The sequence below is a fragment of the Janthinobacterium sp. GW823-FHT01H08 genome (assembly GCF_058797855.1).
Genome location: NZ_CM179504.1, coordinates 3,304,972 through 3,361,284 on the forward strand (window position 1 = coordinate 3,304,972; position 56,313 = coordinate 3,361,284).

Below are 56,313 nucleotides of genomic sequence, written 5' to 3' on the forward strand. Positions count from 1 at the left end.
GAGCATGGCGCTGGCCAACCTGGCCGCGTCGCAAGCGTGGCTGGATGCGGCGCAGGACGCGCTGGCCAGCGTGCGGCGCAAGTTCGGCCTGGGCGCGGCCGATATCCTGGAAATGCTGAACACGCAGTCCGCGCTGCTCGAAGCGCAGCAGGAGCGCATCCGTTGCCAGGCGGAATGGCGATCGGCCCGGCTGCGGCTGCTGGCCAGCGCCGGCATGCTGGCGCGCGACGACGTCGCGCAAGGGGGAGGCAAATTGCGCGCCCCGGCGGCCCAATAATGACTATATTGGTGGCGGTCCTTCCCGCACAGGGAAGGCGTTCCTGTTTCGGACTAGGGAGACATCATGCACAGCGTACAAAAGATTACCCCATGTTTATGGTTCAACGGCAACGCCGAGGCGGCGGCCCGGTTTTATACGGAAATATTTCCCAATTCGAAGATCGGCCAGATCCTGCGCTATGGCGAGGAAGGCAAGGAAATCCACGGCCAGGAGCCGGGCAGCGTGCTGACGGTGGCCTTTGAACTCGATGGTCAGACGTTTACGGGCTTGAACGGCGGGCCGCAATTCCAGTTTTCCGAAGCGATCTCGTTCCAGGTCAATTGCGAAACCCAGGACGAGGTCGACCACTACTGGAACCTGCTGTCCCGGGGCGGGCCGCCGGAAGCGCAGCAATGCAGCTGGCTCAAGGACCAGTTCGGGGTATCGTGGCAAATCGTGCCCACCCTGATGATCAAGCTGCTGGGCGACCCCGATCCCGTCAAGGCCCAGCGCGTGATGAAGGCCATGATGGGCATGAAAAAGATCGACATCGAGCAGATCAAGCGCGCGTACGCGGGCTAGCCCGCCACGCGGGGCAGGGGGCGCACGCCAGCGGCGCACCCTGTCCAAGATGGCCGGCATTTGCTATAGTTCCGGCCATCTTTCCATTGCCAGATTGACCCTGCCCATGACTATCAGCACCAGCAACACCATCGCCCCGCGCACCTTCGGCACACCGCTGTCTTCCACCGCCATCAAAGTCATGTTGCTGGGTTCCGGCGAACTGGGCAAGGAAGTGATCATTGCGCTGCAGCGCCTGGGTGTGGAAGTGATCGCCGTCGACCGCTATCCGAACGCGCCGGGCCATCCCGTGGCGCACCGCTCGCACGTGATCGACATGAGCGACGGCGTGGCGCTGGCCGCCCTGATCGACCTGGAAAAGCCGGATTTGATCGTGCCGGAAATCGAAGCCATCGCCACCGACACCCTGGCGGCGCTGGAAGCGGCGGGGCAGATCACGTGCATCCCGAACGCGCGCGCGGCCGTGCTGACGATGAACCGCGAAGGCATCCGCACCCTGGCGGCCGAAACCCTGGGCGTGGCCACGTCGCCATACCGCTTCGCCAGCAGCCTGCAGGAGTTGCAACTGGCATGCCAGGAGATCGGTTTCCCGTGCGTGGTGAAACCCGTGATGTCGTCGTCGGGCAAGGGCCAGTCCAAACTCGATGGCGCCGCTGACGTGGACGCCGCATGGGCCTATGCGGCCAGCGGCAGCCGGGTCGATACGGGCCGCGTCATCGTCGAAGGCTTCATCGACTTCGACTACGAAATCACCCTGCTGACGGTGCGCGCCGTCGGCGCTTCGGGACAGATCGAAACGCAGTTCTGCGAGCCGATCGGCCACCTGCAGGTGCAGGGCGACTACGTGGAATCGTGGCAGCCGGCTCGCATGGCGCCGCTGGCACTTGAGCGTTCGCGCGAGATCGCCCGCAAGGTGACGGACAACCTGGGTGGCCTGGGCCTGTTCGGCGTGGAGCTGTTCGTCAAGGACGACATGGTGTGGTTCTCGGAAGTGAGCCCCCGTCCGCACGACACGGGCATGGTCACGATGGCCAGCCAGGTGCAGAGCGAATTCGAGCTGCACGCGAAAGCCATCCTCGGCTTGCCCGTCAACGTGGCGCTGCGTTCGCCCGGCGCCTCGGCCGTCATCTACGGCCAGCTGGAAGCGAAAGGCATCGCCTTTGAAGGCGTGGCCGACGCCTTGAAGGTGCCGGGCGCCGATTTGCGCCTGTTCGGCAAGCCGGAATCGTTCGCCCGCCGCCGCATGGGCGTGGCACTGGCCACGGCCGACGATACCGACACGGCCCGCCAGCGCGCCGTGCTGGCCGCGTCGAAAGTCAAGCCGGTGGCCCGCTGATGGCCCTGGCGGCGCACGCCAGCCTGCCGCTGGCCGACGCCGGCGGCGACGACATCAAGCGCAAGCTGCGCGGCCACATCGCGCGGCGCAACCTGGCCGGCGCCGCCAACGACTGCAAGTGGAACGAACTGCTGGCCTTCATGCGCGGGCGGACCGACTGGGTGCCGTCGTACCGCTACGGCTCCGTCAGCGGCTACGTCTCGCGCTGGGACACGGAGTGGGATTACCACCCGCCGTTCCCGTTCCTGGGCGTGGAATGGTTCGACATCAGCCTGTACTCGGAAGAACACGTGGCCATGCTGCTGCCGAAGAAAATCATCGACCATGGCGTGTGGATCGTGCCGGAGCTCCAACGCATCGGCTTCGATTTCGAGGTGCGGGACCGGGTGGCGCGCATCTGGGGCTATCTGCCCCGCAATTATCACGATTTCCCTCCTGCTGATTGACACCCGACCAACCCTACTGCGCGTCGGTATAGGCGGCCTGCGATGCTCACCGTACTAGAGTACGGTTGCGCTTCTTAGCCACCTCTCCCTTCCGCTCGCTACGGTTTTGTCAGGTGTCGTAAATAATAGATTGATAACATGCCTGAAAACGATATTCCACAAGTACCGCAACCGGACGACGCCGTCGTCGGCAAGGAAGCGGGCGCGCAAATGCTGGCCGCGGCTTGCGCCGCGCGCGACGCCTTTTATGCCACCCTGGGCACCGTAGACACTGACGTGCTGGCGCCGCTGGTCAACCCGGCCTTCATGGGAGGCCCCCGCTGGCCATCGCTGCGCCAGGCCTGGAGGGTGATCCGCCGGGCCGATACCATCATCATCGCCAGCGATGGCTTGAGCGATCCGTTCGAGGATGACGACGACGTGTTTGTGCCGCGCGGCCACCTGCTGGAAGTGTGCATCGAGGCGCCGCTGTCCGCCTTTGACGGCAAGGACGTGGCGCATTCCTGGCTGTTCGACCTGATCTACCAGGTCAGCCAGAACGTGGCCGACCATGGCTCCATCGACTTGCTGGTGCAGCGCCACGGCAGCGTCTCGATGGTGCTGGACGTGCGCGATGCGCCGGCAGGCCTCGAAGACGAGGACGAACAGGTGGGCGTGCTGCTGGCCCAGGGCGCAAGCAGCATCGCGCCATCGTTCGATACGCCATATGGCGAAGTGATGCTGCTCGCCGTCACCGCGCTGCAGCCGGCCGAACTGGCGTTCATCAGCGAGGCCGCCGACAAGGCGCAATCGCGGCGCGACCTGGCTGCCGCGCTGGCCGCCTCGCCGACGGGGCATTGGAGCGTGGCCCAGCGGCCGGCCGTCATTCCCCGCTAGGTTCTTCGACCGGCGGCACGGCCGGTTCCTCGGTTTTCCGTGCTTCCTTCGCTTCAACGACGGCCGGCGCCGGCGGCGGCTCGCGCCACTTGCCCGCCGCCTTCAGCTTGTTCTTCAGCCCCGGCAAGGGGAAGCCCAGCGCATAGGCTTTTTGCGCATGCGCGCTGGCCTTCTCGTATTCCTTCTTTTTCACATACATCAAGCCCAGGTTGTACTGAATGGTGGCCTGCTCGGGCGCCAGGCGGCTGGCCGCATCCAGCTGTTCCAGCGCCATCGCATCCTGGCCCGTGGCCAGCAGGTAGTTGCCAAACACCATGCGCGCCGTCACGTCCTGCGGCGCGAAGGCGATCGCCCGTTCGAAGTAGCAACTGACCGTGTAGCGGGCGCCCACCGGCTGCGCGCTTTTCAGCCGCAATCCCAGCTTGGCCATCGACGCCAGCGCCCGGTGGTGGTTCGGGAAGTGCTCCAGGGTGTAGCTGATGTCGGCGCCCAGGCTGCCCGTCATGCCTTGCGTGAGCGTTTCCACGGCACGCGAAAAATGGAATTTCTCAATCACGGACAGACCGTCGCGGTCTTCCGCGCTCGTGTAGTCGCCGCCCGGCGTACGCTTGACGTAGGGCGGACATTCGGCCGCCGCCATGCCGCAGCAGGCGGCCAGGGTGCAGGCAAGTATCGGGTGCTTCATGCTGTTCTCCTGTGGCTGACCTGGTCCAGCACATCGGCCAGGGCGTTGCTGCGGGCTTGCCGCGATTGCAGGGCGATGGCGGTGGGGCTGGCCAGCGGCGCGCGGCCCTGGCGGGCCAGCTCCAGGAAGCGCAGCAGCGCGCGCGCGCAGTCGCCGCTTGAGGCCAGCTGGCCGATGGTGTCGATGCCGCAGTGGCGCAGCTTGGCCGCGCTGTCGCCCGCCAGGTCGGTCAGCGCCAGGATGGGGCGGCGGCAGCGCAGGTATTCATACAGCTTGGCGGGAATCTGCGCGTTGCAGTTGGCCGCCTGCAGCAGCAGCAAGCCGTCGGCGGTCAGCATTTCCCGCAGCGCCGCGCCGTGCGGCTGCAACGGTTCCAGGCTGACCAGGTCCTGGACGCCGTATTTCGCCAGCAGGCTGGCCAGCCACGCATCGTGGCCCGTCGCGCGCAGCACCAGCTGGAAATTGCGTGCATGCAGTACGCCGTCGTGGCGCAGCCGGGCCAGGGCTTCGAACAACGGCTGCGGGTCGCGCTCGGACGGGTAGATCACGCCGCTGTGCAGCAGCAAAAAGCGGCTGCGGTGGCCCGTGTGCGCAGGGCTGTCCGGATAACCGTCTTCATCGTAGCCATTTTCGATCAGGTGGAAACGCTCGCGCGTGACCTGCGCCAGGCGGCGCCGGTGCGCATCGATGGCGCCCGGCGTGGTGCAGACGATGGCCGCGCTGCGCGCCGCGATGCGCTGTTCGATCCACGCATGCATGCGGTGCAGGCGCGGCTCGGGCGGATACGGCGCCAGCGGGTCGCTGTCATCGAGCATGGGATCGCGCTGGTCGGCGACCCACGGCAGGCCGCTGAGTTTTTGCAGGGTCAGCGCGATCAGGTGCGCCGTGGCGATCGGATACGTCGACCAGATGGCGTCGGGGCGGTATTCGCGGATCATGCGCAGGCCGGCCGGCACGGCGCTCAGCCACCAGGAACTCCAGCGGTCGGGCAGGGCCAGGCAGCGCGGATAGCGTCCGGAGATGGCCAGATGGCGCGCCGCATCGAGCGCCAGGGTGCGCCGCACGGTGGCGTGCTCCCCGATCTGCGCCAGCTGCGATATTCCTTTCTGCGCATACGCTACCGGGCTGGGACTGAGCACCAGCGGCTGCCAGCCGCAGTCGGGCAAATGGCGCGCGAAGCCCAGGGTGCGCAAGATGCCGCTGCCGCCGGCCAGTGGCGGAAAATGGTAGGCCACCATCAGCACCCGTTTTGGTCGGGCCGCGTTCGGTGAGGTCTTTACCATGACTGCAGCCACCGTGCGCACAGCTGTTCCACTGCGCCGCGCCAGGCGGCGCTGGCGAACGTGTGGTTGGCGCCCTCGACCTGCGCCTGCGTCCATTGCACGCGCGCGGTGACGCCGCGCCATGCCGGGTCGCCAGCGACCAGCGCTTGCCACTCGCGCGCGCCGAGGTCGTCGCCGCTGAGAATCAAGAGCACCTTGCCCTGGAATTGGGTCAGCGCCCGCAGCAGGGCCGGCGCTGGCGCATCGTCTTCCTCTGTTGCCGGTGTCTGCGTGGCGGCCGCCACCTGCCGCAGCGACGCCAGGCTGGCGCCCAGCTGCAGTCCGCCGCCCGCCAGCTTGCGCCAGAACGCGCCTTGCAGCAGGCGCGGCAAATAATAGTGGCGCAAGGTGGCGCGCGCCAGGCCGGCGCCGCTGCGCACCCAGGGGTTGAGCAGCACCAGGGCCTTGACGCGCGCGTCGCGCGGCGCATGGCAGGCGGCCGCCGTGGCGCCGTCGCACAAGCCCCACAGCGCCACTTCGCGCAACGATGGCACGGCATCGAAGAATTGCGCCAGCGCGCCGGCGATGTCGGGGCCGGCTGCGCGGTAGTCGCGCGCGCTGCCCTCGCTGTCGCCCATGCCGCGCAGGTCGAAACGCAGCACGGGCCAGCCTTGCGCGGCCAGGGCGCGGGCCAGCAGGACGAACTGGCGGTGGCTGCCGACCCGGTACTGCGGCCCGCCCGTGACGATCAAGATGCCGCGCGGGCCGGGCGCGGCGGGCAGGCTGAGGATGCCGACCATGTGCGCCTGCGCCTCGTCGTCACCGGGGCCGCCAGCCGCGCTGCGAAAGCGCAGCGCCAGCTCGCGCACGCTGTGCCCTGCGAGGTGCTGCTGGCTGCTGTCGCGCTTCATGGCGGCTGCCTTTCCTCGTCGAGCCAGTCGCGGCAGAGTAGCCGCGTGGCGTGCAGCAGTTGCGGACACGCCAGCAGCTCGCCGCTGTGCCAGAACGGCCCGTCGCCGAAGCTGGCCACGTGCACGGCGGCGCCGTGCTCGCGCCATTCGCGCGCCAGCGGCGGCAAGGGCGGGGCGCTGTGTTCCGGCGCCTGGTAATCGAGCCAGTAGACGGGCACTGACGGCAGCAGGGCGGAAGCGCTGACACTGTCGATGGCGTGCGCCAGTTCTGGCGCCAGCAGGTAGCCCGCCACTTCCACAGGCTTGCCATTCGCCAGCACGGCGCGCGCATGTCCGGGCGCTTCCCGTGCGCCTCCGGCCAGCATGCCCGACGCAAGGCGCAGGCGCAGGAAGCGGTCGATGACGCGCCGTCCATCGAGTTCCGGTTGCCACAGCAGCAGACGGGCCAGCGGCAGCGGCGCGCGGCTGGCGAAATCGAGGGCCAGCAGGGCGCCCAGGCGCAAGCCCCAGACGGTCAACGGGCCGTCAACGCGTTGCGCCAGCCACGCGCAAGCCAGGTGCAGGTCGTTGTGCCAGATGTCCCAGCGCGCCTCGCCAAAGTCGCCGCTGCTGTCGCCGCAGCCGAACAGATCGATCTGCAGCACGCTGTAGCCGGCGGCGGCAAAGGCGCGCGCCTGCGCGGCGGCCACGTGGCGGCTTTTATTGAGTTCCTCGGCGAACGGGTGGACATACACGATGCCGCCGCGCGCGCTGCGGCCCGGCGACGGCAGGTGCAGCAGGCAGTAGCGCTGGCCGCCGCTGGCGGGCAGGAAGAAGGGCAGCAGCGGCAGGGGGGCGATGGCGGCGCTGTTCATGGTCGCAGCTTGGCAAACACGAAATCGTGCAGGGTGCCGACGGTGGCGAAGTGGCGCGCGTGGATGTCGTCGTCGGCGACGAGGATGCCGAAATGGTCTTCCAGCGCGGCGATCACGCTGATCACGGCCATCGAGTCGAGTTCCGGCACGCTGCCCAGCAGCGGCGTGTGGGCTTCCAGCGCGCGCCCGTTCAAGCCCAGGGTGGTGTCGAGGATGCGTTTTACTGCTTCAAGATGCGGCATGTCAGCTCCAGGGAAGGGTAGTGCGGCAGGGACGACGTATCGAAAGCCAGGCAAGGGATGTCGTCGGGGCGGCGCGACAGGTGCAGATACGGCGGCAGGCTGGCGGCCATCCATTGCCAGCGCCCGCAGCGGAGAAAAGTGGCCGTGCCCAGCGCATGCGTGCCCAGGCGCGCATGGGCGCCCAGCGAGGCGCGGTTGAAGCGCGAGATGCGGCTGCACGACCAGCGCACGCCCTGCGCGTACAGCACGGCGTTGGCCTCTTCCCACAGGCGCGCGAAGACCAGGCCGCCGCGCTGCTCGGGATGCACCCACACGTCGAGATCCCACGACGATTGCTGCGACGCCAGCGCATAGCGGGCGCGCACCTCGTCTTCCTGGCAGCCGTGGCGCAGCAGCCAGATCCAGCCAACCATGCCGGACTTGTCCCGCGCCACCAGGCATTGCGCGCCTTGCCGGTAGCGTTCGGCCAGCACGCCGGGACGGCGTGCGGGACCGGGCGGCAAGTCCGCTTCCGCCAGGCAAGGCGCGACGGCGATCGACCGGCCGCGTCCGCGGCACAGCGAGCCGGGCGCCACCGCTTGCGCCACGAATTGATAGCGGTACAGCGCGCAGCGCCCGCCCGGCACGCTTTCCAGCAGCCGCGCCACGGCCAGCCACGCGCTGTCGCGCCAGCCCAGCTGGCGCAGGCTGGCGGCAAGTCCTTGCAAGCGGGAAAAATGGAGGAAATGGGCGAGGCTGGCCATGGCGATCAACGATGGGGCGGCTATGCAGCCAACGCTGTCCATTAGAGCGCAGCGGCCAGTGATCGATGTTGCGCGGCCTCAAGCATTGCGCCAGATAGACCATCGCCGGTCGGGAGAGGTTCTTACTTGATAAAAATCAACACTGCCGCCCCCGTTTGTCCCAATCATAGGGGAATGCATGGCAATCATGACAACCCGGGATGAAACGATGGCGACACTGATACACGATCTGATCTTCGAAACGGCGCAGCGCATGCCACACGCGCCTGCCCTGTCGTGGCAGGGCGAGCAATTGAGCTATGACGCGCTGGCGCAGTCCGTGCGCGAAGCGGCCGCTACCCTGCTGACCCTGGGCTTGCAGCGCGGCGCGCGCGTGGCCGTGTACCTGGAAAAGCGCCCGGAAAACGTCAGCGCCATGTTTGGCGCGGCGGCGGCCGGCGGCGTGTTCGTGCCCGTCAATCCCTTGCTCAAGCCGGACCAGGTGGCGTACATCCTGGCCGACTGCAACGTGACCGTCCTCGTCACGTCGCGCGAACGCCTGGCGCAGCTGGCTCCCGCGCTGGCCGCCTGCCCGGACTTGCAAACCGTGCTGCTGACGGGTGAAGGGGCGGCGGAGTCCAGCCTGGGCAAGGTCCGCGTGCTGCCGTGGAGCGCAGTGCCCGCCAATGTGCCCGCTGCGCCCGCGCCCAGGCTGCACGCGGCGATCGACATGGACATGGCCGCCATTCTTTATACCTCGGGCAGCACGGGGCGGCCGAAAGGCGTGGTGCTGTCGCACCGCAACATGCTGGCGGGCGCGCTCAGCGTGTCGGGCTATCTGCGCAATACGCCGGAAGACCGGATTTTGTGCGTGCTGCCGCTCAGCTTTGATTACGGCCTGAGCCAGCTGACGACGGCGTTTGCCAGCGGTGCCTGCGCCGTGCTGATGAATTATCTGCTGCTGCGCGATATCGTCGAGGCCGTCGAGCAGGAAGCCATCACGGGACTGGCCGCCGTGCCGCCCCTGTGGGTGCAGCTGTCGCAGCTGAGCTGGCCCTTGTCCAAGCCCTTGCGCTATATCACCAATTCGGGCGGCGTGATGCAGCGCTCCACCTTGGACAAGCTGCGCCAGTCGTTGCCGCGCACGCAGGTCTACCTGATGTATGGCTTGACGGAAGCGTTCCGTTCCACCTATCTGGCGCCGGAACAGCTGGAGCGGCACCCCGATTCCATCGGACAAGCAATTCCCAACGCGGAAGTGCTGGTGCTGCGGCCGGACGGCAGCGTGTGCGACGCCGACGAGCCGGGCGAACTCGTGCATCGTGGCGCGCTGGTGGCGCTCGGCTACTGGAACGATGCGGCGCGCACGGCCGAGCGCTTCAAGCCGCTGCCGCCGCAGGCCAGCGGCCTGGTGCTGCCGGAACTGGCCGTCTGGTCGGGCGACACCGTGCGCCGCGATGCGGAGGGCTTTCTGTATTTCGTGGGGCGCAGCGATGACATGATCAAGACGTCGGGTTACCGGGTCAGCCCGGCCGAGATCGAGGAAGTCGTGTATGCGAGCGGGTTGGTGGGCGAGGCCGCTGCGCTGGGCTTGCCCCATGCCGTGCTGGGCCAGGCCATCGCTTTGCTTGTCACGCCCGCACCCGGTGTGGAATTGCTGCGCGACAAGGTGCTGGCCGCCTGCCGCGCCCGCCTGCCCAGCTATATGGTGCCGCAGTGGGTGGAAATCCGCGACGGTGTGCTGCCGCGCAACCCGAACGGCAAGATCGACCGTCCCTTGCTGGCCAGGGAACTGGCGCAGGCGTATGCGGTCCAATCAGGAGATGCGACATGAAGGACTTGATTCGCTCGAACAGTACGGAATTACCGTTGCACGCGGCCTTGGGCCAGCAGTTCGCCGTGGAAAACGACATGCTGCAGGTTGGCGGCGTGCCCTTGCGCCGGCTGGCACAGCGGGTGGGCAGCACGCCGTTCTACGCGTATGAACGCGCGCACATCACGCGCCGCGTGGCCGAGTTGCGCGCCGCCTTGCCCTCCGGCGTGCACGTGCATTACGCGATGAAGGCCAATCCCATGCCGGCCGTGGTGCAGTGGCTGGCGGGCTTGGTCGATGGCATTGACGTGGCCTCGGGCGGCGAACTGGCGACGGCGCTCGATACGCCCATGCCTGCCGAACGCATCAGTTTTGCGGGGCCGGGCAAGAGCGATGGCGAGCTGGCGCGGGCCGTGGCCGCCGGCGTGCTGATCAACTTGGAATCGGGCGCCCAGCTGGAAAAGACGGCGCTGGCCAGCGAACGGCTGGGCGTGACGGCCAGGGTGGCCGTGCGCGTGAATCCCGATTTCGCCTTGCGCCGCACGGGCATGCGCATGGGTGGCGGGGCGCAGCCGTTTGGCGTCGATGCGGCCCGCGTGCCGGCGTTGCTGGGCCGCATTGGCCAGCTGGGCCTGGATTTTCACGGCTTTCACCTGTATGCGGGCTCGCAAAGCCTGTCTGCCACCGCCCTGGCCGACGCGCAGGCCATGAGCGTGCAACTGGCCCTGCAGCTGGCCGACAGCGCGCCGTCGCCCTTGCGCACGCTGAATATCGGCGGCGGCTTTGGCGTGCCGTATTTTCCCGGCGACCAGGCGCTCGACCTGGCGCCCGTGGCTGCAGGCTTGCAGCGGCAGCTCGATCTGCTGGCCCAGGCAGCGCCCGGCGTGCGCCTGAACCTGGAGCTGGGCCGCTATCTGGTGGCCGAGGCGGGCGTGTATGTGTGCAAGGTGCTTGAACGCAAGGTGTCGCATGGCCAGGTCTTTCTCGTCACGGACGGCGGCTTGCACCATCACTTGGCCGCTTCCGGCAATTTTGGCCAGCTGATCCGCAAGAATTACCCGGTCGCCATCGGCAACCGGTTGCATGGCGGGCCGCGCGAAGTGGTGTCCGTCGTGGGACCGCTGTGCACGCCGCTGGACTTGCTGGCCGACCAGATGGAGATGGCGCGCGCCGAGGAAGGCGACCTGGTGGTGGTGTTCCAGTCGGGCGCGTACGGCTTGACGGCCAGCCCGACGGCGTTTCTCGGCCATCCGCTGCCGGCCGAGGTGCTCGTATGAGCGGCCTGTGCGGCTGGCTGGCTGCGGCGGGCGGCGCAGCGGGCCCGGCCACCGCCGATGCCGATGGCGCCGCGTCCACCGCGCTGGCCGGCATGGCCGCGCCCCTGTCGCGTTTCGACAATGCGCCGCAGGCCGCCAGCATCAGCGAAGTGGGCGGCGTGGCCGTGGCCGCCATCGACGGCAGCCGCCATGTGTATCAGCAGGATGGCTTGCAAGTGGCTATCTGGGGCCGGCCCGTGCTCGAGGGTTCGGCCGATGACGTGGCATGCCGCCTCGCGTCCCTGTGGCTGAGCCGGGGTGTGGCCGCCTGCGCCAGCCTGTCCGGACCATTCTCGCTGGCCATCCTCGACGCCTTTTCCGGCTCGGCCCTGCTGGCCGTGGACCGCGCCGGCATGCATCCGCTCAGCTATGCAAGCAATGCGCAGGGTCTGTTCTTTGCTTCCTCGCTCGATGCCTTGCTGGCCCATCCGTCCGTGCGGGGCGCGCTCGATCCGCAAGCGCTGTATCATTATTTGTACTTCCACATGGTGCCCGGCCCGGCCACGGCCTATCTTGGCCAGCAGCGATTGTTGCCCGGCGAATACCTGCATGTACGGGGCGGCAAGCAATGCAAGGGCAGCTACTGGCAGCTGGCCTTCCACGAGCCGGCATCGTGGCGCAGGCGAGCCACCTTCGCCAGCAACAAGCAGGAATTCCTGCGCCTCTTGCGCCTGGCCGTGGAAAGCAGCCTGGGCAGCGATAGCGCCTGCACGGGCGCCTTTCTCAGCGGCGGCACGGACAGCTCCACCTTGGCCGCCATCATGGGGCAGGTGACGGGCCGGCCCGCGCGCACCTATTCCATCGGTTTCGACGCGCCCGGCTATGACGAAATGGCGTATGCGCGCCTGGCCGCCAGCCATGCGGGCAGCATCCACCACGAACGCTACGTGACGCCAGCCGACGTGCTGGCCGCGATTCCCGCCATGGCGGCCATCTTCGACCAGCCTTTCGGCAACGCCTCGGCCATTCCCGCTTACTATTGCGCGCAGATGGCGCGCGACGATGGCATCACGCGCCTGCTGGGCGGCGACGGCGGCGATGAATTGTTTGGCGGTAACGAGCGCTATGCGTACCAGGCCTTGCTGTCGCAGTACGAGCGCTTGCCCGTCATGCTGCGCCAGGCCATCCTCGAGCCGCTGCTGTTCCGCCAGCAAAGGGGCAAGCCTTGGCGGCTGGGCGACAAGGCGCGCCGCTACATCGAGCAGGCGAGCCTGCCGCTGCCGGCCCGGCTCGACGGCTACAACTTGCTGCTGCGCCATGGCTACCGCACGGTGCTGGAAGCGGGCTTCATCGACACCATCGACCCCGGCATGGCGCCCGGCTGCGTGAATGGCGCGTATTGGGAGCGGCAAGGCCAGGGATTGAGCCAGATCAATGAGCTGCTGGCCCTGGACATGCGCTTTACCCTGGCCGACAACGACCTGTTCAAGGTGCGCAAGGCGTGCGAGCTGGCCGGCGTGGAAGCGGCGTTTCCCTTCCTGCACGATGCGATGGTGGCGTTTGCGTCGCGCCTGGCGCCGCGGGACAAGCTCGACGGCAGGCGGCTGCGGCCCTTCTTCAAGCGGGCGCTGGCGGAAATCCTGCCGCCGGCCATCGTGCGCAAGCAAAAGCACGGCTTCGGCTTGCCTTTCGGCCTGTGGCTGCACAGCCACAGGCCGCTGCGCGAGTTTGCGTTCGACAACCTGGCGCAGCTGCGCGGACGCGGCATCGTGCGGCCCGCTTTCATCGACGACCTGCAGTGCCGGCTGCTGGCGGAACACCCGGCCTATCACGGCACCATGGTGTGGCTGCTGCTGATGCTGGAACAGTGGCTCAGCCAGCATCCGGGCGCGCTGGGTGCGCTTGCCGGCGGTTTTGCCGCAAACGCCACAGAAACGCCAGGCGTCCTCGATCCCACGGCGTAAAGCGGGGCAGCTGCAGCAAGTCAAGATTCGCGCCGGGGCGTGCCACGCCCCAGTCCGTCGCCACGGCCGCCTGGAAACCCAGCTTTTGCACCATCGCCACGTGCGGCGCGCCATAGTCGCGCCCGGCCTTGCCGTTCGGATACGCAAACACGGTGACGGGCGCTTGTATCAAGTCTTCCAGCCGGTGCTTGCCATCGGCGATGTCGCGCTGCGCGGCCTGGTCCGGCAAGGTGGACAGAATCGGGTGGCTGGCCGTGTGCGCGCCCAGCCCCATACCGGCCGCCTGCAGTTGGTGCAGCTGCGCCGTGCTCAGCATGGCTGGCGGCCCGGCCGTGGCGCCCGCCTGGCGGCGGATCTGCAGGGCCAGTTGCTGGCGCCGCTCGAACGGCAGGTATTTGAGCTGGCCCAGCAAGGCGGCGATGGCCGCCTGCCGCTGCGCCAGGCTGGCGACGGGCAGGCAGTCCAGGCCGAGTTCCCGCAAATCCAGCTGGAGGCCGGCCGCCTGGCGCACGGCCTCGATCACCGTGTCGTTCCACATCTGCCCGCCATCGAGGTAGTCCGTGGCGATAAAAAACGTGGCATGCAAGCCGTGGCGCTGCAGCAATGGCAGCGCGACTTGCGCATTGTCCGCATAGCCGTCGTCGAAGGTGATGCAGGCGGCGCGCGGCGGCAAGTTGCCATCTTGCAGGCGTTGCACGGCCTCGCTGAGTGGCAGCGGCGCATAAAAACGCTTTAACAGGCGCAGCTGGCGCTCGAACAGCGCCGCATCGACTTCGCCGGGAAACAGCGGGTCGGGTCGCACCAGCACGCGGTGGTAGATCAGGATGGACAAGGTGGCCGTCATGGCTGCTCCGCGATGGCGGACGGGGTCTTGACCCTGGCCTGGCGCGATGTCGGGGCCGGCGCGCGCAATTCGCGCTCGACGACGATGCGCGTGGCGATCAGGGCGGCCATCAGGTAGTACGGCATGTCGAAATACAGCAGGCTGAGGAAGGCGCCTCCCACGGCAAAACCGATCAGGCTGGCCTGGCTCATGGTGGCCAGGCCGTGCGCCCAGCGCAATTCCGGCTGGCCACGCGTGCGGCGGATGATGACGGCCGCCGTGCGCCAGGTAGCGACGCCCAGCGCCAGATAAATGAGCAGGCCGACGAAGCCGTGTTCGCCCAGTGCCTGGAAATAGATGCTGTGCGCCGCATGCACGTCCATGGGGTTCGGTGCATAGCGGGCAAAGATGGCGGCGTCGGAGACGTCGAAGCCGCCGCCGGGAAAGCGGTCGCGCGCCAGGTTCCAGGCCATGCGCCAGGCATTCAGGCGGCCCATGGCGGATACATCGTCCTGGTAGGTATTGATGGTGTCCATGCGTTCTGCCCAGCGCTCGGGCATGAAGGCCAGCAGCAGCGGCGTGACCGCACCGAGCAGCGCGCCCAGGACCAGCTTGCGGTCGCTTTTCAGCCACATGAACAGGCCCATGGCCGCGATGGCGAGCAGCCCGCCGCGCGAATACGAGCCCAGCGCGGCCAGGGCCGACAGCAGCATGGCGCCGGACAAGCCATGGCGCACCCAGTGTTTCTCCGTGTTTTGCTGCAGGTAATACATGAGGGGGATGGTGATGATCAGGGCCAGGGCCAACGCGTTGTTATCGCCAATAAACGTTTCTTCCGGCCCCCACACCCGTTCCGTGCCGCCGCTGCGGATGGTGAAGATGCCGCCTTTCACGCCATAAAAGCCGATCGAGCCCACCAGCACCCAGACCAGGCGCACGATGTCGCGCCGCGTGCGTATCACCATCATGATCACAAAGCTCATCAGCATGATCTTCATGACCTTGTTCCACTGCACCCACGACGATGCCGGCAGCAGGGCAAACGGCGCCGTGACGTTCATCCACGCGACGAACAGCAGCAGCAGCACGCTGACGGGCGTGAGCGGCAGGTTTTTCGGCTCGCGCGTCATCGCAAGGCTGATCAGGGTGGCGATGGCGATGATGAAGGCGAACGGCATGTGGGTGGCAAAGCCCCAGCCCTGCGTGTGCGGGTTCATCACGCTGACCCAGACCCACATCAGGCCGCCGATGGCCGGCGCCTTCAGGATGAAGGGCAGGGAGCCCAGGATGATGAGGGTAATCAGTATGTCGCGCATGAAAGGGGGCGCTCCTGGTTGTGCCCGGGTTGGCAAGGTCTTGATGCCTGTCAACGGGCTGGCGGACAGGCTCAGTACACTGGATCAACACTGCTGTAGTACATAGTTTTGTCATGGTAAGACCAAGGAGGCATGTCCTTGTTGACCGTTCTCATGGCGACCTACAATGGCGCCGGCACCTTGCCCCAGGTATTGCGCGCCTACATGGGCTTGCGACCGCCCGTGGGCGGCTGGCGCCTCGTCATCGCCGACAATGGCAGCACGGACGCCACGGCCCAGGTGATCGCCGCCTTCCGCGGCCGCTTGCCCCTGAGTTCCGTCCACGTGGCGCGGCGCGGCCGCAGTCCCGCCCTGAATGGCGCCGTCGAGCACGCCCTGCGCCTGGGCGGTGATGGCAGTGAGCTGTTCGTCTTTGGCGACGACGACGCCATGCCCGCGCACGACTGGCTGTGCCGCTTGCAGGCCTGCGCGCGCGCCCACCCCGGCTATGCCCTGTTCGGCGGCGCCATCGTGCCCGCCTGGCGCGAGCAGCCGGCGGACTGGCTGCTGCGCCTGACCCCGGTCGGTTTGACGTGGGGCATCACCAGCCCCGATTTGCGCGACGCCCCCATCTATCCGGGCCTTGTGTGGGGCGCCAACATGGCGATACGCCGCCGCATCTTCGAGGCGGGCGCCCGTTATGACGAAAGCATCGGCCCGCAGGGTGCCAATTACGCCATGGGCAGCGAAACCCGGCTCAACCTGGAGATGCATGCGGCCGGCAATCCGTCCTGGTTCTGTCCGCAAGCGCGGGTGGCGCACATCATCCGCGCCCCGCAAGTGCGGCGCGCCTGGATACTGCGCCGCGCCATGCTGTTCGGCCGGGGCCAGTGCCGGCTGGCGACCCTGGCGCCCAGCGTGGAATTGCTGGGCGTGCCGCGCTGGATGCTGGGCAGATACGTGCGCGATACGCTCGGCGCCGTGCGGGCCTGGCTGCGGCGCGACCACGCCGACCTGTTCCTGCGCCAATGGGAACGGGCCTGGCTGCGCGGTTTCTTCCATGAAGCGTGGCGGGGACGGCGCAAACGCTTGCCGCGCATCGTCATCAGCAGTTATTCGGGCGAGCTGGGCGGCATGGAGCTGCGCATGGCGCAAGAAGCGAGCATGCTGGCCGCGAACGGCTATGACAGCGTGCTGGCGCTGCGGCGCTTTCCCGGTTTTACTGCCTGGGTGCAAGGCTTGCGTGCGCAGCATCTGCAGGTGCGCGTGTATGAACCGCCGCTGTTTCTCGAACACTGGGCCTGGCGCCGCTGGAATTGGCTGCGCGCCAGGGTCACGGGTGCGTGGCGGCTGCGGCGGCTGCGGCCGGACCTGGTCCACGTGGCGTTTTGCTGGACCAGTTACGGCGCGTCCATCCTGTGGCTGGCGCGGCAATGCCGGCTGCCGGCCGTGATCAGCGTGCACAATGCGTTTCCTTTGGAAGCCTTCAGCGCCTGGCAGCGGCCCCGGCTGCAGGAAGCATTCCGCACCGTCAAAGGCGTATATGCCGTGTCGCCGTCGGCCATGCGGCATTTCCTCGACCTGTACCGCGACATGCTGAGCCCGGAAACGCGGCTGGCCGTCATTCCCAACGGCGTCGATACGGACACGTTCATCGTCTCGCCCGAGCGGAAAATACTGGCGCGCAAGCAGCTGGGGCTGCCGCCGGACGCGCTCGTGCTCGGCTGCGTGGCGCGATTGTCTGCGCAAAAGCGTCCGCAAGCGCTGCTGGACCTGTTCGCCAGGCTGGCGCCGCAGTTTCCCAACGTATATTTAGTGCTGGTCGGCACGGGGCCGCTGGAAGCGATGCTGCGGCTGCAGGCGCAGCAGACGGGCTTGCAGGACAGAGTCGTGTTTGCCGGTTTCCGGCAGCGCGTCGAGCTGCTGATGCCGGCCTTCGACCTGCATGTACTGCTGAGTAAGAACGAGGGCTTCGGCATCGCCACCATCGAGGCCATGGCCTGCGGCGTGCCGGCCGTGGGGACGGACGTGCCGGGCACGCACGATATCCTGCACGATAGCGCAGGCGGACTATTGCTGCCGCTTGAAGACGAGCACGCCGCCTGCGCCGCCGTGGCGCAACTGCTGATGGACGCGCCCCGGCGCGCCCGCATGGGGCGGCTGGCGCGCGAGGAAACCGTGCAGCGCTATTCGATGCCGCGCCTGGAACGCCAGCTGCGCGCATTTTACGCCGGCCTGGTGTAGGCGCGGGCGGCCCGCATGAGCGCCACCCGCCATTCGTTTTTCTTTTCGTTTGCCGAAAAATACACGGTGCTGCTGCTGGGCATAGTCGCCACCATGGTGCTGTCGCGTCTGCTGACGCCGGCCGAGGTGGGCGTGTATTCGCTGGGCGCCGTGCTGGTGGCCTTGGCGCAAGTGGTACGCGACTTTGGCGTGGGGCAATACCTGATCCAGGAAAAGCAGCTCGATGCCGTGAAACTGCGGGCCGCGCTGGCCACCAGCCTGCTCGTCGCCTGGCTGCTGGCGGCCCTGGTGCTGCTGGCCAGCGCGCCGCTCGCGCATTTCTATGGCGAACCACGGCTGACCCTCGTGCTGCGGCTGCTGTCGGTCAATTTCCTGTTGATTCCGTTCAGCGCCTTGACCTTGCCCATGCTGCGCCGGCAACTGCGCTTTCGCGCCATCTACGCCATCAATGCGGCCAACAGCGTCGTCAACCTGCTGGTGGCCGTGCTGCTGGCGCTGCAGGGCTACAGTTATATGAGCATGGTGTGGGCGGCGCTGGCCGGTTCCTGCGCTTCGCTGCTGGTGAGCCTGCTGGTACGGCCCCGCGAACTGCCGTGGCTGCCGGGACGGCGCGGCATGGGCGATATCGCCCGCTTTGGCGCGTATGCGACGGGGGGCGGCCTCGTCGACGAGGCGGGCGTGGCGGCGCCGGACCTCATCATCGGCAAGCTGATCGGCATTGAAAGCCTGGCCCTGTTCGGCAAGGCGCAAAGCGTGCTCAATATCTTTAACCAGGCCATCACCAGCGCGATTTCTCCCGTGGTGTTTCCCCTGTTCGCGGCACGTGCACGGGAAGGGGGCGGCCAAGGCGGGCAGGGCGGGGCGGAACGCGTGTATTTGCGTACGATCAGCTACATGACGGCGCTGGCGTGGCCGTTTTTTCTCTTTCTCGCCTGCATGGCTTTGCCCCTGGTCAAGGTGTTGTACGGCACGCAATGGATCGGATGTGTGCCCTTGATCCGCATCATGTGCCTGTCCTCGGCCGTGTATAGCATGTTCAGCATGGCCCGCTACCTGTTCGTGGCGACGGGCCAGCTGCATGCGCAAGTGCGGCTCGATGCCTGGGCTGGCGCCATCAAAGTGGCGCTGCTGCTGGCCGCGGCACCTTTCGGCCTGGTGGCGGTGGCCTGGGCCGTGGTGCTCAGCAGCGTGCTGCGCAGCTGGCTCAATTACGGCTGCCTGCGGCGCTTGAGCGCACTCGACTGGCGCATCCTGACGCGGGCCTTGCGCAAGAGCCTGCTGCTCTGCGGCCTTAGCGCCGTCGCGCCCGTCGCTTCGCTGCTGTGGCTGCCTGCCGATACGCCGGCGTTGCTGGCGCTGGCAGGCACGGCGCTGGTCACCTTGCTGTTCTGGCTGGCCGGTCTGTTCCTGTTGAAGCATGAGCTCGCTGGCGAATTTCTGTTATTGCAACGCAAGCTGGCTGGCCGTTGGCTGGCCGTCAAATGCACGAAAGGATGACCATGCGTGTCGGTATCTTGTCCTACCCGATGCTGTTCCAGCGCGACGGCGGCTTGCAGATTCAGGTACGCGAAACCATTGCCGCGCTGAACCGGTTGCCCAAGCAGCCGGCGCGACCCCTGGAGGTGCAGCTGGTGGACGCCAACCATGAGCGGCTGACCGATTTCGACGTGCTGCACGTGTTTTCAGCGAGCAATGGCACTTACCGCATCATGGAAATGGCCAGTGAGCAAGGCGTGCCCGTGGTGCTGTCACCCTTGCTGTCGCCTGGCTGGGGCCGTGCCAGCGCCTGGCGCGCGCGGCTGGCCGACCGCCTGGCCGGGCGCCTGACGGAATGGATGGTGCAAACGAGCTATGCGCAAACGCGGCGCGCCTTGCAGCTGGCCGACGTGGTGATCGCCCTGGGCCAGGCCGAGCGCGACGCCATCGTGCAAGGCTTTGGCTTGGGGGGCGACGCCATCCACGTCTTGCCGAACGGCATCAACCCGCATTTCTTCACGGCCAATGGCGACCTGTTCTTGCGCGAGACGGGCATCGCCGGGCCATTCGCGCTGATGGTGGGCAGCATTTCGCCGTATAAAAATCAGCTGGGCCTGGCCCAGGCGCTGGCCGGCGCCGGCTTGCCCCTGGTGCTGATCGGCGCCGCGCCGCGCGAACAGCAGGCGTATCTGCAGCAATTGCTGGACTTGCCGCACGTCAGCTGGCTCGGCGCGCTCGACCATGCCGACCCGCTGCTGGCCAGCGCCTACCATGCGGCGGCTGTGGCGGCCTTGCCCAGCCAGGGCGAAGTGTTTCCCTTGAGCGTGCTCGAAGCGCTGGCGGCCGGCACGCCCGTCGTCATGACGGCGCAAAGCGCGCTCGATTTGCCCGATTCCGCGTTTGCGCTGCGCAAGGTGCGCTGGGACGACGGCGCCGCGCAGCGCCAGGCCATCCTCGAACTGCTGGCGCAGCCGCCCGAGCGCGCGCGTGTGCAGGCGCTGGTGGAACGTTTTACGTGGGAGCGGGTGGCGGCGCAGATCGTCGATTGTTACTACCAGGCGCAGTCGCTCCCTGCCAGGAGGCAACATGCTGTTTAACTCCTTCGCCTTTCTGTTCGGCTATCTGCCCATCGTGCTGGCCGGCTATTTTCTGCTGGACCGCCTGGCACCTGCCGCCGGCACGTCCGCCAGCTGGCGCCGCCTGGCCCCCGCGACGTGGCTGGCGCTCGCGTCTTTGTTTTTCTATGCCTGGTGGGACGTGCGCTACCTGCCGCTGCTGCTGGCCTCAATCTGCGTCAATTACGGCGCGGGCCGCCTGATCGGCGCGCACGCGGGCGCGGCCCGCAAGCGCGTGCTGGTGGCGGCGCTGGCACTGAACCTGGGCCTGCTCGCGTACTATAAATATGCGAATTTCTTCATCGACAGCATCAATGCCGTCGCCGTGGCCACAGGCGCCGACGCTGCCAGGCTGCCGTGGCACGGTCTCGACATCATTCTGCCGATCGGCATCTCGTTCTTTACCTTCACGCAGATCGCCTTCCTCGTCGATTGCTACCGGGGCGAGGTGCGCGAATACCGTTTTATCCATTATGTGCTGTTCGTCAGCTATTTTCCCCACCTGATCGCCGGCCCCGTGCTGCACCACCGCGACATGATGCCGCAGTTCGCCGATCCGGCCAATGCCCATCCGCGCGCCGCCAATTTCGCCGTCGGCCTGTCGATTTTCACCGTCGGGCTGGCAAAGAAGGTGCTGATCGCCGACAACCTGTCGCCGCTGGCCATCCCCGTCTTCGCGGCGGGCGCCCAGCCGACCCTGATCGAGGCGTGGATCGGCGTGCTGGCCTACACCTTCCAGCTGTATTTCGACTTTTCCGGCTATTCCGACATGGCCATCGGCCTGTCGCGCCTGTTTGGTGTGAAATTGCCGCTGAACTTCAACTCGCCGTACAAGGCGGCCAACATCGCCGACTTCTGGCGCCGCTGGCACATGACCTTGTCGCGTTTCCTGCGCGACTATTTATACATCCCGCTGGGCGGCAGCCGGCGCGGCGAAGTCATGCGTTACCGCAACCTGATGCTGACCATGCTGCTGGGCGGCCTGTGGCATGGCGCCGGCTGGACCTTCGTCATCTGGGGCGGCTTGCACGGCCTGTACCTGGTGCTGCAGCAGGCGTGGCAACGGCTCTTCGGCGCGGCGCCGGGGTACTGCTGGCTGCGCTGGTGGCCGGGCGTCCTGACTTTTCTTGCCGTCATGCTGGCCTGGATCTTCTTCCGCGCGCCCGACGTGGCCACGGCCTGGGATATAACCGGTGCGCTGGTGGGCGCGAATGGCGTGAGCCTGCCGCGCGGCCTGGCCAGCCACGCCTCCAGCCTGGCGCAATGGGGCTGGCAGCCCGCATTCGACGGCATCCGCTGGATCGAACTGGCCGGTCCCGGCTTGCCCGTACTGCTGGGCGCGATGCTGCTGGCTTTCAAGGCGCCGAACACGCAGGAAATATTCTTTCTCTATGAGCCTGCCATTGAAAGAATCTTTCAGCCTGCGGGGCGCTGGGCGTTCAGCTGGCGGCCCACGTCCCGCTGGAGCGTGGGCTTGGCCGCGCTGTTCGTCGCCTGCATCTTCGGCATGAACCGCGTCACCGAATTTCTTTACTTCCAGTTCTGACCATGGACACCGCCGCCCGCCGCTACGTCATCGGTTTCTTCGCCTGCGTCTTCCTGGTGCTCGGCTCCGTCTCGCTCATGAACTACCAGGTCGACCCCTACCTGCTGCACCAGTGGGACAGTCCCTTGGTGCAGCGCCCGCGCCAGCTGAACGAAAAGCTTGGCGCCTGGGCCAAGACCTATGCCGTGGCGCGCTACCGGCCGGCCATCATCTACATCGGCAATTCGCGCACGGAACTGGGCTTGCCCACAGGCGTGCGCGCCCTGTTTGACGGCAAGAGCATCTTCAACAGCGCGGTGTCCGGCGCCTCGATCGGCGACGCCATCCGTCTGGCCGAGCATGCGGCCAGGGTCAGCCGCGTCGAGACCATGGTGTGGGGCATCGACGCGCCCACGTTTTCGCTGGATATGGGAGCGGCGCGCGTGGAGGACAGCCTGACGGGCGCCCGGCACGGCTTTTTCGCCCGGCGCGCCCTCGTCAACCTGAAGCGCGGCCTGACCCTGGACATGACGGAGGACAGCGTGCGCATCCTCACCGGCAATGCCGGCGATGTCTGCCGCTCGAACCTGGCCTTGTATGGGCAGCGCGACGAGACGTGCACCATCAAGGGGATAAGGCATTGGCTGGGAACGGCGGAAGCCATTCCCGTGCGGCTGCAGGAATTCAGCGATGGCCTGGGGCCGACGCCGCCCTCGACACCAGCGTTTGATGCCAGCGTCGGCAAGCTGTGCCGGGGCGGCCTGCGTCTGCGCATGTACATCAACCCCACGCACGCATTGACCTTGTACGCGCTGCACTGGCGCGGCAAGTGGGATGCCATGCAGGCCTGGCAGCGTGACCTGGTGCGGATCGTCGAGCGCCACCGCCGGCAGGGCTGCGACGTGCGCCTGGTTGATTTTTCCGGTTTTAACAGCATCACGACGGAACCGACCCCGCTCGTCAGCGGCAAGCCCGACATGCATTATTACTGGGAAGTGTCGCATTACCGGGACAATGTGGGCCGCTTGATCCTGGCGCGCCTGTTTGGCGGCGGCACGCCGGCGCCCGCCGATTTCGGCGTGGAGCTGACGCCCGCCAACGTCGACGCCCACCAGGCCGCCATGCGCGCCGCGCGCGACCGCTATCGCGTGGAACACGCGCGCGAGGCGGCCTATACGCAGCGGGTGCTGGACGGACCGCTGATCCGGCGCTGATGCAGGGCGCCACGTACGCCATTTCTCCACTTTCGATGCTGACCATGGATACCACCGCCCGCCGCTACCTCGCCACCTTCTTTGCCTGTGCGCTGGCCGCGCTGGCCCTCGTTTCCGCCGTGAACTATCACGTCGATCCCTACTTGCTGCATCAATGGGACAGCCCGCTGCTGCAGCGATTGCGGCCGACGACGGAAAAACTCAGCGTGTGGGGCAAGACGTATGCCGTGGCGCGCTACCGGCCCGCCGTCGTCTACATCGGCAATTCGCGCACGGAAATGGGTTTGCCGGTGAACAGCATGCGTACTTTGTTCGATGGCAAGAGCGTTTTCAACAGCGCCGTCTCGGGCGCCTCGATCGGCGAGGCCATCCGCCTGGCCGAGCACGCGGCCATGGTCAGCCAGGTCGACACCATGGTATGGGGCATCGACGCGCCTTCGTTTTCGCTGGAACTGGGCTCGGCCGGCGTGGAGCCGGGCTTGACGGACGGCGGCCCCGCGTTTTTCGCGCGGCGTGCCTTGCTCAACATCAAGCGCGGCCTGACTGTGGACATGACCCAGGACACGTGGCGCATCCTCAGCGGCACCTATGACGGCGTGTGCCTGTCCAGCCTGGCCTTGCTGGGCCAGCGCGACCATGCTTGCATCACGGCCCGCAACCATGGCTGGGCCGGCACGGCGCGCGCCTTCAAGCCGCGCCTGCAGGAGTTTGGCGACGGCCTGGGGCCGACGGCGCCCGCGCTGCAGGCCTTCGAGGCCAGCGTCGGCAAGCTGTGCCGTGGCGGCACGCGTTTGCGCCTGTACATCAATCCCACGCACGCGCTCACGCTCGACGCCCTGTACTGGCGCGGCAAGTGGGACGCCATGGAAGCATGGCAGCGCGACCTGGCGCAGATGGCCGGACACTACCGGCGCCAGGGCTGCGACGTGCGCCTGTATGATTTTTCCGGTTTCAACAGCATCACCAGCGAACCGATCCCGCAGGTGACGGGCGCGCGCGAGATGCGCTATTACTGGGAAGCGTCGCACTACCGCGACAATGTGGGCCGTTTCATCCTCGCGCGCCTGTTCGGCGGCGAGGTGCCGCCGCCGGCGGACTTCGGCGTCGAACTGACGGAAAGCAGCATCGCGGCCCACCAGGCGGCCATGCGCGCCGCGCGCGAGCGCTATCACGCGCAGCACGCGGAAGAAACGGCCTATCTGCGCCACGTGCTGACCTTGCCCCGCGAACCCAAATAGGACGTCGTTGGAACCAGACGTACGCCGCGGGGCAGGGGGCTTGCGCTATGATGATGTTTTGCCATCCAGCAAGTTCCAGGACACACCATGAAAATCGCCTTCTTTGCCAGCCAGCCCTACGACCGCCGTTTCTTTGATGAAGCCTTGCCGTCCCAGCCCGATCCGGCCGGCATCGAACTGGTCTACCACAGCGCCTTGCTGAGCCAGGAAACCGCGATCCTGGCGCAAGGCGCGCAGGCCGTCTGCGTCTTCGTCAACGACGTGCTCGACGCGCAAGTGCTGGAAGCGTTGCACGGCTACGGCGTGCGCGCCATCCTGCTGCGCTGCGCCGGCTACAACAACCTCGACCTGGAAGCTGCCCGGCGCCTGGGCCTGTTCGTTGCCCGCGTGCCCGCCTACTCGCCGGAAGCCGTGGCCGAATACACCTTGGCCCTGGTGCAGACGCTGAACCGCCACACGCACCGCGCGTATGCCCGCGTGCGGGAAGGCAATTTCTCGCTCGACGGCTTGCTGGGCGCCACCTTGCACGGCAAGACCGTGGGCATCGTCGGCACGGGCAAGATCGGCCTGGCCACGGCGCGCATTTTCAAGGGCTTCGGCTGCACGGTGCTGGGCCACGACCCGTACCCGGCGCCCGCGTTCGCGCAACTGGGCACGATGGTGGAATTACCGCAGCTGCTGGCCGAGTCCGACATCGTCTCGCTGCATTGCCCCCTGATGGACAGCACGCGCCACATGATCAGCGAAGCAACGTTGCCGCTGATGAAGAAGGGCGCCATGCTGGTGAACACTTCGCGCGGCGGCTTGATCGACACGGGCGCCGTCATCGAAGCGCTCAAATCGCGCCAGCTGGGCTCCTTGGCCATCGACGTGTATGAGCAGGAAAGCAATCTGTTCTTCCAGGACCGCTCGTCCGACATCATTGACGACGACATTTTCCAGCGCCTGATGACCTTCCCGAATGTGCTGGTGACGGGCCACCAGGGCTTCTTCACCATCGAGGCGCTGCGCGAAATCGCCGCCATCACCTACCACAACCTGGCGTGCTTCCGCCAAGGCAAGGTGTGCGAGAACAGCGTATTAACTGCTTGATGCCGGTTTCTTGGCCTTGGGCGGCGGCTTGGGTTTCGGCTGCGGCAAGGCGTCCGCCGTGCGCCGCGCCAGTTGACATAGCCAGTCGCGCTCGTCCCACAGCCCGCCATCGATGAGGAAATACGGCTTGGCTTGCGGGTAGGGCGGCGCTTCCTGCAGCGTGCCCATGGTGCTGATCCAGGCGCGGCCCGCGTCCGTCGGCTTGATGAAGAGCTGGTCGTCGGCGACGATGGCGAACATCTTGCCGTCGCAATACAGGCCGTACTCGCCAAACATTTTTTTCGCGCTGATACCGCCCGCGCCCGCCATCTGGTCGAGCAGGAAATCCACCGTGCCTTGCTGTGATGCCATGTTGTCCTCCGTATCAAGGAATAGTGTAGCGCACTGGCCAGGACAGTGTGGTGCGGCTACACTACGGCCATTGATTTTTTCGCATGAATTATTCGTCCATGACACCCCACCATATTATTCACCGTGGCATCACCATCGCCACCCTGACGGCTGACCAGGCCGTCGAAACCCATTGCGCACCGGGCCATACGGCCATCCGTGAGCAGACCGACGGATGGTGGCTGTATTTTGTCGACGAGGACGGCAACGTCGACGGCTACGACAGCCCGTTCGCCAGCCACGCCGAAGCGCTGTGGGCGGCCAAGGCCGCAGCCGAGTTCAGCGCGCAATGAAGGCCAGTCCCTGGGCTTTCCTGGGCTTGCCGCAAGCGCCCGTGCCGGAAGCGGAGAGCGCGGAATACGGCGCCTGCCGCGCCGAACTCCACGGCAAGCGCCTGGTCTTGCGCGTGGCCAAAACCACGCCGACGAAAACCGGCCAGTTCGTCACCGTCTGGAAACGCCCCCATCCCGACGCCGACATCGCCCCGCTGGACGAAGCCGATCCCGTCGATGCCGTCATCATCGCCGTGGCCGATGCCGTCATCATCGCCGTGGCCGATGCCGACGGCGACGGCGCGCGGCACGGCTTTTTCATCTTCCCGCGCAGCGTGCTGATCGAGCGCGGCGTGATGTCGCGCGCTGGCCAGGGCGGCAAACGGGCACTGCGCGTGTATCCGCCCTGGTGCGCGCCGGAAGCGCCGCAGGCGCAGCGTACGCAGCGTTGGCAGGGGGAGTGGTTTGTGGCGCAGGAGGATGTATCCGGGATTGCTTGCTTGCTGAAAGGCTGAACCAGACCTTAATATTATCTAGTCGAATATTGATACATACATGCCATCGTTGCGGATATATACTCAATGTAAGCGGCATGGAGTCCAATAAATGCCGGGGAATATGCTCTTTCTGAAAAATATAATATGAAGAAATTTAAAATATATGGTTTTTTCCTTGCTTTGGTATCGCTATGTGGCTGCTCTCCAGATCCCGGAAAAATTGCAGGGGAGTTGAATGGCTACGGAAACGAAGTCGCTGCTTCGTTCGAAGCAAAAATGAGTTATGACTCCTTGGTGCAGACCTTAGAAAAGCCCAGGCTCTCCTATGTGCTGAAATTTTCGACAGATGCCGTCGAATTCATGTCGGCGCCTGGCGCAGATGTCGACAGGGCGAAGTTCCTGGCAAACCTGGCGCGTACTGAGATTTGGCAGGCCAGGGTGTGCACTGAAAAAATAAAACAGTTAATGACAAAGCATAAAATGTTTCTTGTTTCATTTAATCTCACAAATACGTCAGGCGAGACACAGGCAATGGGTGTCTGTACGGCTAACTGAGCCTGCAATGTGTTTTCATCAATAATCAAAAAATGGAAGATTTGTGGAAAATGTAACGAAATTAAAGAGGTTAATTGAGGTTGCATTAGTTCTTATTCCACAAACCACGCCAGAGATATAAAAAAAGTGATCTGCCTGGTCGATGCCATTACTACGCCAGAAAAGTCGGAAGTATGGAAAAAGCTGGGGGACAGCTTACTTGAGGAAGCGGAAAATACCAGCACATCAGATGTGGACTCATACTCTTTCCTTGTGGTTGGTAGTGGATGCGTAGGGCTGTCGATAGGCTTAAAGCGTGAGGAAAATCAGAAGGCATCACAAGCGTGAGCCTGTAACATGCACGTGTGCTCCTTTCAAGAGAACGCGATCATATTTACCGTTTCAGACCTGCTGCGGTTAGCAAATGGACCATCAACGCAAGGCGGACAACATCACGCAGCAAGCGGATTTAGCGGAGAATTGGCGATCTCACGCAGGAATGATATTAAACAGTCGCATGGCATCCGGCATTTCCGGTGCTGCTATAAGCTGGACAGGTCCGCCAACGGCCGTGAGATAGGACCTGGCGCGATCAAATACCACGACCGCCTTTTCGTTGGTGAAATGACGCGACATATACAGGAAGCCATCGACCTGGAGCGGATTGCGATACACGGCCAGCGCCCATTGTTGCGGCAGCGTGTAACTTGATGTGCCGGTCAGGCCAGCATGTCCGCCCATCTGCTTGAGCAAATGGCCGGTCAGGTCAAACAGTCGCAAACTACCAATGAATTGATGTACCCACCGGCGATCAATCTCGGATTTGGCGATAGGAAATGCGCCCTTCACAGGCACTGCATCGTGCAACAGGGACTCGGCAAGAGCAACATCAAAGCTCGGCCCCAGATAGCAAGTGTTGTATTCGGGATGGCCTTTCTTGCAGCCAGGTGCATCAAACCGGTTCCCTCCGCTGGAGCCAAAATAGGGTTCGCCAGTCGCATGTCCCGAGATACGGTACAGGCCGGGCACCGGCAACCCGACGACGGGAAGCGTCGCGCTCGTTGCCAGCACCTTCGGAGGTGGTTTCAGCCTGGTCGCGGCCACATCATGCCTCCCTGAACGCTGTCGCTGCGGCGATGACGTCGGCAAATTTTCCTTTCCGTAAAGCATTGAGCGGACTGCTGCCGTTGAGCGACATCCGCGCAGTGGTGAAGAATTGCCACTTGCTGGACCCAGCCAGCTGTCCCAATTCCTTGTTCACTTTGCTGAGCTGGCGACGGTTCAAGGTGGGATCGGCGAAGAAGGCAGGGTACAGCTTCTTGCCGGAGACACTATCCATGGAAAACATTCGCTGTTCCGTCACGGCCTTGCTGATCGCCTGCCGCGTCACGCCCATTTGCTCGGCCAGTGTTCTTGAATCGACCAATTCGCCTTTCTTTTCCAGGCTTGCATATCTTTGCATTTCCTGGCGGGAAAACTGATCGAGGAATGCCTGGTTTTCTGGCGGAATCGTGCTTATACCGGCTTGCATTGTATGTGTGCGCTGGAATCGCTGGATCAATTCCTGGAGATCTGCACTAGAAACCACAGGCACTCCCGGCAGCTGTCGCGGTACATACGCCGCATCCTTTTCACGCGCATGATGCGCTAGCTGTTTGGGGCGTCGTATCTTGACCAATACGTAGCCCTCGCCAAGGTCGATGCCTTTTGCGCCGATCTTTCGGAGCGAATCACCCAGGGCCTTGCTTGCGTCAGGCACTGTCATTCGATGCGCGCTCTTCGCTTTTGCTGGCTTTGAGACTTCCAACTTTGCCATGACACCCTCCAGTTACCATACCAGATTCTACTCCATAAGCTGATATTGACAACCAAAGCAACCATATTCGGTGGCGTTTCGGCGTTAAGCCACTTTGCTCACCACATACCGGTACTTTCCCGACGCCTCCGCCGCGATTTCGTCGACTTCCTCGATGGCGATGTCGACCTGCGTGCCCAGCCTGGCCTGGAAAGCGGCGACGATGGCGCTTCGCGTGGCGTCGTCCAGGCGCGGCAGGCAGACGAGCAGCACGCGGGTGCGCAGCAGGCTTTCCTGGATGATCTTGAAACTGCGCACCTGCGGCAGTTCGCGCACGATGTAGACGAGGGCCAGGCCGTGCATGACGGTGCCATCGACGGCCGTGAGGAAATCCGTGCTGCGCCCTTCGATTTTTTGCAGCAGGGGCAGGCCGCGGCCGCAGGTGCACGGCTGCGTGCCCAGCGCGCCCACGTCGCCCGTGGTGTAGCGGATGAAGGGGTAGTCCTGCGTGGCCAGATGCGTGACGACGATGTCGCCGGTGGCCCCTGGAGGCAGCGGCCGGCCCTGGCCATCAACGATTTCCACGATGACGTCTTCGGCCGTGATGTGCATGCCGCCGTCCGGGCATTCGTGGGCGATGAAGCCCGCGTCGCGCCCGCCGTAGCCGTTGGCGACGGGGCAGCCGAAGGCGGCGGCGATCTGCGCGCGCTGCTCGTCGTACAGGCGTTCGGCCGTGACGAACGCCACTTTCACGCCCAGGCCGTCGAGCGGCAGGTCGCGCGCGCTCGCGTGGCTGGCGATGCGGCACAGGGCCGACGGATAGCCGAACAGCATGCGCGGGCGCCAGCGGCGCAATTGCTGCACGTAGCCGTCGAGGCGCGCGGGCGACATGGCAAACGCGGGCAGCAGGGTGGTGCGCAGCAGCGCGTCGCGCACGCGGCGCAGGCGGTCCTGCGCATGCAGCTCGATGGGAGAGCCCCACAGCACGGCTTCGCGGTCGCCGATATCGACGCCCCACCAGCGCGTGGCGCGCCACTTGGCGGCGATGTCGTGGCTGACCCTGCGCCTGCCGAGGAAGAATTGCAGCGGTTCGCCGCTGGAGCCGCCCGTGGCGAACGGGCGCAGGCCCACGGCGCGGGCGGACTTGAAGCTGTCGCGCGCGCTGGAGATATCCGCCTTGCGCAGCAGCGGCAGACGCGATAGATCGGCCAGTTGCCGCACCTGCTCGGGGTCGAAACCGCTGCGGGCGAACAGGGCGCGGTAGTGGGGCACGTGAGCGCCCGCGTGGCGCAGCAGCGCGCGCAGGCGCGCCAGCTGCCACTCTTGCAGCTGCTGGCCGCTCCACCACTGCGAGCGTTCCAGCCGGCGCAGCAGGCGCGCGCTGTGGTGGCCCTTGAGCCATTCATGCAGGGGAAACAGCCAGCGGGCGACGCAGCGCGTGTAGACGCCGGGGCGCGGCGCGGCGCGGATGCGGCGGTAATGGGCGGCCAGCCTGGGCGCGATGCCGGGCCAGCCGAAGGCGGCGGCGTGCGCCAGGCCCGCCTCTGCCAGCGCGCGGGCGCGCGGCGGGTCGCGCAGCAGCGCGAGCATGGCCTGCGCCATGGCGGCCGGATCGCCGGGCGGCACCAGCAAGGCCGTCACGCCGTCCTGCAGCAGCGTGGGGATGCCGCCCACATTGGTGCTGACGACGGGGATGCCGCAAGCCAGCGCTTCGAGCACGGAATTGGGCATGTTGTCGGCCAGGCTGGGATTGAGGACAATGTCGCTGGCCTGGTACAGCGCCGGCATGACCGCGTTGTCGACGGGGCCGGCGAAGCGTACGACATCTTGCACGCCGAGCGACCTGGCCAGCCGCGCCAGCGCCGCGCGCTGCGGTCCGCCCCCGGCCAGCACCAGGCGCGCCGCGGGAAAAGCCTCGCGCACGATGGCGAAGGCGCGCACGGCGCTGGCATTGTCATACAGGTGTTCCAGGTGGCGCGCCACGAGGATGCACGGGCCGGCGTCGCCAGGCGCACGCGGCGCGGCCGGCGCAAAGCGCTGCAAGTCGACCACGTTCGGCACGATGTGGGCCGTATGGCCATGCTGCTCGAAGACGCCGGCCAGGTAGGCCGACGGCACGACGATGGCGCTGGCGCGGCGCAGGCTGAACGCCACAAGGCGCGGCGAACGGGCGAAAAAGGCGGCCGCTTCGCCGCCCCGGTAATTGAGCAGGGCGGGTTTGCCTTTCCAGCTGGCGATCCACAGCGCGGGGGCGGCCTGCAGGTGCCATGACCAGCCGGAATTGGCCATGATGTGGAACAGGTCGACCGTATTGGCGGTGCGCCACAGGCGCCATAGCAGCAGTGGCAGGCGCAGCGCGGCGCGCAGGTAGCGGATGCGCGCCAGCCAGGGCGGCAGCACGGGGCCGTTGACGGCCAGCAGCTGCACTTGCGCGCCGTCCTCGCGCAGCTGCCGCGCCAGCTGCGCCGTTTGATTGGCCATGCCGCCGGCCGGCGGCGGCTGCGGGCCGACCAGCGCGATGCGCAGGCCCGTGAAGATCATGGCACGACTCCGGCCGCACCCGCCGCGACGCGCGCATACACGGGCGCATACCGGCCCACGCTGGCGCTCCAGCTGCGCTCCGTCTCGACGAAGGCGCGCGCCTGGCGCCGGAGCAGCGGCCAGCTGGCCGGTGCCAGCAGCAGGTTCAATATTGTCTGCGCCAGCGCCCCGGCGTCGCCGGCGCGAAACAGCATGCCCGTCGCGCCATGCTCGATCAGTTCGCGGTGGCCGCCCACGTCGGACGCCACCACGAGGCGGCCCTGCGCCATCGCCTCCAGCGGTTTCAAGGGCGTCACCAGCTCCGTCAAACGCATCGGCAGGCGCGGATACACGCAGATGTCGACCAGCTGATAATAGCTTGCCACCTGCGCATGCGGCACTCTGCCCGCGAAGACCACGGCATGGTCTATGCCCAGCTGCGCCGCCAGCGCCCGCAGCGCCGCGTCCTGCGGCCCGCCGCCGGCCAGCAGCAGCCGCAATGCCGGCTGCGCCGCCAGCATGCGCGGCATGGCGCGCAGCAGCAGGGCCAGCCCCTCGTAGGCATAGAACGAGCCGATGAAGCCGATGACCAGATGGCCATGCAGGCGCAGTTTGTGCGCCAGCCAGAGATCGTCGGGCGCGGTGATGCTGAAGGCCCCGGCATCGACGGCGTTCGGGATCACCGTGATTTTATGCGCGGACACGCCGCGCGCGCACAGTTCGCGCCGCAGGCCCTCGCAGATCGTGGTGACGGCGTCGGCGCGGCGCAGCGCATAGGTTTCCAGCGCCCGCGTGAGCCGGTAGCGCAGGCCGCCGGGCCGGCTGCTGCCATGGTCGGCGGCCGCGTCTTCCCAGAAGGCGCGCACTTCGTACACGACGGGAATGCCCAGCGCGCGGCCCGCGTTGAGGGCGGCGATGGCGTTCAGCGCGGGCGAGTGCGCGTGCAGGATGTCGGGCTTGAGCCGTTGCGCCAGCCGGCGCAGTCGCACGGCCAGGCCGACGATGACGGCCACCTGCCGCAGCACGGGCAGGTGTGCCCACCAGCGGGCATCGGGCGCCGTGCGGTAGAAATGCCAGCCGTCGACCAGCTGCTGCGCGCCATCGGACGGCCCCTGCTTGGCACTGGTGAGCTGCATGGTGAACCAGCCCAGTTCGCGCTGCTGCCGCAGGATGGCCAGGGTGCGGAACGTGTAGCCGCTGTGCAGGGGCAGCGAGTGGTCGAGGATGTGCAGGATGCGCATGGATTCACTCCATGGCCATGGCCGGCGCGGGTACCGCCGCCTTGCGGCCGTCGACGGGCAGCACCTGGCGCAAAAAGGCTTCGAACATCAGCAGCGACCACAGGGGCGCGCTGTAGTCGCGCCGGCCGCTCGCGTGCTGCCCGAGCAGCAGGCGCACGTAGTCCATGTCGAACAGGCCGCACTGCGCCAGCGTGGGACCGAGCAGCCGCTGCTGCAGGCGCTGGCGCAGCGGGCCGCGCAGCCAGTCGGCCAGCGGCACGGAAAAGCCCATCTTCTGGCGGTACAGCAGGGTGTCGGGCAGCAACGGGCGCAGGGCTTTTTTCAGCAGGTACTTGCCTTCGCCGCGCCGCAGCTTGAATTGCGGCGGCAGGCCGGACATCCACGCCACCAGTTCATGGTCGAGCAGGGGCGAACGCACTTCCAGCGCATGCGCCATGCTGGCCCGGTCGACTTTCGTGAGGATGTCGCCGGGCAGGTAGGTTTTCAGGTCCAGGTACTGCACCTGCGACAGCGGATCGTGCGCGGGACTGGCCAGCGCGTGGCGGCGCAGCACTTCGACGGCGCGGTAGCCGTGCAGGCTGCGCCGCAGCTCGGGGCTGAACAGGCGCGCGCGCATGGCGTCGCCCAGCAGGCTGACGCCGTGAAAATACGCGTCCGTCGTGTCGCGCGCCAGGCCTTCGAAGGTGGTCTTGGCGCGCAGGAAGCGCGGCGCCCAGTCGGCCTTCGGATACAGCCGCCCCAGGGTGCCGAACAGCGACTGGCGCAAGCCGGCCGGCAGCAGCGGGTTCATCGCCTTGCGCACTTTTTCCTCGCGCGTGTGCAGGCGGTAGCGCCGGTAGCCGGCCAGGCTTTCATCGCCGCCGTCGCCCGACAGGGCCACCGTGACCCGCTGGCGCGCCAGCTGGCACACCCTGTAGGTGGGCATGGCGGAACTGTCGGCGAACGGTTCGTCGTACAGATTGGCCAGCAGGTCGATCAGCTCGAAGTCGTCCTGCTCCACCTGGCGCGCGTGGTGCGCCGTGCCGTAGCGGCGCGCCACGAGGTCGGCGTAGCGCGCCTCGTTGTACGCGGGGTCGCCGAACGAGATGGAGCACGTGTTGACGGGCGTGCTGCTGGCCCCGGCCATCAGCGCCACGACGGCGCTCGAATCGACGCCGCCGGACAGGAATGCTCCGAGCGGCACTTCGGCCACCATGCGGATGCGCACGGCCTCGCGCAGGCGCGCCAGCAGTTCGTCGGCCGCCTGCGCCTCGCTGGCGGGCGGGTTCGGCGTGAACGGAATATCCCAATAGGATTGCGGCGCGGGCAGCGGCTGGCCGGCGCGGATGGAGAGGGTATGCCCGGGCGGCAGCTTGTGCGCGTGCCGGAAGATGCTGCGCGGCTCGGGCACATAGCCGTAGGCGAAATACTCTTCCACGGCCAGCGGGTCGAGTTCACGCGGCATGGCCGGATGCGCGAGCAGGGCTTTGAGTTCGGAGCCGAACAGCAGGGTGCCGTCCTGCGCCTCGCCGTAGTACAGCGGTTTGACTCCCAGGCGGTCGCGCGCCAGGAACAGCACATGGCGCCGGCGGTCCCACAGGGCGAAGGCGAACATGCCGCGCAGGCGCTGCACGCATTGTTCTCCCCACTGTTCCCAGGCGTGGACGATGACTTCCGTGTCGCTGCTGGTGCGGAAGGGGTGGCCGAACTGGCGCAATTCCGCCATCAGGGCGCGATAGTTGTAGATTTCGCCATTGAAGACGATGGCGATGCTGCGGTCGGCGTTGAACAGCGGCTGCTGGCCGCTGGCCAGGTCGATCACGGACAGGCGCCGGTGCGCCAGGCCGAGGCCCGGCTCGCGGTGCAATCCTCCCTCGTCCGGCCCCCGGTGGCGCAGGCTGTGGTTCATGCGCGCCAGCAGCAGCACGTCGATGTCGCGCTGGCCCTGCAAATCAAAGATGCCGCTGATGCCGCACATGGAAGGCCTTTCAGGGATAAGTGGACAGGTGGGACGGCTGGCGCGCGCCCGTCAGGCGGTCGTACACGGCCAGGTAGGCGCCGGCCATGGCGGGCAGGCTGTGCTCGGCCAGCACCTGGCGCCGCCCGCGCGCGCCGTGGCGCGGGCCCAGCTCGGGCATGCTGTAATAATCGAGCATGGCGTCGGCCAGCATCTCGGGCGAACCTGGCGGCACCAGCGTGCCGCTCCAGCCCGACTGCACCAGTTCCGCGTTGCCCCCCACCTGCGTGGCGACGACGGGCAGCCCCGTCGCCATCGCTTCGAGGATGGTGTTCGAGCTGCCTTCGGCCAGGGACGGCAGCACGAACAGGTCCATCGCGCGCAGCAGTTGCGCCACGTCGTCGCGCGCGCCGGGCAGCCAGGCCAGATGGGCCACGCCGGCCTGCTGCAGCAGCTCCAGGCACGCCTGGCGGCACGGCCCGTCGCCGACGATGATCAGGCGCAGACGCGCGCGGGCGCCCGGCTGGGCCAGCAGGAGCAGGAAGGCCTGCACCAGCGAGGCGTGATCCTTGACGGCCGCCATGCGCCCCACGCTGCCGATGACGAAGGCGCCGTTGCACAGGAAACCGGGCGGGCCCACAGCGGCGGGCGGCCCCAGGCGCGGATGGAATTGCACGCTGTCGACGCCATTGCCGATGTGCGACACCTGCGCGGGCGCCGCGCCGATGGCGTCCACCAGCCAGTGGCCCAGGTCGGCGCTGACGGCGATGAAGTGCTGCACCAGCGGCAGCATCAATTTGCGCAGCAGCCGGTATTTGCGGCGGGTGCCATGCAAGTCGCTCATGTCGCGCCCGTGTTCGCCATGCACGCGCAGGCGCACGCCGGCCAGCCAGGCCAGCAGCTGCGCTTCGAGGCAGCCCAGGTTGCGCGTGTGCACCAGCGCCGGCTGCAGCTGTTTCAGCACGCGGTATAGGTGCAGATAGTGGCGCCAGTCCTTGCCTTCGCGCTTGTCCAGGCTGATCACGTCGACGCCCGGGGCAGTCAGGCGCTGGCGGAACGCGGTGGCGTTTTTCATGCAGACGATGGCGTGCCGGTAGCGCCCGGGCGGCAAATGGTTGATCAGGTTGACCAGGCCGTTTTCCAGCCCGCCCACGTCGAGCTGGTGGATCACGTGCACGATCAGGGGAGCGCCGCCGGCCGCTGCATCAGCCTGGCGCGTGCCGCCGGTATCGAAGTCAAGGGCCATGCGGCAGCTCCTGCAAGCGTTGTTCGATGACGGGCAAGGCCGCCCGCAGGAAGGCTTGCAGGCGCGCGCGCGGCGGCGGCGCCAGCTCGTCGTAGGCGGCAAAGACGATGATGTCGGCGCCATCCTGGCGCCTGCCCAGCAGCTTGGCTTGCGCCAGCAGCAGTTTCACCAGCACGGGCCTGGCCGTGACGAAGCCGCCCTGGCGGTAGACGCGCCATACCAGCAGGCGTTCGCCCCCTTGCGCCAGCACGCTTTCGCGCACGGCCAGCTCGCCGCCGGCCAGGTTGACGTCTTGCACGCGCTGCGTCAGCGGCATCCAGCGGGGGCCATACGGCAAGGCCTGGTGGGTCAGCAGTTCGGCATCGCGCGCCTGGCGCGCATACCAGTGCAATTGGAGGCCCACCGGCGCGCCGTCGCTGTCCCGGCGCGCGTACGTGGCGGCAAATCGCGCGGGCGCGCCCGCATATGGCGCTTGCCACGCCGCTACCGCGTCTTGCAGGCGATGCCAGCCGCTCGGATCGGCCAAGGCCAACACGGTGGGGGAGCCGGTTGCCGCCGGGCCGTCGTCGCGGTGGCTGGCCAGGGCCAGTGCCGGCCATACGGCCGCCAGCAGCAGGCAGGCGATGCCGGCGCGCACGACGGCGCGCGGGCTGCCCGCGCTGGCGGCGCTCAGGCGTATGGGCTGAGCGGGAGGCACGGCGCGTGGCGGCGGCAATTCGCGCCAGCGCGCTGCCAGCCAGAACAGCAGCAGCGCCACCAGGCCGAAGAACAGCCAGCCATAGATCAGGTGGTCGACGCCTACGGCCAGGCGCATGTCGCTCAGGTGGCCCAGCATCACGATCAGGTAGGCGCGCACGCCATTGGCGAGGATGGGCACGAGCAGGGCGGCGGCCATGACGGCCAGGCGCCGCCGCGTACTGTGACAGTTGACGTGCGCGAACAAGGCGCCCAGGGCCAGCGCGGCGATCAGGTAGCGCAAGCCGCTGCACGCTTCCACCACCGACCAGTTGCCGGTGGGCAGTGAAAAATTGCTGCCATCGCGAAACACGGGCACGCCCGACCATTGCAGCGCGGTGACGGTAAAGGCGGCCGTGAACTCGATCAGCGGGTCGAGGAACACTTCGCCAAACGGCACGGCGAGAAACAGATAGGCCAGCGGAAAGGCCAGCAGGCGCACGGCCGGCCAGCCGAGGATGGCCAGCACGCAGGCCGGCAACATGCCCGTGGCCGCATACTGTTCCACCACGGGCACGTTGGCGGCGTCGGCCAGCAGCCATGCCAGGCCCAGCGCGCCCAGCAGCAGCAAGCCCTGGCGCGACGGCTGGGGCGCCAGCGCGGCCAGGCGGGCGCGCTGGCGCCAGGCCAGCCAGCAGCTGATGGGCACGATCAGGAAGCCGTGCGCGAACGTTTGCGAGCGGGACCACAGTTCCACCATCGACCAGAAGGTGGGGTGATACAGCAGCACGACGGCGGCCAGCGACAGCAGCAGGGCCGCCAGCGCGGCCTGGCGCCCGTCCTGCGGCAAGACAGCCGCCTCGGGCGAACGGGCCACCTGGTCGAGCTGCAAGCTCATGTGGACGGCTCCCGCACCGGCTGCAAGGGCGTGGCGACCCCGCTGACCGGCGCATCGGCCTCGGCAGGCAGACCCAGCATGGCGCCCAGTCCGCGCAGATTGCGTTCCCAGTCGTATTCCTGCAGGACCAGCTGGCGCGCCGCCGCGCCGATGGCCGCGCCGCTGCCTTCGGCCGTACCATTCTGGACATTGCGCAGCACGCGAGCCGCATGGTGGATGAATTCGGCGTCGTCGCGCGCCAGCAGCAGTTCCAGGCCCGGCTGGGCGGCGATGCCTTCGAGCGCCTGCGGCGTGGCCAGCACGATCTTGCCCATCGCCATCGCTTCGAGCACCTTGTTCTGCACGCCGCGGGCGATGCGCAGCGGTGCCACGGCCAGCGCTGCGCCAGCCAGGTAGGGCCGGATATCGGGCACCTTGCCCGTCACCACCACGCCAGGCACCCTGGCCAGCGCCGTCACGGCGGGCACGGGCGCGCTGCCGACGATATAGAACTGCAGCTGGGGAAACTGGCGCCGCAGCGCGGGCCAGACGTGGCGCACGAACCATTGCACGGCGTCGACGTTCGGCCAGTAATCCATGGCGCCCGTAAACACCAGCGCCTGCACGCCCGGTGGATACACGCCGGGCTGGGCCGCCATGGGCGAGAAATACGCCGTATCGACGCCGTTGTTGAAATACCCCGTCTTGCGCCGCGCCATCGGGGCGCACTGGCGGAACAGGGCCGCCTCGGCCGGCGAGACGAAGCTGGCGGCCGTGAACTGCTGGGCGATATGGCGCTCGTACTGCAGCAGCAGCTGCGCTTCGCGCCGGTACAGCAGCGACATGGGCCAGGGCTTGCTGTCGCTGTATTGGCGCCACTTGTCGGAATCGACATCGACGAAATCGATCACGCGGTGCAGGCCGCGGCCCGCGCTGCCGTCGATGTATTGCGCCATGGGTCCGGAGAAGGCCAGCGCGTGACGCACCTTGTCGCCCGATAACAAACCGTCGACCCATTGCAGCAGGCGTGCATCGCGGTAGTACTGCACGCTCATGGCTTGCCTCGACAGCAGCGCCTGCATGGCGCGCCAGCGGGCCGGGCCGCGCCGCAAGTCGATGAAGCGCGTGCTGGCGCACAGGGCGGCCACGGTTTTCGCATGCTGCCAGTCGTCATCATCGTCGATGAAGCAGCCCAGGTGCACGCGGAAATGCCGGCTCAGGTATTGCAGCATGTGCCACGAGCGTATCTTGTCGCCCTTGTTGGGCGGATACGGCAGACGGTGGGCGAGGAAGAGCAGTTCGCGCATGGTGAGTCTCCTTGCTTAGCCCAGTTGCCGCACGATGTGCGGTCCCAGCAGGTTGGCCAGCGGCAGCGGCAGGCGGCGCCAGGCGCGGATGAACAGCGCGTATTTCGGATTCAGCGGATTGACTAATGGCAAAGCCTTGGCGCGCACGAGCTGGTAGGCATAGGGCAGCGGCTGCGGCGTAAAGCCCCAGTTCTTCTTGAAGTCGAAGGCGCCCGTGCCCAGCTTGCTGCGGCCGAAATCGAACAGGCGGTAGCCGCGCGCGCAAGCGCGGCGCATCGTTTCCCAGTACATGAAGTCGTTGGCGCCCGTGCTGCGCGCCACGACGTTGCCGCCGCCGTAATAGGGCAGCACTTCGTCGCGGAAATAAAACAGCAGCACGCTGGCCTGCGGCTGCTGGCCGTGATACACGGTGAGGATCTCGCAGGCGCCGCCAAAGACCGTGCGCAGCAGGGCAAAATGGCGGCGTGCGAAGACGGGCGTGCCCAGCCGGTGCACGCTGGCCGCGTAGATCGGGTAGAAACGGTCGATGTCATAGTCGATGGCGCTGTGCAGGCCGGCCGCGATAGCCTTGCGCACGACGGCGCGCTGCTTGCGGGGAATGGCCAGCAGATTCTGTTCGGCATCGGGGCTCAAAGGCCTGCGGAAGGTCGCGTACAGGGGTTTCTGCAGCCAGGATGCATCCGCGTTTTCTTGCGCATTTTCGTGCACTTCGCGCCAGCGATATTCCAGGTGCCCCACGCCGAGGCGCCGGGCCAGCGCCAGCGCTGCGCTGTCGAGCGCCTGGCGCACGGCCGCGCTGCCGCCGGCGATGCCGCCGTAGACGCAAAACGGCAGCGAGACGAGGGAAGAACCGAACAGGCGGCTGCGCAAATGGGCCAGCGGCAGCACGCCGGCGATGCATCCTTCCTGTTCCGCGTACAGGAAATAGCTGTCGTGCTGAAAACCTTGCTCCATGATGGTTTGCCAGCCGGCCCGGTGAAAAAAGGTCGCCTCCGGGCACGTGTCGACAAAGGCATCCCAGCGCGCATGCTCGTGCCCCTGCAGGGAGCGCACGGCGATGGCGGTGCTGGACTGTGCCGGAACGGGAGCAAGGCTGGCCTCGTGCATCATGTGCTTTCCAGAAAAATACGGTCCATGCGGTCCCAGGCAAAGTCGCGGGTCAGGCGCCCCAGCCGTGCTTCCATGCGCCCCAGGTTCAGGTAGTGGCGAAAGCGCGTCCTGGCGCTGAGGCCTGGCGGGCGCGGCTGGCCGGGATCGAGTTCCCAAGGATGAAAATAGAATATGCCAGCTTGCCCGTCGCGCGAATTGATGCGTCGCAAAAGCCAGCGCGACAGTGCATACGGCATCAATCTGAAATAACCGCCGCCGCCGGCCGGCAGGTTGCGCCCGCGCAGGCGCACGGTGCTGACGGGCAATTCCAGCACGCCATGCGGGCCGCGCGGGCGCCAGCCGAAGCGGGGCGCATCGGGCATGCCGTAATGGTCGTGGCGGATCGGGTAGATGCTGGAACTGTAGCGGTACCCGGCTTCCTGCAGCACGTCGAAGGCCCACAGGTTGGCCGCGCCGATGGAAAAGCTGGGCGCCCGGTAGCCGCGCACGGCCAGGCCCGTTATTTGCTCCAGGATGGCCTTGCTGCGGCGCACATCGTCGGCGAACTGCGCGGCCGACTGCTCGCTGGCGCGCAGGTGCGCATAGCCGTGGCTGGCCACTTCGTGTCCGGCGTCTGCCACGCGGCGCAGCATGGCCGGATAGCGTTCGGCGATCCAGCCCAGGGTAAAAAAGGTGGCGTGGATGCCGCGGCTGTCCAGCAGCATCAGGATGCGCTCGATGTTCGCCTCGACCCGGCATTCCAGGCGCGGCCAGTCGGCGCGCGCGATGTGCGGCGCAAAGGCGGAGACCTGGAAATAGTCTTCCACGTCGATGGTCAGCGCATTCTTCAGCGCCGGCAGCAGCGCAGGCGCCGTCATGGTTGTCCCCGGCGCGCCGCCAGCCAAGGCGCGATGACGGCCGCGATGCGCGTGGCCGCGCGCCCATCCCACAGCGGCGGAATGCGGCCACGCTTGCCGCCCGTGTCCAGGATGGTGCTGGCCATCTCCAGGATGGCGGCCGGGTCCGTGCCGGCCAGAGTATTCGTGCCATCGGTCACGGTGACGGGGCGCTCCGTGTTGGCGCGCAGGGTCAGGCAGGGCACGCCCAGCGCCGTGCTTTCTTCCTGGATGCCGCCCGAATCCGTCAGCACCAGGCGCGCCTCCTGCATCAGGCCCAGCATTTCCAGGTAGCCCAGCGGCGGCAGGCGGACGATGGCGTGCCGCGCCAGCAGCGGTTCCAGGCCCGCCAGGCGCATGCCGGCCAGGGTACGCGGGTGGATGGGAAACAGCAGCGGCAGGCGGGCTGACAGTTGCCCCAGCGCCTGCAGCAGCGCTGCGAGCTGGGCCGGATCATCGACGTTCGAGGGACGGTGCAAGGTCAACAGTCCATACGCGGGCGGGCAGGCGTGGCCGTGCGCGCGCAGGGTGGCGGCGGGCTTGGCTGCGCGCGGCAGCTGCTGCCGCAGGCTGTCGATCATGACATTGCCCGTGAAATGGATGCGTTCGGGGGCGATGCCTTCGCGCAGCAGGTTGGCGCGCGCGCTTTCTTCGCTGGTGAGCAGCAGATCGGACAATTGATCCGTCAGCACGCGGTTGATTTCCTCGGGCATGCGCCGGTCGCCGCTGCGCAGGCCTGCCTCGACATGGATCACGGGCGTGCCGCGCTTGGCCGCCACCAGCGCGCAGGCGAGGGTGGAATTGACGTCGCCCACCACCAGCACGGCATCGGGCGCCAGCGGCGGATGCGCGTCGAGCACGGCGTCGAAGCGGCGCATGATCTCGGCCGTCTGCTGCGCGTGGCTGCCGGAGCCGACGTCGAGGGCGATGTCGGGCGGGCGCAGGTACAGGTCCGTAAACAATTGCCCATTCATGGCCGTGTCGTAATGCTGGCCCGTATGCAGCAAGGTCACGCGGACGGCGGGCGCCTGTCGTGCCAGGGCGGCCAGGATGGGCGCCATCTTCATCAGATTCGGGCGCGCGGCCACCACGCACAGCAGGTGCGCCGGCGCGGCGGACGCAAGAGAAGGGGCGGACATTGCGGGCTCCTTAGAATTGCATGTTGAGGGTGGCGCTGACGCCGTTTTCGCGGTAGTCGCCGCCCCGGTTGCTGGCGTGCCGCGTATGCCGCACGTCGATGCTGGCCGTCATGTTCTGCTGCAGGATACGGGTGTAACCCGCCGTCACGGTGATGTTGTTGTCGCGCCGGGGCACGGTCAGCGAGCGCACGCTGGCGTAGCCGGCATTGACATTCACGCTGGTGCGCGAACTGGCTTGCCAGCTCCAGCCCACATTGCCGCCGATCTGGCGCGTGCGGTCTTCGCTGCCGAATTCCACGCCGGGCAGCAAGCCGCTGTCGATGCCGCTGGCCGTTTGTGCCGTGCGGTCGACGGCCGTGATGCCGGCGATCATCGTGCTTTTCGCCGTGGCGCGCGCCATCGTCAGCTTCAGCTGCTTTTGCAGGAAATAGCGGTGGCTGAAGTAATTGATGGCGCCCCGTTCCGGCCCCAGGCTGTTGGCATAGCGCAGGAAGGCATCGATGCGCAGGCGACGGTCGCGCGCGTTGGGAAAGATGCCGCGCCACAATTGATCAAGCAACTGGCCCGCGTCGCGGTTTCCCAGGCGCGAAAACTGCGTCGGCATGGTGGTGATGTTTTCGCTGTAGTTCAGTTGCCAGTTGGTATGGCGCTGCAGGAAATTGGCGTCAAGACTGTAGGTGGTGCCAAAAAAGCGCTTGCCCGTGCTGAAGGCGATGCTGGTGCGCGGCGACGGCGTCCACACGCCGCCCAGCGACCAGAAGCGGCCCTCAGGCGCCTTGCCGCTGGTAGAGATATAACCTTCCTTTTCCATGCCGCCGCTGGCCGTGGCCGACCATTTGCTGTTGAACGGATAGCGCAGGCCCACGCTGCTGCGCTGCATGCGTACGGGCGCCAGCTTGCTGTCCTGGGTGCGGCGTACGTCGTGGCTGGCGTTCCAGGTCCAGCCGTTGCCGCGCGGCTCGCCGCTGAGCAGCAATTCCATTTCATCGCTGTGTACGGACAGCAGGTCGCCGCCGCTATCGACCGTGTTGCGCGTGTAGCGCAGCTCGGCCGTGGCCAGGCCGCGGAAACGGTGGCGCAGGTAGGGGCTGATGCCCGTGGTGCGCACGGTGCTGGTATTGTCCGTGTCGGGCAGGTCGTCGATCAGCTGCGGGCCGAACGGCGAGATGTTGCGCCGGCTTACGCTGGCGTCCGCATCGATGAAGAACCAGTCCTTGACCAGTTCGGCGTCGGCCGAGGCGTGCAGTTCGTGGTTGTCCGTATCGGCGCGCTGTCCCGACAGGTATTTATGCCAGCTGTAGTCGAGGTGCACGCGCAGCCGGGGTCCCGTACCGATGAGGGCGATGGCGGGCGCGATTTCCGTGATGAAGTCCGATTGCGCCTGGCCCGGCGGCGCGCGCAAGGCGTTGTCAGTATAGCTTTCGCGCAGGCGCAGCGATGGTTTCACCAGCCAGTCGACGGCGCCGGCCGGCGCGGGCAGCAGCAGGGACAGCAGCAGCGGCAGCGGCAGCGAAACCCCGCGGCTAATCGTAATGGCCATAACCGTAGTAGTCGTTGCCGGGGAACGATTTGGTCTTGTTGTAGATCAAATGAATGTGTTCGCACGACTCGATCTGGCGCAGTGCCTCCTTGACGGCGTGCTGTGTCGTCGTTTCCGCCTCGACCACCATCACCACTTGTCCCATCTGCCCCACCAGCGCGTGTGCTTCGCTGGTGATCAAGAGGGGCGGCGAATCGAAGACGACGATGCGGTCGCCATAGCGGCTGGCGATTTCGGCCAGCAGCCGGCTCATGGCCCGGCTGGCCAGCAATTCCGTCGCATGCTTGTTGCTGCGCCCGGCGGGCAGGATGCTCAGATTGGCCACATTGGTTTTCAGGATCACGTCGGCCATCGCCAGTTGCGGGTCGAGCAGCATGTCCATCAGCCCCGGTTCCGGCGGCAGGCCCAGTACTTTCAGCACGGATGGGCGCGCCACGTCGGCATCGACCAGCAGCACCGTCATGTCCATTTCCATGGCGATGCTCATGGCCAGGTTGATGGCGCAGTAGGTCTTGCCTTCGCCGGGCATGGCGCTGGTAACGACGATCAGGTTGCCGTGGCGGATGGCCTCGGCGCCGCTGGCGCGCGCCTGGCGCAGCAGCGGGCGCTTGATGATGCGGAAATCCTCGGCCACCGAACTGCGCCCGCCATCGTGCGTGAGCATGCCTTGCTCGGCCAGCCGGTCCAGGTTCAGGGCCCGGTACTGGGGCGACCGGGCCGCCTGCGCGCCATCCACGCCATAGGGCACGCTGGCCTCGGCCACGCCGAGGATCGTGGGTTCCTGCTTGCCGCTGTCCTTGCTGCTCATCGTCGCTCCCTTGGTGGCTCTAGAATTTCAGCAGCGCGGCCGTCATGACCCCGCCATACAGCACAAACAGGCTGCCCAGGCAGGCGCCGAAGCCATAGCGGGCGCGGCGGCGGCGTACCTGCTGCAGCGGCGTCCAGTTCATCGATACCGTGCCCAGCACGTTCAAGCCCGTCGCGTCGCGCAGTTCCGAGGGGCTGAGGAAGGTGGGGCGCACCTGGCTGATCAGCAGGGCCGTGGCGACGCCGGCCACCAGCGCCGCGCCCAGCGCCGCACTGAACAGCAGCGGGCGGTTCGGGCCGACGGGCGCATATTGCACCGTGGGCGGGTCGATGATCTTGAAGGCCATCATTTCGGTGGTGGAACTGAGTTCGCCCGACAGCTTGGCCGCTTCGCGCCGGCCGATCAGCTTTTCATAGTTTTCCTTGTTGATGATGTAGTCGCGGTTGAGCTGCGCCAGCTGCGATTCCACCTCGGGCACGGCATTGCTCTGCGCCAGCAGCCGTTCGTTGCGCGCCGTATATTCCTGCACGCGGGCGCGGATGGCGGCCACCTTGGCGTCCGCGTCCGTCAGCGCCACCTTCAATTGCTGCAGCATGGGGCTGTAGTTCTTGCCCGGGTCGCCGGACGCCGTTTTCAGCTTGCTTTCCTCGATCTTGCGTTCTTCCAGCTGGGCAATGAGCCGCTTCGAAGCGATGATATCGGGGTGCAATTCCGTAAATTGCATGCGCAGGTTGTCGAGGTTCTTGTTGAGCGAGGCGATGCGTTCGTCGAGTTCGGGATTCGTGATGGACGATGCGTTCGGCTCCATGTCGAGCACGGGCTCGTCGCCCTCGATCTGGCTCTGGATGGCCTTGCGCGCCTGTTCCGCCTCGACCAGTTCCAGCTTGGCATTGTTCAGGCTATCGGACGACATCAGCAACTGGCTGCCATAGTCGATGCCCTGGCGTGGCAGCAGCAGGTTGTTGCGGATCTTGAATTCCTTCACCAGGTTTTCCGCCGCGCTCAGCTTGTCCTCGTAATTCTTGATCTGCTCGTCGATGAATTGCACTGCCTTCTGCGAATCGCCTTTTTTGCCCTGGAAACTGCCTTCGACGAAGATGGTCAGCAGGCTTTGCACGACGTCGCGCACGAGCTTGGGATCGCGTCCGCTGTAGCTGATGGTGTAGATGTCATAGGCATTGGTGCCCGTGATCTTGATGCGGCTCATCAACTCGTCCAGCTGGGCCTCGTGCTCGCGTACGGTCTTCGAGTCCAGGTCGAGGTCGACCATGCGCATGACCCGCTCCACGTTCGGGCGGCTGAGCAGGGTGCGGCTCATGATGGCCACCTGCTGCTCCGTGTTCGGCACACTGGTCATGCCGGCCATCAGCGGCTTGAGGATGGTTTGCGTATCGACAAACACGCGCGCCGACGTCTGGTAGTCATCGGGCAGGGTGATCACCTTGATAAAGCCGCCGATGGCCACCAGCCACGCCACCAGCACCGCATGCCAGCGGTACTTCCAGATGCCTTTCAAGCCGGAAAGCAGTTGCTGTATCAATTCTTCCATGTCGCTTCCTTCAGGTGACGGTGCTGCACGGCAGATGGGCTGGCGGCGCGGACAACGACGACGTCTTGCAAAAAATACTTGCTTGTTGAGTAAGCAAGTATAGGGCGGCTGCGGAGCAAGATTTCCCAAGATGATTGCTTCTTGATACGCCTCAAGGTTCACTTGCCGGGTTTTAATAATCATAGGAAGTTCGCGGCCCAGGCTGGTTCTGCGGGGCTGCCCATGGACGCGCATCGACTCGAAGAGGCTCCGCATGAATCCATTTCGCCGTGTATTTCTCTGCAATACGCTGGTCCTGGCCGGCGCCGCCAGCCTGCTGGGCGCCTGCCGCACCCGCTATCCGCTGGCGCCTTCCGACGACAGCGCTCCCATGCACGATTACCTGATCGGTCCGGGCGACTCCGTCAACATCATCGTCTGGCGCAATCCGGAAGTGTCGCTGACGGTGGCCGTGCGGCCGGACGGCAAGATCACCACGCCGCTGGTCGAGGATCTGGCCGCCAGCGGCAAGACGTCGACCCAGCTGGCGCGCGACATCGAGCAAGCCTTGAGCAAGTTCATCCAGCAGCCCGTGGTGACGGTCATCGTCACCAATTTCTCGGGGCCATATAGCGAGCAGATCCGGGTGATCGGCGAGGCGGCCAAGCCGCAGGCGCTGCCGTACCGGCAGGGCATGTCGCTGATGGACGTGCTCATCGCCGTGGGGGGCATCACCGACTTCGCGGCCGGCAACAAAGCCAGCATCATCCGCATGCGCGAAGGCAACCAGCAGCAGCTGGCGGTGCGGCTCGACGATTTGCTGAAGGAGGGCGATATTTCGGCCAATGTCATGATGCGGCCGGGCGACGTCTTACTGATCCCGGAGAGCTTTTTTTAGCAGCGGCCTCGGCAGTGTCAAAACAGCACTTATATTTGTCATTTTGTACTTTTCGGCAAATTTCAGCGTGTTATTTTGCTATCTAAAGACAGATTTCTTCTGTTTTTTTAGCTAAAGGTGGGAACTTCTCCCGTTTTTGTCTTGTCACAAGGCATTGGCTTCAGTCCGTCTCGACGGCTGCCGATGAACGTGAGGACAAGATGAGCTTTGAAGATGAACCCATTATTTCTTTCGACACGCCTGGTACTTTCAGCGACCTGGTGGTGGGCGAGGGGCAGATCGACCCGGCCATGGAGCATGAGCTCGACCTGCAGCGCTTTCATATCCGCATGGCCAATTCGCGTGGCCGGCGCGAAGCGGCCAGCTTGCTGATCCGCAAGATGTACGGCTGGCGCGGCTATGCCGTCGATCCCGGCACGGCCCATGCGCTCAATAAGATCACACTGTTTGCGGAAACGGCCGGCACCACCGTCGGCACCATGACCTTGTGCCTGGACAATGACGAGACGGGCTTGCCCGCCGATGAAAACTTCCGCGACAAGCTCGACGTCCTGCGCGAGCAGGGCCGGCGCCTGTGCGAACCGTCGCGCCTGGCCATCGACAAGGGGGTGAGCAAGCGCGTGTTTGCGGCGCTGATTCATATCTCTTATATCTATGCCCACAATATTCACGGCTTTACGGATTACGTGATCGAAGTCAACCCGCGCCACGTGGTGTTTTACAAGCGCATGCTGGGTTTCCAGGACTTCGGCGGCGAGCGCGAGTGCACGCGCGTGGGGGCGCCGGCCGTGCTGCTGCGGCTGGACCTCGATTACATGGGGGCCCAGATCCGCAAATACGGTGGCCTGATGGAACAGCATGGGGGTGAACGGTCGTTTTACCCCTTTTTTTTTCCGACATGGGATGAGCCCGGCATTACGGACCGGCTGAGGCAGGGGCGCAACTGATTATTCATTTATTTTTTAGCAAAATCGCCTGCATGTAGCCGCCTGGAATCGCGTAAGTGATGCCGCTCGGCGCGCTGATGGCCGCCTCCTTGAGGCCTTTGACGTACACCATGTTGACGATGCCGTAGACGAGACCGGTCTCGGGATCGAACAAGGGGCTGCCGCTGCTGCCCGGATACGCCGTCGCGTCCAGCTGGAACACGGTGTAAGGCGCTTTTTGCAGCTGCGCCAGGCGCCGGACGTCGAGGCGCTGCGCGTTTTCGCTGGGCATGACCACGGGTGTCAGCGATGACACGGTGGCGCGGTGGGTCACGTGGTGCAAGCCCAGCAAGGTGCCGAGCGGAAACCCCGTAAAGGCCATGGCCTGGCCTTCGCGCACCGTGGCCGCGTCACCCAGCGCCAGGGCAGGCAGGGGCGCGCCCGCCAGGCGCAGCAAGGCCAGGTCGTGTTCCGTGTCCAGCGCCTGGACCTTGGCGGGGCGAAATTGCGCTGCCTCGCCCTGGCCCGTGAGTATGCCGATGACTTCGTTCGGATTGGCGTCGAGCAGTTTCTGGATCACATGGGCGCAAGTGAGCACGCTCAAGCCGTCGCCGGCGACGAAGCCCGTGCCGATGAAATTCATCGGCGGCGTGCGCGTCTTTTGCAGGCTGCCCACGCCGACGATCGATGGTTTGATGCGCGCGATGGTTTGCGCCAGCGGAGCATCGGCGCGGCAAGGCGCGCTGGCCAGGGCAAGGCAAAACAGGAGGGCGGAAAAGCATGTCAACGGCAGGGCTTTCATGGCGGCGCACTTTCAACGTGAGGAGGTGGCACGGGCTGCAGCAGCGCGCACAGCAGCATCAGATAGCACAGCAGGGCGATGCGCGGCACGTCGAGCAGGCTGTCGAACAGGCCGACGACGAGAAAACCCAGCAGGGCGGCGGCGCAAGCGAGCGCGCCGGAATCGCCGCGCGCGGCCTGGCGCAGCAGGTGCGTGCCAGCCAGAACCAGCAGGGCCAGCATGGACATGACGCCGCACCAGCCTGTTTCGATCAGCAAATGCAAGGCCATGCTCTTGATATGCCACGGCAAATGATGGTGGTCGCTGCTGAAAAACCAGTAATTATTGGCTTGCGTAAAGCTCCCGTTGGCGATCAATTCCTCGCCGCCCGGGGCGCGCAAGCTCAGATTGTCGACTTCGAGCACGGACGAGTCAGCCGCCCCGCTGGCCGCCAGTTCCAGCTGCACGGGCGGGCGCAGCAGCCAGGCACCGGCGCCCAGCCAGGCGCTGTCGAACGGTACTTCATAGTGTTGCCAACCGCCGGGCTGCGTGCCAGGCGGCACAGGCCGCAGGCGCAGCGGAACGTTCACGCAGCCCTGGGCGTACAGCAATTGCCGCTGGCACAGGCGCACCAGCAGCACGGGCATGGGTCCCGTGCGCCGCACGTCGACTGCCAAAGTGTAGTGCGCGGCGGGCTGCACGGGCAGCCGCTGCAGCAGCCGCAGCAGCTCGCCATAACCGGCGCTGTAGCCGGGGCTGGCCAGACGCACATACCGGTTTCCCCCTTCCTCGGCATACGCGATGCTGGCCGGCACTTCGCGCTGGGGATTGTGCCAGTAATATGTAGCGGGAAAGCTGCCGCTACCCGTGCCGAACAGACGGTTGCCCCAGTCGGACGGCTGCATGGCCAGCGCTTGCCGCCAATGACGCAAGCGGCCTTGCATGTCGAAGGCCGTGGTGGCGAAACGTTCGGTGGCGTAATAGCTGGCCGACACGGGGATGGCCAGCAGCAGCAGGATGCCGGCCGCGCCCGCGATACTCAGGCTGGCCCGGTCCAGTCGCCACAGCGGCGGGCGCAAGCGTCCGTTGCACAGCATCAGCATGGCCAGCAGGACGACGAGGCCAGCCGGCAGCAGGGCGGGCGGACCGGCCCAGTGCCAGCCTATCCACGCCAGATTGCACGCCAGCATGGTCCACGCCATCATCGCCAGGCCCAGTCTGACAGGCCCTTTAGGGGCGCCAGCGCCGGGCCACAGCACGGCTGCCAGCAGCACGGCCGCCAGCAGGAACAGGAAATACGGGCCTTTCAGCCAGCCGGCCGTGTACTGGCCGGCCGGCTCCGGCCACCAGGCGGCCAGCAAGCCCTGCAGGCACAGCGCACACAGCAGGCTGGCCGGCGCCAGACGCCACGGCAAGGGCCGCGCCGCCAGCACGAAGCTGGCCGCGAGCAGGACGACGGCGGCGAGCAAGCCCCGGTAGCCGGCCAGGCTGAACATGTACACGAGCAGGACGGTGCCCAGCCCGGCCAGCAGCAGCCTCAATAACACACCGCGCACGGGCGGGCGGCCAGGCGGGCGCCGCGCCGCGCCGGGCGCCGTGCGCAGGGTTTGCCAGAATCCCAGCAGCATGGCCGCCGCCAGCGCCGCGTACAGGCCGCGTGAAAACGTGGTGAACGCCGCGTGCAAGGCCAGGGCCAGCAGCAGCAAAGCCAGTGCCGCCTGCCAGCGGCTGCGGGCGCGCGCCAGCCACAGTGCGGCAAACGGCAGGCTCAGCGCCAGGTAGCCGTCGAGCGCGGCGCCGCCCGTGTGCATGGCGGAAAACGGCGCCGTGATGCGGTAGTCGCTCGACAGGTTCGTCAGGCCGGGAAACACGGCCCGTTCCCATAGCGCGAACAGCGACACCATGGCCAGTCCGGCCAGCATGCCCGGCAGCGCGTAGCGGCGCAGGGCGGAAGCATTCCCGTCGCGCAGCAGCAGCGGCAGCAGCAGCATGCTCCAGGCCCAGGCCTTGCCCAGCCGCAGGCTGTTGTAGGGACTCAAGTAATTATCCCAGGCGTTCAGGTCAAGGGGCGCCAGCGGCAGGACGCCGCGCAGCAGCGCCGCCAGCCAGGCCAGGCTGCACAGCAGCAAACAGGCGCGGGCGGCGGGCGGGAGCGTGGCCGCGGCGCTCTGGACGGGGCCGCCCAGGCGCCAGTAGCCGCAGGCCACCGTCAGCAACAGCAGCACGTCGATTTCTTCGAGGAAGAACCAGCCCGTCCACGGCGCCAGGTCCAGCACGGGCAGCAGGGCGGGCACGCAGAACAGCCAGCAGGCGGGGCGCCAGCACAGCAGCAGGAAATACGCGGGCAGCAGCGCTGCAAACAGCAGGCCGGGCCAGCCGTGACCCAGCGGATAGTGGCGCAAGGCCAGCGCGCAGGCCACGCCCGCCAGCAGGGCCAGCGGACGCGCTGCCAGGCCGGCCACGGCAGCTTGCACAGCCATGGCCTACAGCTGGGTCAGCAAGGCCTGTGCCTCGGCCCGCTGCGGAAAGTCCTTGTTTGCGGCAAGCAATTGTTCCAGTTGCTTGCGCGCACCGCCCTTGTCCCCTGATTTCGCCAGGGCCGCGCCCAGGTGGTACTGCACTTCGGGCGACTTCGGCGCCAGCCCCGCCGCCTGGCGCAGCAGGGCCGTGGCGCGCTTGACGTCGCCTTGCTGCAGCACGATCCAGCCCAGGGTGTCGAGCACGGCGGGATTGTCGGGCGCCAGCTTGAGCGCCTGCTCGGCCGTCGATTGCGCGCGCGGATCTTTTTCCTGCTGATACGCCCAGGCCAGGTCGTTCAGCGCCACGACATTGCCCGTGTCCTTGGCGACGACATACTGGAAGTGCTCGATGGCAGCGCGGTATTGTTTGGCCGCCAGGTAAGTACCCGCCAGGTACGTGCGCGTCGGCAAGTCTTCCGGATGTGCCTTGAGCCAGGTGGCCATGCGCGCATCGGCTTCGCGCGTCTGGCCCGACGCCTGCAAGGCGCGGTACAGCTGCACCTGCAAGGGGCCGATGGGGCTGATGTCGAAGGCGTGCTGGTACAGCTTGACGGCTTGCTGCGGCAGCTTTTGCTCCATCAGCACGTCGCCTTCGAGCTTGTAGCCGGCCGCCAGCTTCGGCTGCTGTTCCTGTACTTGCCGCGCCACGGCCAGCGCCTCGCGCTGGCGGTTCAGGTTCAACAGCAGGGCCACTTCGACCACGCGCGCTTCGAGCAGGGCCGGGTCAAGCGCCTGCGCCCGCTTGACGGCTTGCAGCGCGTTATGATGGTCGCCCAGCGCCAGGTGCAGGCTGGCGATGCGCATCTGCAAGGGTGCGGATGTCGTTTGCAGGCTGGCCAGCTTGTTGTAGCTGTCGAGCGCGGCCGGCGCCTGGCCGGCGCTGTACTCGACCTGGGCGCGCAGGGCCAGCGCATCGGCGTCGCCCGGATGGCCCGTCTGCAAGGTGCGCGCCAGTTCCAGCGCCTTGTCGGGCGCGCCCGTCTTCAGGTAAAAATTACTTAATAGCAGGGCCGGCGCGACGGCGTCGGGATTGTCGCGGTGGGCCCGTTCGAGCCAGCGCCGCGCCTCGTCCGTCTTGCCCTCCGATGCGGCCAGCTTGGCCAGCGCCGCGCACAGGTCGGCATTTTTCGGCGCCTTCGCCAGCGCCTTCTCGAAGCGCTGTTTCGCCTGCTCCGGCTTTTTCTCGGCCAGGTCGATCTGCGCCAGGTTGTTCAGGGCGGGCAAGTACACGGGGTCCATGCTCAATGCTTGCTCGAAACTGGCGCGCGCGGCGGGCAGATCGCGCAGGGCCAGGTAGACGCCGCCTTTCAGGTTCAGCAGCAGGGGATTCGTGCCTTTCTGCTGCTGTTCCATCATCTTGACGCTGGCCAGGGCCTTGTCGTTCTGCTTGTTGCGCAGCAAGGTCATCACCAGCATGGTGCCCGCCTGCGGCGTGCTCTTGTCGAGCATGCTGGCGCGTTCCAGTTCATTGATGGCGCGGCTGTTCTCGCCCATGCCCAGGCGGCTGATGCCCAAGGCCGCATGCAGTCTGGCCGTGTCCGGCGCCAGGGTGCTGGCTTTTTCGAAATATGCCGTCGCCTTGTCGTACTGGCGCGCGCGCAAGTGGGCTTCGCCGGCCAGCGACAGCAATTCCACGTCGTCGGGGAAGGCGGTCAGCATCGGTTGCAGCAAGCCGATGGCGGCGTCGGTCTTGCCGCGCATCAGTTCGATCGAGGCCATCATCTTGACGGCGTACAGGTGCTGGGGATACACGGCCAGGAAGCGGCGCAGATAGCTTTCCGCCAGTTGCGGCGAACCGAGCGCCAGTTGCACGGCGCCGGCCAGCAGGATGGACGGCATGTGATCGGGCGCCGCCTTGAGCACCAGCTGCAAGCCCTGCAAGGCCGCCTTGTTCTTGCCCTGGCGAAAATCGAGCAAGGCCTGCGCCTGCAGCAGGCCCAGGCTGTTGGGCGCCGTCTTGCGCGCCGTGGCCAGTTGGGCCGCCGCTTCCAGATAGCGGTTGTCGACGATGTCGAGGTTGGCCAGGTCGATGTGCGCCTGGGTATTGTCCGGTTTGATCTTGAGGATCTGCATATAGGCTTGCCGCGCCGCGCCGTTCTTGCCTTGCAGGCGCAGCAGGTCGCCCTGCAGGCGCAAGGCGTCCAGGTTGGCGGGCGCGCTTTTCAGGGCTTGCGCCAGCAGCAGCTCGGCCGCCGGTACCTGCTGCTCCAGCGCCGACAGCCGCGCCAGTCCCAGCAAGGCCTCGACCTGGTCGGGATGGGCTTCGAGCAGGCGCGCAAACAGGGCGCGCGCCTCGTCCTGACGGCCCAGGGCCAGCAGGGCGTCGCCGCGCAGGGCCAGCACGCTGGCGGGCTGCGCCGCATCGTCGGGGATCTCGGCCAGCACCTTGTCGAACTGGCCCAGCATCAGCCAGGTCTTGCCCAGCAGTGGCATCACTTGCTGCGGCGCCAGGCCCAGCGATTTTGCCTTGCGCAATTCTTTCTCGGCCGACAGCGCTTCACCCGTGTCGATATAGATGCTGCCCAGCAGCAAGCGCGCGGCCGCATTGTCCGGTTCCTTTTGCAGCAGGTTTTTCAACTGGATGATGGCGGCCCGCGCTTCGCCTTTCTGCCGGTACTGCTGCGCGTCGGCCAGCAGGCTTTCGCTGCTCTGCGTGCCGTGGCAAGCCGTCAGCAGGGGCAGCAGCAGGACACAGCACAGCGCGGCGGCCGGCAGGCCAGGGAAAGGGCGGGACAGGGAAAGGGCCATGGAAATCTCCGGTAGCGGCGTGCGTGGACGATTAGCCGATTCGCGATGGGCGATGGGCATGGCCTAGCTTAAAAAGATGGCAGCCGGTCTCCTTGATTGCGCTCAACAAGCCGCCGATTGTCCGCGCGCATGCTTGCCGCCGTCCCGGTTTTCTTGTTCTCGCTCAAGAATGGACAAACCGGCAACCGTAGAATTTCCCGGACGGTGATGCGCAGGCCGCAACCATTCGGAGCACATGCATATGGACAGCAATGTGAATAGCAATATCAATAGCAAGGCGGGCGTGGTGGCGGTGGTGGGTCTCGGCTACGTGGGCTTGCAGCTGGCCGTGGCGTTTGGCACACGCCAGCGCACGATCGGCTTTGACTTGTCGGCGCGCAAGGTGGAAAGCTACCGGCGCCACATCGACCCGACGGGCGAAGTCAGCCATGAACAGTTGCTGGCCGCGCAATGGCTGAGCGTGGGCTGCGACCCGGCCGAGCTGCAACTGGCCGATTTCATCGTCGTGGCCGTGCCCACGCCCGTCGACAGCGCGCACAATCCCGACTTTTCGGCCCTGGCCGGCGCCAGCGCGGCCGTCGGGCGCCACATGCGGCGCGGCGCCATCGTCATCTACGAATCGACCGTGTATCCGGGCGCCACCGAGGACATCTGCATTCCCATCCTGGAACAGCATTCGGGCTTGCGCTGGAAGGACGACTTTCATGTGGGCTTTTCGCCCGAGCGCATCAACCCCGGCGACAGGGATCACACCCTGCACAGCATCCGCAAAGTGGTCTCGGGCGATGACGCCACGACACTGGACAAGGTGGCCGCCCTGTACGAAGGCGTGGTCGGGGCGGGCGTGCACCGGGCCTCGAGCATCAAGGTGGCCGAGGCGGCCAAGGTGATCGAAAACACGCAGCGCGACCTGAACATCGCGCTGATGAACGAGCTGGCCATCATCTTCGACCGCATCGGCATCGACACCCTGGAAGTGCTGCAGGCGGCCGGCACGAAATGGAATTTTTTACCATTTCGTCCGGGACTCGTGGGCGGCCACTGCATCGGCGTCGACCCATACTATTTGACGCACAAGGCGGAAATGCTCGGTTACCACCCGCACGTGATCCTGGCGGGGCGCCGCATCAACGACGGCATGGCCAAGTTCGTGGCGGAAAAGACCATCAAGGAAATGGTGCGCGCCGGCTTCAAATTGAAAGGGGCGCACGTCAACGTGCTGGGCCTGACCTTCAAGGAAAACTGCCCGGACCTGCGCAACTCGAAAGTGGTCGACATGATCCATGAACTGCAATCGTACGGCGTGCAGGTGCACGTGCACGACCCCGTCGCCGATGGCCGCGAAGCGCTGGAAGAATACGGTTTGACCTTGGAAAGCTGGGAACAGCTGCCGCAGGCCGAGGCCATCATCAGTGCCGTCTCGCACCAGGCCCTGCTGGCCCGCCCGCTGGCCGACTTCCAGGCCAAGGTGCTGGAAAACGGCTGCTTCATCGACATCAAATCGCATTTCGACCCCCGTCCGCTGGAGGACGGCGGCCTGCACGTGTGGCGGCTGTGATGGCGGCCGATGCCTTCGATCGGGCCGCAAACGCGGCGCAAGGCGCCACCGCTGGCGGCCCGGCTGCAGGCGCGTACGCGCAAGCCTGCGCGCAACTGGTGCAAACGCCGCGCCGCTGGCTGGTGACGGGCGTGGCCGGCTTCATCGGTTCGCACCTGCTGGAAACCCTGCTGCAACTGGGACAGGAAGTGCGCGGCCTCGATAACTTCATGACGGGCCATCGCCACAACCTGGAACAGGTGCGCGCCAGCGTGGGCGAGCAGGCGTGGCGCCGCTTCACCTTCATGGAAGGCGATATCCGCGACCTGCAGGCGTGCGCGCGCGCGTGCGGCGTGCCGGTACAGGCCGCCAGCGGTGGTAATGGCGATGGCGAGGCGGACGGCGGGACAGATGCGGCCGATGGTGCCAGCGGCGCTGGCGGCAGCCTGGCCGGGCGCGGCCGGGCTGATACGGGCGGCGCTGTCGACTACGTGCTGCACCAGGCGGCGCTCGGTTCCGTCTCGCGTTCGCTGGAAGACCCGCTGCTGTGCCACGCCGTCAATGTCAGCGGCTTTCTGAACATGCTGGCCGCCGCGCGCGAGGCGGGCGTGCGGCGCTTCGTGTATGCCGCGTCCAGCGCCACGTATGGCGACCATCCGGCCTTGCCGAAAGTGGAACAGCACATCGGCGCGCCCCTGTCGCCGTATGCCCTGAGCAAATACGTCAACGAACTGTACGCGCAGGTGTACGCGCGCTGTTACGCCGTGCAGACGGTGGGCTTGCGCTACTTCAATGTCTTCGGTCCGCGCCAGGACCCGCTGGGCGCCTACGCGGCCGTCATTCCCCGCTGGATCGCCGCCATGCTGGACAATCAGGCCGTGCGCATCCATGGCGACGGCGCCACCAGCCGCGACTTCTGCTTCGTGCACAATGCCGTGCAAGCCAATATCCTCGCCGCCACGCGCACCGACCCGGCCGCCGTCAACCAGGTCTACAACGTGGCTGTCAACGCCCGCACCAGCCTGACCCAATTGCACGCCACCATGCAGCAGATGCTGCTTGCCGTCCGCCCGCAGCACGTGCCGCAGGCACCGCACTACGGCGAGTTTCGCGCCGGCGACGTGCGCCATTCGCAGGCGGACATCGCCAAGGCGGGCCGCCTGCTCGGCTATGTGCCCACGCACACCCTGGCGCAAGGCTTGCGGCAGACCATCGCCTGGTATGTGGCGCAGGCAGGCCGCGCATGAGAACCTGGCCCGCCAAGTGGTCGGAGGCACTAGCTGGCCAGGTACACGCCGATATCAGTCTGATCGGCGGGCTTTCAGCGTTGCACGGGCGGTGCTGTCGGCGTTGTTGCTGACGCCGTCGGCGCGGGCGGCTCCGG

Annotated in this window: 49 protein-coding genes (2 of these 49 cut by a window edge); 22 read left to right on the forward strand and 27 right to left on the reverse strand. The window is 66.5% G+C overall.

Going from position 1 to position 56,313, the window contains the following annotated elements:
* From AC3RCG_RS14680 to AC3RCG_RS14700, 5 genes are all read left to right on the forward strand, one after another.
* Window positions 1–277 carry the end of a TolC family protein gene (locus tag AC3RCG_RS14680; protein WP_492401496.1) on the forward strand. 1,133 nt of this gene lie to the left of the window's left edge, so only the last 277 of its 1,410 coding nucleotides appear in the window; its start codon lies off the left edge, out of view; its stop codon occupies window positions 275–277.
* A gap of 66 nt (window positions 278–343) precedes the next feature.
* Window positions 344–841: a VOC family protein gene (locus AC3RCG_RS14685; protein ID WP_492401495.1), complete on the forward strand. Its 498-nt coding sequence runs from the start codon at window positions 344–346 to the stop codon at window positions 839–841.
* 106 nt (window positions 842–947) lie between these two features.
* Complete coding sequence (gene purT, locus AC3RCG_RS14690) at window positions 948–2,177, forward strand: formate-dependent phosphoribosylglycinamide formyltransferase (RefSeq protein WP_492401493.1); 1,230 nt, start codon at window positions 948–950, stop codon at window positions 2,175–2,177.
* Complete coding sequence (locus AC3RCG_RS14695) at window positions 2,177–2,623, forward strand: DUF6678 family protein (protein WP_070288303.1); 447 nt, start codon at window positions 2,177–2,179, stop codon at window positions 2,621–2,623. The genes purT and AC3RCG_RS14695 overlap by 1 nt, the downstream gene beginning before the upstream one ends.
* Before the next feature lie 138 nt (window positions 2,624–2,761).
* On the forward strand, window positions 2,762–3,499 hold the full coding sequence (locus AC3RCG_RS14700) for a hypothetical protein (RefSeq protein ID WP_492401492.1): 738 nt from the start codon (window positions 2,762–2,764) through the stop codon (window positions 3,497–3,499).
* On the opposite strand, the gene AC3RCG_RS14705 is transcribed toward AC3RCG_RS14700, so the two are convergent.
* Genes AC3RCG_RS14705 through AC3RCG_RS14730 form a run of 6 tightly spaced genes read right to left on the reverse strand, consistent with a single transcriptional unit; the run spans window position 3,486 to window position 8,196 of the window.
* Complete coding sequence (locus tag AC3RCG_RS14705) at window positions 3,486–4,184, reverse strand: ABC transporter permease (RefSeq protein ID WP_230503391.1); 699 nt, start codon at window positions 4,182–4,184, stop codon at window positions 3,486–3,488. The two genes, AC3RCG_RS14700 and AC3RCG_RS14705, sit on opposite strands and share 14 nt — an antisense overlap.
* Complete coding sequence (locus AC3RCG_RS14710) at window positions 4,181–5,467, reverse strand: glycosyltransferase (protein WP_492401490.1); 1,287 nt, start codon at window positions 5,465–5,467, stop codon at window positions 4,181–4,183. Before AC3RCG_RS14710 ends, AC3RCG_RS14705 begins: the two co-directional genes overlap by 4 nt.
* On the reverse strand, window positions 5,461–6,357 hold the full coding sequence (locus tag AC3RCG_RS14715; RefSeq protein WP_492401489.1) for a hydrolase 1, exosortase A system-associated: 897 nt from the start codon (window positions 6,355–6,357) through the stop codon (window positions 5,461–5,463). The genes AC3RCG_RS14710 and AC3RCG_RS14715 overlap by 7 nt, the downstream gene beginning before the upstream one ends.
* Window positions 6,354–7,211, reverse strand: coding sequence for a hydrolase 2, exosortase A system-associated (locus AC3RCG_RS14720; protein ID WP_230503386.1), 858 nt, complete (start codon window positions 7,209–7,211; stop codon window positions 6,354–6,356). The genes AC3RCG_RS14715 and AC3RCG_RS14720 overlap by 4 nt, the downstream gene beginning before the upstream one ends.
* Complete coding sequence (locus AC3RCG_RS14725; protein WP_230503384.1) at window positions 7,208–7,453, reverse strand: acyl carrier protein; 246 nt, start codon at window positions 7,451–7,453, stop codon at window positions 7,208–7,210. Before AC3RCG_RS14725 ends, AC3RCG_RS14720 begins: the two co-directional genes overlap by 4 nt.
* Entirely contained in the window at window positions 7,432–8,196 is a 765-nt protein-coding gene (locus tag AC3RCG_RS14730; RefSeq protein WP_492401488.1) for a GNAT family N-acetyltransferase, read from the reverse strand. Before AC3RCG_RS14730 ends, AC3RCG_RS14725 begins: the two co-directional genes overlap by 22 nt.
* A 208-nt stretch (window positions 8,197–8,404) precedes the next feature.
* Between AC3RCG_RS14730 and AC3RCG_RS14735 the strand changes: the two genes are divergently transcribed.
* Genes AC3RCG_RS14735 through AC3RCG_RS14745 form a run of 3 tightly spaced genes read left to right on the forward strand, consistent with a single transcriptional unit; the run spans window position 8,405 to window position 13,208 of the window.
* Window positions 8,405–10,009, forward strand: a complete 1,605-nt coding sequence (locus AC3RCG_RS14735) for an acyl-CoA ligase (AMP-forming), exosortase A system-associated (RefSeq protein ID WP_492401487.1) — start codon at window positions 8,405–8,407, stop codon at window positions 10,007–10,009.
* Complete coding sequence (locus AC3RCG_RS14740; RefSeq protein ID WP_492401486.1) at window positions 10,006–11,265, forward strand: pyridoxal-dependent decarboxylase, exosortase A system-associated; 1,260 nt, start codon at window positions 10,006–10,008, stop codon at window positions 11,263–11,265. Before AC3RCG_RS14735 ends, AC3RCG_RS14740 begins: the two co-directional genes overlap by 4 nt.
* A complete protein-coding gene (locus AC3RCG_RS14745; RefSeq protein ID WP_492401485.1) occupies window positions 11,262–13,208 on the forward strand; it encodes an asparagine synthetase B family protein in 1,947 nt (648 codons plus the stop codon). Before AC3RCG_RS14740 ends, AC3RCG_RS14745 begins: the two co-directional genes overlap by 4 nt.
* On the opposite strand, the gene AC3RCG_RS14750 is transcribed toward AC3RCG_RS14745, so the two are convergent.
* Both AC3RCG_RS14750 and AC3RCG_RS14755 read right to left on the reverse strand, forming a co-directional pair.
* Window positions 13,117–14,052, reverse strand: coding sequence for a polysaccharide deacetylase family protein (locus AC3RCG_RS14750; RefSeq protein WP_492401484.1), 936 nt, complete (start codon window positions 14,050–14,052; stop codon window positions 13,117–13,119). The genes AC3RCG_RS14745 and AC3RCG_RS14750 overlap by 92 nt on opposite strands.
* A complete protein-coding gene (locus tag AC3RCG_RS14755) occupies window positions 14,049–15,347 on the reverse strand; it encodes a putative O-glycosylation ligase, exosortase A system-associated (RefSeq protein WP_492401483.1) in 1,299 nt (432 codons plus the stop codon). Before AC3RCG_RS14755 ends, AC3RCG_RS14750 begins: the two co-directional genes overlap by 4 nt.
* Before the next feature lie 138 nt (window positions 15,348–15,485).
* Here AC3RCG_RS14755 and AC3RCG_RS14760 point away from each other — a divergent pair, with 138 nt between their 5' ends.
* The 7 genes from AC3RCG_RS14760 (at window position 15,486) to AC3RCG_RS14790 (ending at window position 25,230) form a co-directional block, all read left to right on the forward strand.
* Window positions 15,486–17,570 carry a glycosyltransferase gene (locus tag AC3RCG_RS14760; protein ID WP_492401481.1) on the forward strand — a complete coding sequence of 695 codons (2,085 nt, stop codon included), beginning with the start codon at window positions 15,486–15,488 and terminating at the stop codon, window positions 17,568–17,570.
* Window positions 17,571–17,585: 15 nt separating this feature from the next.
* On the forward strand, window positions 17,586–19,067 hold the full coding sequence (locus tag AC3RCG_RS14765) for an oligosaccharide flippase family protein (protein WP_492401480.1): 1,482 nt from the start codon (window positions 17,586–17,588) through the stop codon (window positions 19,065–19,067).
* Between the two features lie 2 nt (window positions 19,068–19,069).
* Window positions 19,070–20,143: a glycosyltransferase family 4 protein gene (locus tag AC3RCG_RS14770; RefSeq protein WP_492401479.1), complete on the forward strand. Its 1,074-nt coding sequence runs from the start codon at window positions 19,070–19,072 to the stop codon at window positions 20,141–20,143.
* Complete coding sequence (locus tag AC3RCG_RS14775; protein ID WP_492401477.1) at window positions 20,133–21,707, forward strand: MBOAT family O-acyltransferase; 1,575 nt, start codon at window positions 20,133–20,135, stop codon at window positions 21,705–21,707. Before AC3RCG_RS14770 ends, AC3RCG_RS14775 begins: the two co-directional genes overlap by 11 nt.
* Before the next feature lie 2 nt (window positions 21,708–21,709).
* Window positions 21,710–22,900, forward strand: coding sequence for a hypothetical protein (locus AC3RCG_RS14780; protein ID WP_492401476.1), 1,191 nt, complete (start codon window positions 21,710–21,712; stop codon window positions 22,898–22,900).
* Window positions 22,901–22,944: 44 nt separating this feature from the next.
* Window positions 22,945–24,138: a hypothetical protein gene (locus tag AC3RCG_RS14785; RefSeq protein WP_492401475.1), complete on the forward strand. Its 1,194-nt coding sequence runs from the start codon at window positions 22,945–22,947 to the stop codon at window positions 24,136–24,138.
* A gap of 87 nt (window positions 24,139–24,225) precedes the next feature.
* On the forward strand, window positions 24,226–25,230 hold the full coding sequence (locus AC3RCG_RS14790) for a 2-hydroxyacid dehydrogenase (RefSeq protein WP_492401474.1): 1,005 nt from the start codon (window positions 24,226–24,228) through the stop codon (window positions 25,228–25,230).
* Here AC3RCG_RS14790 and AC3RCG_RS14795 read toward each other — a convergent pair.
* The gene (locus AC3RCG_RS14795; RefSeq protein ID WP_492401472.1) at window positions 25,219–25,581 is read right to left on the reverse strand and encodes a TfoX/Sxy family protein; all 363 of its coding nucleotides are present in this window, start codon (window positions 25,579–25,581) and stop codon (window positions 25,219–25,221) included. The two genes, AC3RCG_RS14790 and AC3RCG_RS14795, sit on opposite strands and share 12 nt — an antisense overlap.
* 83 nt (window positions 25,582–25,664) lie before the next feature.
* Here AC3RCG_RS14795 and AC3RCG_RS14800 point away from each other — a divergent pair, with 83 nt between their 5' ends.
* The 3 genes from AC3RCG_RS14800 (at window position 25,665) to AC3RCG_RS14810 (ending at window position 26,944) form a co-directional block, all read left to right on the forward strand.
* On the forward strand, window positions 25,665–25,913 hold the full coding sequence (locus AC3RCG_RS14800) for a hypothetical protein (RefSeq protein WP_492490362.1): 249 nt from the start codon (window positions 25,665–25,667) through the stop codon (window positions 25,911–25,913).
* The gene (locus AC3RCG_RS14805; RefSeq protein ID WP_492401470.1) at window positions 25,910–26,407 is read left to right on the forward strand and encodes a MepB family protein; all 498 of its coding nucleotides are present in this window, start codon (window positions 25,910–25,912) and stop codon (window positions 26,405–26,407) included. Before AC3RCG_RS14800 ends, AC3RCG_RS14805 begins: the two co-directional genes overlap by 4 nt.
* A 126-nt stretch (window positions 26,408–26,533) precedes the next feature.
* On the forward strand, window positions 26,534–26,944 hold the full coding sequence (locus tag AC3RCG_RS14810) for a hypothetical protein (RefSeq protein WP_230503350.1): 411 nt from the start codon (window positions 26,534–26,536) through the stop codon (window positions 26,942–26,944).
* A gap of 468 nt (window positions 26,945–27,412) precedes the next feature.
* Here the strand turns inward: AC3RCG_RS14810 and AC3RCG_RS14815 are convergent, their stop codons facing one another.
* From AC3RCG_RS14815 to AC3RCG_RS14880, 14 genes are all read right to left on the reverse strand, one after another.
* Window positions 27,413–28,027: an RES family NAD+ phosphorylase gene (locus tag AC3RCG_RS14815; protein WP_492401468.1), complete on the reverse strand. Its 615-nt coding sequence runs from the start codon at window positions 28,025–28,027 to the stop codon at window positions 27,413–27,415.
* 1 nt (window position 28,028) lies between these two features.
* Window positions 28,029–28,739 carry a hypothetical protein gene (locus AC3RCG_RS14820; RefSeq protein ID WP_436541948.1) on the reverse strand — a complete coding sequence of 237 codons (711 nt, stop codon included), beginning with the start codon at window positions 28,737–28,739 and terminating at the stop codon, window positions 28,029–28,031.
* A gap of 84 nt (window positions 28,740–28,823) precedes the next feature.
* Window positions 28,824–31,259, reverse strand: a complete 2,436-nt coding sequence (locus tag AC3RCG_RS14825; RefSeq protein WP_492401466.1) for a glycosyltransferase — start codon at window positions 31,257–31,259, stop codon at window positions 28,824–28,826.
* Window positions 31,256–32,479, reverse strand: coding sequence for a TIGR04063 family PEP-CTERM/XrtA system glycosyltransferase (locus AC3RCG_RS14830; RefSeq protein ID WP_492401464.1), 1,224 nt, complete (start codon window positions 32,477–32,479; stop codon window positions 31,256–31,258). Before AC3RCG_RS14830 ends, AC3RCG_RS14825 begins: the two co-directional genes overlap by 4 nt.
* Window positions 32,480–32,483: 4 nt before the next feature.
* Window positions 32,484–34,436 (reverse strand): XrtA/PEP-CTERM system amidotransferase, encoded by a 1,953-nt coding sequence (locus AC3RCG_RS14835; protein ID WP_492401463.1) that lies wholly within the window; start codon window positions 34,434–34,436, stop codon window positions 32,484–32,486.
* Window positions 34,437–34,446: 10 nt separating this feature from the next.
* A complete protein-coding gene (locus AC3RCG_RS14840) occupies window positions 34,447–35,661 on the reverse strand; it encodes a TIGR03088 family PEP-CTERM/XrtA system glycosyltransferase (RefSeq protein WP_230503339.1) in 1,215 nt (404 codons plus the stop codon).
* Complete coding sequence (gene xrtA / locus AC3RCG_RS14845; RefSeq protein WP_492490363.1) at window positions 35,651–37,234, reverse strand: exosortase A; 1,584 nt, start codon at window positions 37,232–37,234, stop codon at window positions 35,651–35,653. Before xrtA ends, AC3RCG_RS14840 begins: the two co-directional genes overlap by 11 nt.
* On the reverse strand, window positions 37,231–38,520 hold the full coding sequence (locus AC3RCG_RS14850) for a TIGR03087 family PEP-CTERM/XrtA system glycosyltransferase (protein ID WP_492401460.1): 1,290 nt from the start codon (window positions 38,518–38,520) through the stop codon (window positions 37,231–37,233). The genes xrtA and AC3RCG_RS14850 overlap by 4 nt, the downstream gene beginning before the upstream one ends.
* A 15-nt stretch (window positions 38,521–38,535) precedes the next feature.
* A complete protein-coding gene (locus AC3RCG_RS14855) occupies window positions 38,536–39,627 on the reverse strand; it encodes a FemAB family XrtA/PEP-CTERM system-associated protein (RefSeq protein ID WP_492401699.1) in 1,092 nt (363 codons plus the stop codon).
* Window positions 39,627–40,487, reverse strand: coding sequence for an XrtA system polysaccharide deacetylase (locus AC3RCG_RS14860; protein WP_230503333.1), 861 nt, complete (start codon window positions 40,485–40,487; stop codon window positions 39,627–39,629). The genes AC3RCG_RS14855 and AC3RCG_RS14860 overlap by 1 nt, the downstream gene beginning before the upstream one ends.
* Window positions 40,484–41,644, reverse strand: coding sequence for a non-hydrolyzing UDP-N-acetylglucosamine 2-epimerase (gene wecB, locus AC3RCG_RS14865; RefSeq protein ID WP_492401458.1), 1,161 nt, complete (start codon window positions 41,642–41,644; stop codon window positions 40,484–40,486). The genes AC3RCG_RS14860 and wecB overlap by 4 nt, the downstream gene beginning before the upstream one ends.
* A gap of 10 nt (window positions 41,645–41,654) precedes the next feature.
* Window positions 41,655–43,184, reverse strand: a complete 1,530-nt coding sequence (locus tag AC3RCG_RS14870) for a TIGR03016 family PEP-CTERM system-associated outer membrane protein (RefSeq protein ID WP_492401457.1) — start codon at window positions 43,182–43,184, stop codon at window positions 41,655–41,657.
* Window positions 43,168–43,992, reverse strand: a complete 825-nt coding sequence (locus tag AC3RCG_RS14875; RefSeq protein ID WP_492401456.1) for an XrtA-associated tyrosine autokinase — start codon at window positions 43,990–43,992, stop codon at window positions 43,168–43,170. The genes AC3RCG_RS14870 and AC3RCG_RS14875 overlap by 17 nt, the downstream gene beginning before the upstream one ends.
* A 19-nt stretch (window positions 43,993–44,011) precedes the next feature.
* Complete coding sequence (locus tag AC3RCG_RS14880) at window positions 44,012–45,541, reverse strand: XrtA system polysaccharide chain length determinant (RefSeq protein ID WP_492401455.1); 1,530 nt, start codon at window positions 45,539–45,541, stop codon at window positions 44,012–44,014.
* A 253-nt stretch (window positions 45,542–45,794) separates the two neighbouring features.
* On the opposite strand from AC3RCG_RS14880, the gene AC3RCG_RS14885 reads away from it, so the two are divergent.
* Together AC3RCG_RS14885 and AC3RCG_RS14890 are read left to right on the forward strand one after the other, a co-directional pair.
* Window positions 45,795–46,418 carry an XrtA/PEP-CTERM system exopolysaccharide export protein gene (locus AC3RCG_RS14885; RefSeq protein WP_230503325.1) on the forward strand — a complete coding sequence of 208 codons (624 nt, stop codon included), beginning with the start codon at window positions 45,795–45,797 and terminating at the stop codon, window positions 46,416–46,418.
* 200 nt (window positions 46,419–46,618) lie between these two features.
* Window positions 46,619–47,365, forward strand: a complete 747-nt coding sequence (locus AC3RCG_RS14890; RefSeq protein WP_099408420.1) for an N-acyl amino acid synthase FeeM domain-containing protein — start codon at window positions 46,619–46,621, stop codon at window positions 47,363–47,365.
* A 4-nt stretch (window positions 47,366–47,369) separates the two neighbouring features.
* Here the strand turns inward: AC3RCG_RS14890 and AC3RCG_RS14895 are convergent, their stop codons facing one another.
* From AC3RCG_RS14895 to prsT, 3 genes are read right to left on the reverse strand one after another with little or no spacing between them, the layout of a single operon-like run.
* On the reverse strand, window positions 47,370–48,146 hold the full coding sequence (locus AC3RCG_RS14895) for a S1 family peptidase (RefSeq protein WP_230503324.1): 777 nt from the start codon (window positions 48,144–48,146) through the stop codon (window positions 47,370–47,372).
* Entirely contained in the window at window positions 48,143–50,605 is a 2,463-nt protein-coding gene (locus AC3RCG_RS14900; RefSeq protein WP_492401454.1) for a hypothetical protein, read from the reverse strand. The genes AC3RCG_RS14895 and AC3RCG_RS14900 overlap by 4 nt, the downstream gene beginning before the upstream one ends.
* Window positions 50,606–50,608: 3 nt before the next feature.
* The gene (prsT, locus tag AC3RCG_RS14905; RefSeq protein ID WP_492401453.1) at window positions 50,609–53,392 is read right to left on the reverse strand and encodes an XrtA/PEP-CTERM system TPR-repeat protein PrsT; all 2,784 of its coding nucleotides are present in this window, start codon (window positions 53,390–53,392) and stop codon (window positions 50,609–50,611) included.
* 241 nt (window positions 53,393–53,633) lie between these two features.
* Between prsT and AC3RCG_RS14910 the strand changes: the two genes are divergently transcribed.
* Window positions 53,634–54,950, forward strand: a complete 1,317-nt coding sequence (locus AC3RCG_RS14910; protein WP_492401452.1) for a nucleotide sugar dehydrogenase — start codon at window positions 53,634–53,636, stop codon at window positions 54,948–54,950.
* On the forward strand, window positions 54,950–56,176 hold the full coding sequence (locus AC3RCG_RS14915) for an SDR family oxidoreductase (protein ID WP_492401450.1): 1,227 nt from the start codon (window positions 54,950–54,952) through the stop codon (window positions 56,174–56,176). The genes AC3RCG_RS14910 and AC3RCG_RS14915 overlap by 1 nt, the downstream gene beginning before the upstream one ends.
* A 74-nt stretch (window positions 56,177–56,250) precedes the next feature.
* Here AC3RCG_RS14915 and AC3RCG_RS14920 read toward each other — a convergent pair whose 3' ends face one another.
* Window positions 56,251–56,313, reverse strand: partial view of a SpoVR family protein gene (locus AC3RCG_RS14920; protein ID WP_492401448.1) — the end only. 1,449 nt of this gene lie beyond the right edge of the window; the window shows 63 of its 1,512 coding nt (coding positions 1,450–1,512); the start codon falls outside the window, past its right edge; the stop codon is at window positions 56,251–56,253.

Coding starts and splice junctions, on each gene's coding strand:
- AC3RCG_RS14685 (WP_492401495.1), top strand. CDS start 344: ATGCACAGCGTACAAAAGATTACCCCATGTTTATGGTTCAACGGCAAC.
- purT (WP_492401493.1), top strand. CDS start 948: ATGACTATCAGCACCAGCAACACCATCGCCCCGCGCACCTTCGGCACA.
- AC3RCG_RS14695 (WP_070288303.1), top strand. CDS start 2,177: ATGGCCCTGGCGGCGCACGCCAGCCTGCCGCTGGCCGACGCCGGCGGC.
- AC3RCG_RS14700 (WP_492401492.1), top strand. CDS start 2,762: ATGCCTGAAAACGATATTCCACAAGTACCGCAACCGGACGACGCCGTC.
- AC3RCG_RS14705 (WP_230503391.1), bottom strand. CDS start 4,184: ATGAAGCACCCGATACTTGCCTGCACCCTGGCCGCCTGCTGCGGCATG.
- AC3RCG_RS14710 (WP_492401490.1), bottom strand. CDS start 5,467: ATGGTAAAGACCTCACCGAACGCGGCCCGACCAAAACGGGTGCTGATG.
- AC3RCG_RS14715 (WP_492401489.1), bottom strand. CDS start 6,357: ATGAAGCGCGACAGCAGCCAGCAGCACCTCGCAGGGCACAGCGTGCGC.
- AC3RCG_RS14720 (WP_230503386.1), bottom strand. CDS start 7,211: ATGAACAGCGCCGCCATCGCCCCCCTGCCGCTGCTGCCCTTCTTCCTG.
- AC3RCG_RS14725 (WP_230503384.1), bottom strand. CDS start 7,453: ATGCCGCATCTTGAAGCAGTAAAACGCATCCTCGACACCACCCTGGGC.
- AC3RCG_RS14730 (WP_492401488.1), bottom strand. CDS start 8,196: ATGGCCAGCCTCGCCCATTTCCTCCATTTTTCCCGCTTGCAAGGACTT.
- AC3RCG_RS14735 (WP_492401487.1), top strand. CDS start 8,405: ATGGCGACACTGATACACGATCTGATCTTCGAAACGGCGCAGCGCATG.
- AC3RCG_RS14740 (WP_492401486.1), top strand. CDS start 10,006: ATGAAGGACTTGATTCGCTCGAACAGTACGGAATTACCGTTGCACGCG.
- AC3RCG_RS14745 (WP_492401485.1), top strand. CDS start 11,262: ATGAGCGGCCTGTGCGGCTGGCTGGCTGCGGCGGGCGGCGCAGCGGGC.
- AC3RCG_RS14750 (WP_492401484.1), bottom strand. CDS start 14,052: ATGACGGCCACCTTGTCCATCCTGATCTACCACCGCGTGCTGGTGCGA.
- AC3RCG_RS14755 (WP_492401483.1), bottom strand. CDS start 15,347: ATGCGCGACATACTGATTACCCTCATCATCCTGGGCTCCCTGCCCTTC.
- AC3RCG_RS14765 (WP_492401480.1), top strand. CDS start 17,586: ATGAGCGCCACCCGCCATTCGTTTTTCTTTTCGTTTGCCGAAAAATAC.
- AC3RCG_RS14770 (WP_492401479.1), top strand. CDS start 19,070: ATGCGTGTCGGTATCTTGTCCTACCCGATGCTGTTCCAGCGCGACGGC.
- AC3RCG_RS14775 (WP_492401477.1), top strand. CDS start 20,133: ATGCTGTTTAACTCCTTCGCCTTTCTGTTCGGCTATCTGCCCATCGTG.
- AC3RCG_RS14780 (WP_492401476.1), top strand. CDS start 21,710: ATGGACACCGCCGCCCGCCGCTACGTCATCGGTTTCTTCGCCTGCGTC.
- AC3RCG_RS14785 (WP_492401475.1), top strand. CDS start 22,945: ATGGATACCACCGCCCGCCGCTACCTCGCCACCTTCTTTGCCTGTGCG.
- AC3RCG_RS14790 (WP_492401474.1), top strand. CDS start 24,226: ATGAAAATCGCCTTCTTTGCCAGCCAGCCCTACGACCGCCGTTTCTTT.
- AC3RCG_RS14795 (WP_492401472.1), bottom strand. CDS start 25,581: ATGGCATCACAGCAAGGCACGGTGGATTTCCTGCTCGACCAGATGGCG.
- AC3RCG_RS14800 (WP_492490362.1), top strand. CDS start 25,665: ATGAATTATTCGTCCATGACACCCCACCATATTATTCACCGTGGCATC.
- AC3RCG_RS14805 (WP_492401470.1), top strand. CDS start 25,910: ATGAAGGCCAGTCCCTGGGCTTTCCTGGGCTTGCCGCAAGCGCCCGTG.
- AC3RCG_RS14810 (WP_230503350.1), top strand. CDS start 26,534: ATGAAGAAATTTAAAATATATGGTTTTTTCCTTGCTTTGGTATCGCTA.
- AC3RCG_RS14820 (WP_436541948.1), bottom strand. CDS start 28,739: ATGGCAAAGTTGGAAGTCTCAAAGCCAGCAAAAGCGAAGAGCGCGCAT.
- AC3RCG_RS14825 (WP_492401466.1), bottom strand. CDS start 31,259: ATGATCTTCACGGGCCTGCGCATCGCGCTGGTCGGCCCGCAGCCGCCG.
- AC3RCG_RS14830 (WP_492401464.1), bottom strand. CDS start 32,479: ATGCGCATCCTGCACATCCTCGACCACTCGCTGCCCCTGCACAGCGGC.
- AC3RCG_RS14835 (WP_492401463.1), bottom strand. CDS start 34,436: ATGTGCGGCATCAGCGGCATCTTTGATTTGCAGGGCCAGCGCGACATC.
- AC3RCG_RS14840 (WP_230503339.1), bottom strand. CDS start 35,661: ATGGCCCTTGACTTCGATACCGGCGGCACGCGCCAGGCTGATGCAGCG.
- xrtA (WP_492490363.1), bottom strand. CDS start 37,234: ATGAGCTTGCAGCTCGACCAGGTGGCCCGTTCGCCCGAGGCGGCTGTC.
- AC3RCG_RS14850 (WP_492401460.1), bottom strand. CDS start 38,520: ATGCGCGAACTGCTCTTCCTCGCCCACCGTCTGCCGTATCCGCCCAAC.
- AC3RCG_RS14855 (WP_492401699.1), bottom strand. CDS start 39,627: ATGCACGAGGCCAGCCTTGCTCCCGTTCCGGCACAGTCCAGCACCGCC.
- AC3RCG_RS14860 (WP_230503333.1), bottom strand. CDS start 40,487: ATGACGGCGCCTGCGCTGCTGCCGGCGCTGAAGAATGCGCTGACCATC.
- wecB (WP_492401458.1), bottom strand. CDS start 41,644: ATGTCCGCCCCTTCTCTTGCGTCCGCCGCGCCGGCGCACCTGCTGTGC.
- AC3RCG_RS14870 (WP_492401457.1), bottom strand. CDS start 43,184: ATGGCCATTACGATTAGCCGCGGGGTTTCGCTGCCGCTGCCGCTGCTG.
- AC3RCG_RS14875 (WP_492401456.1), bottom strand. CDS start 43,992: ATGAGCAGCAAGGACAGCGGCAAGCAGGAACCCACGATCCTCGGCGTG.
- AC3RCG_RS14880 (WP_492401455.1), bottom strand. CDS start 45,541: ATGGAAGAATTGATACAGCAACTGCTTTCCGGCTTGAAAGGCATCTGG.
- AC3RCG_RS14885 (WP_230503325.1), top strand. CDS start 45,795: ATGAATCCATTTCGCCGTGTATTTCTCTGCAATACGCTGGTCCTGGCC.
- AC3RCG_RS14890 (WP_099408420.1), top strand. CDS start 46,619: ATGAGCTTTGAAGATGAACCCATTATTTCTTTCGACACGCCTGGTACT.
- AC3RCG_RS14895 (WP_230503324.1), bottom strand. CDS start 48,146: ATGAAAGCCCTGCCGTTGACATGCTTTTCCGCCCTCCTGTTTTGCCTT.
- AC3RCG_RS14900 (WP_492401454.1), bottom strand. CDS start 50,605: ATGGCTGTGCAAGCTGCCGTGGCCGGCCTGGCAGCGCGTCCGCTGGCC.
- prsT (WP_492401453.1), bottom strand. CDS start 53,392: ATGGCCCTTTCCCTGTCCCGCCCTTTCCCTGGCCTGCCGGCCGCCGCG.
- AC3RCG_RS14910 (WP_492401452.1), top strand. CDS start 53,634: ATGGACAGCAATGTGAATAGCAATATCAATAGCAAGGCGGGCGTGGTG.
- AC3RCG_RS14915 (WP_492401450.1), top strand. CDS start 54,950: ATGGCGGCCGATGCCTTCGATCGGGCCGCAAACGCGGCGCAAGGCGCC.